Source organism: Geobacter pickeringii, assembly GCF_000817955.1.
Lineage (GTDB): Bacteria > Desulfobacterota > Desulfuromonadia > Geobacterales > Geobacteraceae > Geobacter > Geobacter pickeringii.
This window is the reverse complement of sequence record NZ_CP009788.1, coordinates 2,450,001-2,506,119: the sequence shown is the minus strand read 5'-3', so window position 1 is coordinate 2,506,119 and position 56,119 is coordinate 2,450,001. Positions and strand designations below refer to the sequence as shown.

55 protein-coding genes and 1 riboswitch (1 of these 56 running past the window's edge) are annotated in these 56,119 nt (G+C 61.2%); of the genes, 39 read left to right on the top strand and 16 right to left on the bottom strand.

Annotated elements, in window-relative coordinates; genetic code table 11:
* The first annotated feature begins 263 nt into the window (after positions 1-263).
* Positions 264-779, top strand: a complete 516-nt coding sequence (locus tag GPICK_RS11260; protein ID WP_039743266.1) for a peptidylprolyl isomerase — start codon at positions 264-266, stop codon at positions 777-779.
* Positions 780-841: 62 nt separating this feature from the next.
* On the opposite strand, the gene GPICK_RS11255 is transcribed toward GPICK_RS11260, so the two are convergent.
* The 3 genes from GPICK_RS11255 to GPICK_RS11245 form a co-directional block, all read right to left on the bottom strand.
* Positions 842-2,896 carry a diguanylate cyclase gene (locus tag GPICK_RS11255; protein WP_039743264.1) on the bottom strand — a complete coding sequence of 685 codons (2,055 nt, stop codon included), beginning with the start codon at positions 2,894-2,896 and terminating at the stop codon, positions 842-844.
* A 139-nt stretch (positions 2,897-3,035) separates the two neighbouring features.
* Positions 3,036-4,418 (bottom strand): TldD/PmbA family protein, encoded by a 1,383-nt coding sequence (locus GPICK_RS11250; protein WP_039743262.1) that lies wholly within the window; start codon positions 4,416-4,418, stop codon positions 3,036-3,038.
* Positions 4,411-4,656 carry a DUF4911 domain-containing protein gene (locus tag GPICK_RS11245; RefSeq protein ID WP_039743260.1) on the bottom strand — a complete coding sequence of 82 codons (246 nt, stop codon included), beginning with the start codon at positions 4,654-4,656 and terminating at the stop codon, positions 4,411-4,413. The genes GPICK_RS11250 and GPICK_RS11245 overlap by 8 nt, the downstream gene beginning before the upstream one ends.
* Before the next feature lie 268 nt (positions 4,657-4,924).
* Here GPICK_RS11245 and GPICK_RS11240 point away from each other — a divergent pair, with 268 nt between their 5' ends.
* The 3 genes from GPICK_RS11240 (at position 4,925) to GPICK_RS11230 (ending at position 8,198) form a co-directional block, all read left to right on the top strand.
* The gene (locus tag GPICK_RS11240) at positions 4,925-5,776 is read left to right on the top strand and encodes a formylglycine-generating enzyme family protein (RefSeq protein WP_052263411.1); all 852 of its coding nucleotides are present in this window, start codon (positions 4,925-4,927) and stop codon (positions 5,774-5,776) included.
* Positions 5,773-7,575 carry a DNA helicase RecQ gene (recQ, locus tag GPICK_RS11235; RefSeq protein ID WP_039743258.1) on the top strand — a complete coding sequence of 601 codons (1,803 nt, stop codon included), beginning with the start codon at positions 5,773-5,775 and terminating at the stop codon, positions 7,573-7,575. Before GPICK_RS11240 ends, recQ begins: the two co-directional genes overlap by 4 nt.
* A 65-nt stretch (positions 7,576-7,640) precedes the next feature.
* Positions 7,641-8,198, top strand: coding sequence for a hypoxanthine-guanine phosphoribosyltransferase (locus GPICK_RS11230; RefSeq protein WP_039743256.1), 558 nt, complete (start codon positions 7,641-7,643; stop codon positions 8,196-8,198).
* Positions 8,199-8,249: 51 nt separating this feature from the next.
* Here GPICK_RS11230 and GPICK_RS11225 read toward each other — a convergent pair whose 3' ends face one another.
* On the bottom strand, positions 8,250-8,816 hold the full coding sequence (locus GPICK_RS11225; RefSeq protein WP_039743253.1) for a hypothetical protein: 567 nt from the start codon (positions 8,814-8,816) through the stop codon (positions 8,250-8,252).
* An 80-nt stretch (positions 8,817-8,896) separates the two neighbouring features.
* A riboswitch (cyclic di-GMP riboswitch) is annotated at positions 8,897-8,978 on the bottom strand.
* A 100-nt stretch (positions 8,979-9,078) separates the two neighbouring features.
* Here GPICK_RS11225 and GPICK_RS11220 point away from each other — a divergent pair.
* The 4 genes from GPICK_RS11220 (at position 9,079) to GPICK_RS11205 (ending at position 12,780) form a co-directional block, all read left to right on the top strand.
* The gene (locus tag GPICK_RS11220) at positions 9,079-10,380 is read left to right on the top strand and encodes an NCS2 family permease (protein ID WP_039743251.1); all 1,302 of its coding nucleotides are present in this window, start codon (positions 9,079-9,081) and stop codon (positions 10,378-10,380) included.
* 333 nt (positions 10,381-10,713) lie between these two features.
* A complete protein-coding gene (locus GPICK_RS11215) occupies positions 10,714-10,929 on the top strand; it encodes a hypothetical protein (RefSeq protein WP_039743249.1) in 216 nt (71 codons plus the stop codon).
* A gap of 83 nt (positions 10,930-11,012) precedes the next feature.
* Entirely contained in the window at positions 11,013-11,243 is a 231-nt protein-coding gene (locus GPICK_RS11210) for a hypothetical protein (protein WP_039743247.1), read from the top strand.
* A 202-nt stretch (positions 11,244-11,445) separates the two neighbouring features.
* The gene (locus GPICK_RS11205) at positions 11,446-12,780 is read left to right on the top strand and encodes a S41 family peptidase (protein WP_039743245.1); all 1,335 of its coding nucleotides are present in this window, start codon (positions 11,446-11,448) and stop codon (positions 12,778-12,780) included.
* Between the two features lie 80 nt (positions 12,781-12,860).
* Here GPICK_RS11205 and GPICK_RS11200 read toward each other — a convergent pair whose 3' ends face one another.
* The 7 genes from GPICK_RS11200 to GPICK_RS11170 all read right to left on the bottom strand — a co-directional run bounded on the left by GPICK_RS11200 (position 12,861) and on the right by GPICK_RS11170 (position 19,699).
* Entirely contained in the window at positions 12,861-14,195 is a 1,335-nt protein-coding gene (locus GPICK_RS11200; RefSeq protein WP_039743243.1) for a dicarboxylate/amino acid:cation symporter, read from the bottom strand.
* Between the two features lie 366 nt (positions 14,196-14,561).
* Positions 14,562-15,248 (bottom strand): phosphate signaling complex protein PhoU, encoded by a 687-nt coding sequence (phoU, locus tag GPICK_RS11195; protein WP_039743241.1) that lies wholly within the window; start codon positions 15,246-15,248, stop codon positions 14,562-14,564.
* Between the two features lie 59 nt (positions 15,249-15,307).
* The gene (gene pstB / locus GPICK_RS11190; RefSeq protein ID WP_039743239.1) at positions 15,308-16,066 is read right to left on the bottom strand and encodes a phosphate ABC transporter ATP-binding protein PstB; all 759 of its coding nucleotides are present in this window, start codon (positions 16,064-16,066) and stop codon (positions 15,308-15,310) included.
* A gap of 34 nt (positions 16,067-16,100) precedes the next feature.
* Positions 16,101-16,940, bottom strand: a complete 840-nt coding sequence (gene pstA, locus GPICK_RS11185) for a phosphate ABC transporter permease PstA (RefSeq protein WP_039743237.1) — start codon at positions 16,938-16,940, stop codon at positions 16,101-16,103.
* On the bottom strand, positions 16,937-17,872 hold the full coding sequence (pstC, locus tag GPICK_RS11180) for a phosphate ABC transporter permease subunit PstC (RefSeq protein WP_039745682.1): 936 nt from the start codon (positions 17,870-17,872) through the stop codon (positions 16,937-16,939). The genes pstA and pstC overlap by 4 nt, the downstream gene beginning before the upstream one ends.
* Positions 17,873-18,098: 226 nt before the next feature.
* A complete protein-coding gene (gene pstS / locus GPICK_RS11175; protein WP_039743235.1) occupies positions 18,099-19,127 on the bottom strand; it encodes a phosphate ABC transporter substrate-binding protein PstS in 1,029 nt (342 codons plus the stop codon).
* Positions 19,128-19,261: 134 nt separating this feature from the next.
* Positions 19,262-19,699 (bottom strand): phosphate-starvation-inducible PsiE family protein, encoded by a 438-nt coding sequence (locus GPICK_RS11170; protein WP_039743234.1) that lies wholly within the window; start codon positions 19,697-19,699, stop codon positions 19,262-19,264.
* Positions 19,700-19,844: 145 nt separating this feature from the next.
* Between GPICK_RS11170 and GPICK_RS11165 the strand changes: the two genes are divergently transcribed.
* Positions 19,845-20,435, top strand: a complete 591-nt coding sequence (locus tag GPICK_RS11165) for a DUF502 domain-containing protein (RefSeq protein WP_039743232.1) — start codon at positions 19,845-19,847, stop codon at positions 20,433-20,435.
* Positions 20,436-20,439: 4 nt separating this feature from the next.
* Here the strand turns inward: GPICK_RS11165 and pnpS are convergent, their stop codons facing one another.
* Positions 20,440-22,209 carry a two-component system histidine kinase PnpS gene (gene pnpS, locus GPICK_RS11160; protein ID WP_039743230.1) on the bottom strand — a complete coding sequence of 590 codons (1,770 nt, stop codon included), beginning with the start codon at positions 22,207-22,209 and terminating at the stop codon, positions 20,440-20,442.
* A complete protein-coding gene (locus GPICK_RS11155) occupies positions 22,206-22,886 on the bottom strand; it encodes a response regulator (protein WP_039743228.1) in 681 nt (226 codons plus the stop codon). The genes pnpS and GPICK_RS11155 overlap by 4 nt, the downstream gene beginning before the upstream one ends.
* 458 nt (positions 22,887-23,344) lie before the next feature.
* On the opposite strand from GPICK_RS11155, the gene GPICK_RS11150 reads away from it, so the two are divergent.
* From GPICK_RS11150 to GPICK_RS11140, 4 genes are all read left to right on the top strand, one after another.
* Positions 23,345-25,003 (top strand): AMP-binding protein, encoded by a 1,659-nt coding sequence (locus GPICK_RS11150; RefSeq protein ID WP_039743226.1) that lies wholly within the window; start codon positions 23,345-23,347, stop codon positions 25,001-25,003.
* Between the two features lie 12 nt (positions 25,004-25,015).
* Positions 25,016-25,165 carry a hypothetical protein gene (locus GPICK_RS17580; RefSeq protein WP_169745369.1) on the top strand — a complete coding sequence of 50 codons (150 nt, stop codon included), beginning with the start codon at positions 25,016-25,018 and terminating at the stop codon, positions 25,163-25,165.
* 17 nt (positions 25,166-25,182) lie between these two features.
* Positions 25,183-26,376 carry a M24 family metallopeptidase gene (locus tag GPICK_RS11145; RefSeq protein WP_039743224.1) on the top strand — a complete coding sequence of 398 codons (1,194 nt, stop codon included), beginning with the start codon at positions 25,183-25,185 and terminating at the stop codon, positions 26,374-26,376.
* Positions 26,377-26,666: 290 nt separating this feature from the next.
* Positions 26,667-27,989, top strand: a complete 1,323-nt coding sequence (locus GPICK_RS11140; RefSeq protein ID WP_039743222.1) for a citrate (Si)-synthase — start codon at positions 26,667-26,669, stop codon at positions 27,987-27,989.
* 121 nt (positions 27,990-28,110) lie between these two features.
* Here the strand turns inward: GPICK_RS11140 and amrA are convergent, their stop codons facing one another.
* The gene (gene amrA, locus GPICK_RS11135; protein ID WP_169745368.1) at positions 28,111-28,653 is read right to left on the bottom strand and encodes an AmmeMemoRadiSam system protein A; all 543 of its coding nucleotides are present in this window, start codon (positions 28,651-28,653) and stop codon (positions 28,111-28,113) included.
* A 93-nt stretch (positions 28,654-28,746) separates the two neighbouring features.
* On the opposite strand from amrA, the gene GPICK_RS11130 reads away from it, so the two are divergent.
* The 16 genes from GPICK_RS11130 to coaBC all read left to right on the top strand — a co-directional run bounded on the left by GPICK_RS11130 (position 28,747) and on the right by coaBC (position 43,758).
* Positions 28,747-30,174 carry an aldehyde dehydrogenase family protein gene (locus tag GPICK_RS11130; protein ID WP_039743218.1) on the top strand — a complete coding sequence of 476 codons (1,428 nt, stop codon included), beginning with the start codon at positions 28,747-28,749 and terminating at the stop codon, positions 30,172-30,174.
* A 187-nt stretch (positions 30,175-30,361) separates the two neighbouring features.
* Positions 30,362-30,559 carry a hypothetical protein gene (locus GPICK_RS11125; protein ID WP_039743216.1) on the top strand — a complete coding sequence of 66 codons (198 nt, stop codon included), beginning with the start codon at positions 30,362-30,364 and terminating at the stop codon, positions 30,557-30,559.
* Between the two features lie 157 nt (positions 30,560-30,716).
* Entirely contained in the window at positions 30,717-31,130 is a 414-nt protein-coding gene (gene ndk, locus GPICK_RS11120) for a nucleoside-diphosphate kinase (protein WP_039743214.1), read from the top strand.
* 68 nt (positions 31,131-31,198) lie between these two features.
* A complete protein-coding gene (gene rlmN / locus GPICK_RS11115; protein ID WP_039743212.1) occupies positions 31,199-32,233 on the top strand; it encodes a 23S rRNA (adenine(2503)-C(2))-methyltransferase RlmN in 1,035 nt (344 codons plus the stop codon).
* Between the two features lie 62 nt (positions 32,234-32,295).
* Positions 32,296-33,159, top strand: a complete 864-nt coding sequence (mtnP, locus tag GPICK_RS11110; RefSeq protein WP_039743210.1) for an S-methyl-5'-thioadenosine phosphorylase — start codon at positions 32,296-32,298, stop codon at positions 33,157-33,159.
* Between the two features lie 83 nt (positions 33,160-33,242).
* Entirely contained in the window at positions 33,243-34,175 is a 933-nt protein-coding gene (locus tag GPICK_RS11105; protein ID WP_039743208.1) for a PfkB family carbohydrate kinase, read from the top strand.
* Positions 34,176-34,320: 145 nt separating this feature from the next.
* Positions 34,321-35,067 (top strand): tetratricopeptide repeat protein, encoded by a 747-nt coding sequence (locus GPICK_RS11100; protein ID WP_039745681.1) that lies wholly within the window; start codon positions 34,321-34,323, stop codon positions 35,065-35,067.
* 9 nt (positions 35,068-35,076) lie between these two features.
* Positions 35,077-35,919, top strand: coding sequence for a RodZ domain-containing protein (locus GPICK_RS11095; RefSeq protein WP_039743206.1), 843 nt, complete (start codon positions 35,077-35,079; stop codon positions 35,917-35,919).
* Between the two features lie 83 nt (positions 35,920-36,002).
* A complete protein-coding gene (locus GPICK_RS11090) occupies positions 36,003-36,692 on the top strand; it encodes a GAF domain-containing protein (protein WP_236685538.1) in 690 nt (229 codons plus the stop codon).
* Between the two features lie 75 nt (positions 36,693-36,767).
* Positions 36,768-37,151 carry a response regulator gene (locus GPICK_RS11085; RefSeq protein ID WP_039743202.1) on the top strand — a complete coding sequence of 128 codons (384 nt, stop codon included), beginning with the start codon at positions 36,768-36,770 and terminating at the stop codon, positions 37,149-37,151.
* 23 nt (positions 37,152-37,174) lie between these two features.
* A complete protein-coding gene (locus tag GPICK_RS11080) occupies positions 37,175-37,624 on the top strand; it encodes a universal stress protein (protein WP_039743200.1) in 450 nt (149 codons plus the stop codon).
* Positions 37,625-37,756: 132 nt separating this feature from the next.
* Positions 37,757-38,944, top strand: a complete 1,188-nt coding sequence (locus tag GPICK_RS11075) for a hybrid sensor histidine kinase/response regulator (protein WP_039743198.1) — start codon at positions 37,757-37,759, stop codon at positions 38,942-38,944.
* 195 nt (positions 38,945-39,139) lie between these two features.
* Complete coding sequence (locus tag GPICK_RS11070; protein ID WP_039743196.1) at positions 39,140-40,741, top strand: NAD(P)/FAD-dependent oxidoreductase; 1,602 nt, start codon at positions 39,140-39,142, stop codon at positions 40,739-40,741.
* Positions 40,738-41,856 carry a 3'-5' exoribonuclease YhaM family protein gene (locus tag GPICK_RS11065; RefSeq protein WP_039743195.1) on the top strand — a complete coding sequence of 373 codons (1,119 nt, stop codon included), beginning with the start codon at positions 40,738-40,740 and terminating at the stop codon, positions 41,854-41,856. Before GPICK_RS11070 ends, GPICK_RS11065 begins: the two co-directional genes overlap by 4 nt.
* A 27-nt stretch (positions 41,857-41,883) precedes the next feature.
* Positions 41,884-42,513: an MBL fold metallo-hydrolase gene (locus tag GPICK_RS11060; RefSeq protein ID WP_039743193.1), complete on the top strand. Its 630-nt coding sequence runs from the start codon at positions 41,884-41,886 to the stop codon at positions 42,511-42,513.
* A 33-nt stretch (positions 42,514-42,546) separates the two neighbouring features.
* Positions 42,547-43,758, top strand: coding sequence for a bifunctional phosphopantothenoylcysteine decarboxylase/phosphopantothenate--cysteine ligase CoaBC (gene coaBC / locus GPICK_RS11055; RefSeq protein WP_039743191.1), 1,212 nt, complete (start codon positions 42,547-42,549; stop codon positions 43,756-43,758).
* Positions 43,759-43,793: 35 nt separating this feature from the next.
* On the opposite strand, the gene GPICK_RS11050 is transcribed toward coaBC, so the two are convergent.
* Positions 43,794-44,705, bottom strand: coding sequence for a zinc dependent phospholipase C family protein (locus tag GPICK_RS11050; protein WP_039743189.1), 912 nt, complete (start codon positions 44,703-44,705; stop codon positions 43,794-43,796).
* Positions 44,706-44,751: 46 nt separating this feature from the next.
* Here GPICK_RS11050 and GPICK_RS11045 point away from each other — a divergent pair, with 46 nt between their 5' ends.
* Positions 44,752-45,516, top strand: coding sequence for a uracil-DNA glycosylase (locus GPICK_RS11045; protein ID WP_039743186.1), 765 nt, complete (start codon positions 44,752-44,754; stop codon positions 45,514-45,516).
* Between the two features lie 151 nt (positions 45,517-45,667).
* Here GPICK_RS11045 and GPICK_RS11040 read toward each other — a convergent pair whose 3' ends face one another.
* Complete coding sequence (locus GPICK_RS11040; RefSeq protein ID WP_039743184.1) at positions 45,668-47,029, bottom strand: sigma-54-dependent transcriptional regulator; 1,362 nt, start codon at positions 47,027-47,029, stop codon at positions 45,668-45,670.
* A gap of 137 nt (positions 47,030-47,166) precedes the next feature.
* Between GPICK_RS11040 and smc the strand changes: the two genes are divergently transcribed.
* The 9 genes from smc to tyrS all read left to right on the top strand — a co-directional run.
* A complete protein-coding gene (gene smc / locus GPICK_RS11035; protein WP_039743181.1) occupies positions 47,167-50,697 on the top strand; it encodes a chromosome segregation protein SMC in 3,531 nt (1,176 codons plus the stop codon).
* 14 nt (positions 50,698-50,711) lie between these two features.
* Positions 50,712-51,068 carry a roadblock/LC7 domain-containing protein gene (locus GPICK_RS11030; protein ID WP_039743179.1) on the top strand — a complete coding sequence of 119 codons (357 nt, stop codon included), beginning with the start codon at positions 50,712-50,714 and terminating at the stop codon, positions 51,066-51,068.
* On the top strand, positions 51,068-52,135 hold the full coding sequence (gene ftsY, locus GPICK_RS11025) for a signal recognition particle-docking protein FtsY (protein ID WP_039743177.1): 1,068 nt from the start codon (positions 51,068-51,070) through the stop codon (positions 52,133-52,135). The genes GPICK_RS11030 and ftsY overlap by 1 nt, the downstream gene beginning before the upstream one ends.
* 55 nt (positions 52,136-52,190) lie before the next feature.
* Complete coding sequence (gene zapB / locus GPICK_RS11020) at positions 52,191-52,367, top strand: cell division protein ZapB (RefSeq protein ID WP_039743174.1); 177 nt, start codon at positions 52,191-52,193, stop codon at positions 52,365-52,367.
* 5 nt (positions 52,368-52,372) lie between these two features.
* Entirely contained in the window at positions 52,373-52,654 is a 282-nt protein-coding gene (locus GPICK_RS11015) for a cell division protein ZapA (RefSeq protein ID WP_039743172.1), read from the top strand.
* Positions 52,655-53,009: 355 nt separating this feature from the next.
* The gene (locus GPICK_RS11010) at positions 53,010-53,603 is read left to right on the top strand and encodes a 5-formyltetrahydrofolate cyclo-ligase (protein WP_039745680.1); all 594 of its coding nucleotides are present in this window, start codon (positions 53,010-53,012) and stop codon (positions 53,601-53,603) included.
* The gene (gene rny / locus GPICK_RS11005; protein WP_039743170.1) at positions 53,600-55,162 is read left to right on the top strand and encodes a ribonuclease Y; all 1,563 of its coding nucleotides are present in this window, start codon (positions 53,600-53,602) and stop codon (positions 55,160-55,162) included. Before GPICK_RS11010 ends, rny begins: the two co-directional genes overlap by 4 nt.
* Positions 55,152-55,940, top strand: coding sequence for a TIGR00282 family metallophosphoesterase (locus GPICK_RS11000; protein WP_039743167.1), 789 nt, complete (start codon positions 55,152-55,154; stop codon positions 55,938-55,940). Before rny ends, GPICK_RS11000 begins: the two co-directional genes overlap by 11 nt.
* 14 nt (positions 55,941-55,954) lie before the next feature.
* On the top strand, positions 55,955-56,119 hold the 5' end (the start) of the coding sequence (gene tyrS, locus GPICK_RS10995) for a tyrosine--tRNA ligase (RefSeq protein ID WP_039745679.1). It continues 1,059 nt past the right edge of the window; 165 of the gene's 1,224 nt are visible here — the first part of the coding sequence; its start codon is at positions 55,955-55,957; its stop codon lies beyond the right edge, outside the window.

Sequence of the window (56,119 nt, the reverse complement as noted above, 5' to 3'; positions counted from 1 at the left end):
CCTGCTCGGGGGTCGCTCCGGCGGTGCCGGCCATGAGGGTTACGGCCAGGAAGGCGGATGCGATCAGTGCGGTATGTTTCATTGGATGCCTCCTCGGTTTGGATACGTGAGGGCGCCATGCGCCCGTTGAAAAAACCCCTCAATCATATCCCATCCGCTATCCATTGCAAGGAGCGAATTCCCCGGCGTCGAAGGAAAGGGGTTCTCGGTCCCCCTCCGTTTGTGGTACAAGTGCAGGATACCAGTGTACGAAAGGAGCAGAAATGAGCGAAGAGACCAATCCGCGCGTTCTCGTGGAAACCTCCATGGGAACCATCACCATCGAGCTGTTCAAGGAGAAGGCCCCCATCAGCGTCCGCAACTTCCTCTCCTATGTGAAGGACGGCTACTACGACGGCCTCATCTTCCACCGGGTCATCAAGGGGTTCATGGTCCAGGGCGGGGGGCTCGACGAGAGCATGCAGCCGAAAAAGACCAAGTTCGCCATCAAGAACGAGGCGGCCAACGGCCTGAAGAACACCCGGGGGACCCTGGCCATGGCCCGGACCGCCGTGGTGGACAGCGCCACCTCCCAGTTCTTTATCAACCTGGTGGACAACGCCTTCCTCGATTACAAGGGAAAGACCCCCGACCTCTTCGGCTATGCCGTCTTCGGCCAGGTGGTGGAGGGGATGGATGTGGTGGACGCCATTGCCCAGGTGAAGACGGGGAACCGGGCCGGCCACTCCGACGTCCCGGCGGAGAGCGTCTTCATCACGTCGGCGAAGGTGGTGGAGTAAGCGGGAGCTGCAACGATTGATGACAATCGAAAAAGGCCGTCCGGTTCGCCGGGCGGCCTTTTTTACTGCTGATTCTGGGCAACCGATTTGAGGTGGGGCCCCTCGTCCGCTTCGGCGCCGCTGGCGATGGCGACGCGGTTGCGTCCGTCGGCCTTGGCGCGGTAGAGGGCCACGTCGGCCGCCTTGATGAGGACGGCGTCGGTGCTGCCGTCCTCGGGGTAGGAGGAGACCCCGATGCTGGCGGTGAGGCTCCCCTGGGGAAGATTCTCCTCGTGGGGGAACTCCTCGCTCTCGATGGCCCGCCGGATCCGCTCGGCCACGAAGATCGACTCCTTTTTCGAGGTGCCGGGGAGGATGATGCAGAACTCTTCGCCGCCGTAGCGGGTGACGATATCCATCTGCCGGGCGCTTTCGGAGAGGATCCGGGCCAGGCGCTTCAGCGCCCGGTCCCCCGCCAGGTGGCCGCAGAGGTCGTTGTAGATCTTGAAGTGGTCCAGGTCGACGAACATCACCGTGAGCCCCAGGTTCTGGCGGATGCTTCGGGAGAGCTCCTCCTCCATGCGGCGCTTGAGGAAGCGGCGGTTGTAGAGGCCGGTCAGGTGGTCGGTGATGGAGAGCTGCTCCAGGATGTCGGCCCGTTCGATGGAGATGGCCCGCTCGATCATGATGGAGGCGTGATCGGCGAAGGTGATGAGGAGCTTCAGGTCGGCCTCGGTGAAGATCCCCTGGTTCTTCTTGTCCGAGAGGTTGAGGACGCCGATGATGTCGTCCCGGAGCCGGATCGGGATGCTGACGAACGACTTGGTCTTGAAGCGGGGGCGGTTGGGGGTGCCGATCCGCTTGTCCTTCTCGATGTCGTTCACCAGCAGCGGATGGCCGCTGGCCGCCACCTTGCCGGCGATGCCGGTGCCGACCTGAACCACCATGCTCTGGGCCAGCTGCATGTTCATGCCGAGGGCCGACTCGATCTTGAGGGTCTCGCCGTTGTCGTTCTTGAACATGATGGAGCCCGACGAGGCGTCGACGAGGTCGGCGGCCATGCCGAGGATGCGCTGGTTGAGCTCCTCCTTCCCCTCGGTGCGGGAGAGGGTGCTGAACATGTGCAAGAGCTTCTCGGCCTGGGCGCTCTCGCTCGAATGCCGTTCCTCGCTCCTGACCTGCTGCAGCCGCGATGCGGCCCGGCCGGTGAAGAGCTTCACCAGCATCTCGTCGCGGGGGGGAAGGGTGGTGTCGAACAGCACCAGGACGCCGAGGAGCTCGTCTCCGGAGCCAAAGCGGATGCAGGTTGCCCGATCCGCCTCGACGGCCGGGAAGAGGGCGCGGCAGTCATCCTCGATGGTGACCGTCTGGTCGGTGCGGTGGCGTGAAAAGATGCCGTGGGCCTTGGCCGCCGGCACGCTCCCCAGGTCGAGGTCCAGCCCCCAGAGCCCCTTGACGGCGAAGGAGCCTCCCCCTTGGGGGACGAGGATGGCGATGCGGGCGATGTCGAAGAGAATGCCGAGGGTCTCGCTCACCAGCCCCATGACGTCGCAGGCGGTCCGGGCGCCGTCGATGCCGGCGGAGACCCCGGTGACGGCCGCGAGCCGCTGCATGGTCTTCTCGAAGATGAGGCTGTGGAGATTGCGGGTGAGGAGCGACGGGACCAGTTCCTGGACCCGGTGCGCCGTCTCCGTGACCTCCTGTTCGGTGGCGGTGGGGAGCTGTTCCAGCTCTCCGAGGAGCGCCACGACATCCAGGTTGTCGGCGGCGGAGAGCACCTCCAGGTGAGCGAGGTCGATCTCTTTTTCGCGGACTCCGCCGCCGATGATGCAGGAGAAGGGGAGGTCGCCGTTCTTTATCGGTACGGCGAAGTTCAGCAGCCCCGCGTGGCAGCGGAAGACGACCGGCACGCCGCTGCCGCTGGCGCGCTGCACCGCTTCCTCCACCATGGTCCGGCAGATCTTGCTGCAGAGGGGGTTTTGCTCGACGGCGCCGCAGATGGTGAACGCCGACTTGAAACGCCCCGCCCCGTCCTGATCGCAGCAGAAGCTCAGGTGGTACGGGGCGAGGAACGGGTGTGCCTTGAGGTTCTCAAGGAGTTCCACCGGTTGGATTGTCGTCAGTTCAGCATGGGACACGGTGCATTCCTGTTCCGGGAATCGTTCGGTGTGTCAGGCAGCCTTCTCCGCGCGTTGCCCGCGCGACACCGACGTCGCCCTCCGGGAAACGGCCCTGGTTTATCCGGGCCATCCGTGGCCACTGCATACCAATCGTCCGTCAGGCGGCTCCGCCGACGGTAATCTCCTCGATCAGAAGGGTCGGCTGGGCATCGGAGACCGGCACCCCCTGTCCGTCCTTGCCGCAGGTGCCGATGCCGAAGCCGAGGTCGCTGCCGACCCGGGCGATCTTCTTCAGCACGTCGGGACCGTTGCCGGTGAGGGTGGCTCCCCGGACCGGCTCGCCGATCACGCCGTTTTCGATCAGGAACCCCTCGGAAACCTCGAACATGAAGTCTCCGCTGACGGTGTTCACCTGGCCGCCCCCCATCTTCCGGACGAAGAGTCCGCTGCCGACCCCCTTCACGATCTCGGCGGGATCGGACTCCCCCGGGGCGATGAGGGTGTTGGTCATCCTGACGATGGGGCGCGCGTGGTACCCCTCGCGGCGTCCGTTGCCGGTGGAGGCGCAGCCGTCCTTCAGGGCGCTGAGCCGGTCATAGAGATACCCCTTCAGAATGCCGTTCTCCACCAGTACCGTCCGCTGGGCCGGCGACCCCTCGTCGTCGAAGGAGAAGGAGCCCCGGGCGTTGGGAATCGTGGAGTCGTCGATGACCGTCACCAGCGGTGATGCCACCTGGCTTCCCACCTTGCCGGTGTAGACCGACATGCCGCTCTGGGCCAGGTCGGCCTCCAGCCCGTGGCCGATAGCCTCGTGGACCATGGTTCCCCCTGCTTCGGAGGAGAGGACCACCGGCATGAGCCCCCCCGGCGCCTTGCGAGCCGCAAGCATCATCACCGCCCGCCGGGCCGCCGTCTCGGCGATCTCCTCGGGGCCCCGCTCGCGAAACAGTTCGTAGCCGATGAATTTTCCCACCGGTTCGTACCCGGTCTGGATCACGTCGCCGGCGGCCGCCACCACCTGGGCTAGGTAGAGGGTGCCGGTACGGTTTGCCTCGGTGAATTCACCCAGCGAATTGGCGATCTGGGTCTTGATCCGGCTGTCACGGTAGACCACCATAACTTGCCGTATTTTATCGCTAAATTTGCGGGCTGCGACGTTGCCGCGGTTTACCAGCGCAACCTTGTCCTGTAAAGGTACGCTATCTGGCGTAATTTCAATGGGAAAACCGGCGCCGACGATCTTGTTCCGCAGGTCGATGTCACGGTCGAACACCTTCCCGGCGACCGCCCGGCTCACCGTCCCGGCCAGGGAGAGGAGCGCCGCCTCGGTGATCTCGTTCGTGTAGGCGTAGGCGGTGCGCAGGTCCGAGATGACCCTGATCCCCACGCCGCGGTCGGTTCCCGCAAGGACTTTCTCGATCTTGCCGTCCTCGCAGACGATGGAGGTGTTCGCCCCCTCTTCAAAGTAAATGTCCGCGAATTCACCGCCTCCCGCCAGGGCACGACGGAGAATTCGGTTGAGGTCGAATGTGTCAAGCATGCAGTAAATTCTCCATGCCCGTCACCTCTTGCAAAGCAATTTCGGTGCCGAGCGCAGTGAGTAAGGCGTCGAGATCTTCCGCGAAATGACGGTGATACGAGATGACGACGATGCCGCGTTCCCGGTCCGCCGTGCTGAGGGTGGCGAGCCCCTCGTATGCCTCGACGATGAATTTGAGGTAGACGAGGTCGCGACGCTCCAGCTGGAAATACCGGGTAATTTCGCCCTGTTCGATCACGGACGCTCCTTTAGGATAATTTATAATTTTTAACATGCAAGTATTTAAAAAACAACACAAAAATAGACCGGCGCCAATGCCAGTAATGATGGGAGGTTAGGGGAGGGAGGGGCGTGCCCGGCGCTGGTGGGGGGAGGGGGGCCTCCGGCGGGGTGGATGCTCCGCCCGGAAATCACCCGTTGCCTCGCGTCGCTTCACCACGTACAATGAAGAGTTGCCGCCAGTTGGCGGAGTCACCGCTGGCATTTTCCCCCAAGGAGCCCCCCTCATGGAGATCCGTTTCCGCCATACCATTCCGGCACTCATTCTGATCCTTCTTCTTGCTCCCGGCGCCCGGGGCGCCACCTCTCCCGCAGCCGGAGCGGTCTTCCATGATCGGCTGAAAAGCGGCGCCGCCGGCCCCGAGATGGTGGTCATTCCCGCCGGCCGGTTCCGGATGGGGGCGATCTTCGGCGGCGGCGATCCGGACGAGAAGCCGGTCCACGAGGTCACCATCGCCCGCCCCTTCGCCATGGGGAAGTACGAGGTGACCTTTGCCGAATACGATGCCTTCTGTGAGGCGACCGGCCGGGAGAAGCCGAAGGACGGCCGGCGCTGGTTCGGGGCCTTTTCCCACAACTGGGGGCGGGGGAGCAAGCCGGTGATGAACGTCACCTGGGACGATGCGGTTGCCTACACGAAGTGGCTTGCGGAGCAGACGGGGGAGCGGTACCGGCTGCCGAGCGAGGCGGAGTGGGAATATGCCGCCCGTGGCGGAAAGGATACCCCCTTCTGGTGGGGGGGGACCGCCGGGGAAAACCGGGCCGACTGCAAGGGGTGCGGCAGCCGGTGGGACAATAAGCAGACGGCGCCGGTCGGCTCCTTCGCGGCCAACCCCTACGGCCTCTTCGATACGGCGGGCAACGTCTGGGAGTGGTGCCTCGACACCTGGCACGAGAGCTACACCGGGGCTCCCGCCGACGGGAGCCCGTGGCTCGGCGGCGACGATCCCCGCCGGGTCCAGCGCGGCGGCTCCTTCGGGAGCAAGCCCCGCTATGTCCGCTCCTCCGCCCGCGGCCGCGGCGCCCCGGACGGAAGCTACGTCTACCTCGGCTTCCGGCTCCTGAGGGAGTTGCCGTGACCGCTCCCCGCACCCCCCTCGACACCCTGCGCACCGTCTTCGGCTACCGCTCCTTCCGCCCGTTCCAGGAGGAGATCGTCACCCGGCTCATCGACGGCGGCGACGCCTTCGTCCTGATGCCGACCGGGGGCGGCAAGTCTCTCTGCTACCAGATTCCGGCCCTCCATCGCCCCGGGGTCGGGATCGTCGTTTCGCCCCTCATCTCGCTCATGAAGGACCAGGTGGACGCGCTGCGGGAAAACGGCGTGGCGGCTGCCGCCTACAACTCCACCCTGGGGGAGCGGGAGGCGCGGCAGGTGCTGGCCCGGCTCCATGCCGGCGAACTGGACCTCCTCTACGTGGCGCCGGAGCGGCTCATGACCGACGCGTTCCTGGAGCGGCTGCGGGAGCTCCCCATCGCCCTCTTCGCCATCGACGAGGCCCACTGCGTCTCCCAGTGGGGGCACGACTTCCGCCCCGAATACGTGGGGCTCGGCCGCCTGCGGGGGCTCTTCCCCGGGGTGCCGCTCATCGCCCTCACCGCCACCGCCGACGTCCAGACCCGCACCGACATCATCGCGCGGCTCGGGCTGCGCGACGCGGAGATCTATGTCACCGGCTTCGACCGCCCCAACATCAGGTATTCGGTCGTCGAGAAACGCAAGCCCTTCAACCAGCTCATGGATTTCCTGGCGGGCCGCCCGACGGAGGCCGGCATCGTCTATGCCCTCTCCCGCAAGCGGGTGGAGGAGGTGGCGGAGAAGCTGCGGGGCGCCGGGGTTGAGGCGGCCGCCTACCACGCGGGGCTGGCCGACGGCGAGCGGAGCCGGGTGCAGGAGGCGTTCCTGCGGGACGACGTCCGGGTGGTGGTGGCCACCGTCGCCTTCGGCATGGGGATCGACAAGCCCAACGTCCGGTTCGTGGTGCATTACGACCTGCCCAAGAACATCGAGAGCTACTATCAGGAGACCGGTCGGGCCGGCCGCGACGGGCTTCCGGCGGAGGCGCTCCTCCTCTTCGGTTACGGCGACATCCCGCTCTCCCGCTCCCTCATCGAATCAGGGGGGAATCCGGAGCAGATCCGGATCGAGCTCCACAAGCTGAACGCCATGGTCGGCATCGCCGAGGCGGGGACCTGCCGCCGTCAGGCCCTCCTCGGCTACTTCGGCGAGCGGCTTGCCGAGGGGTGCGGCAACTGCGACCTCTGTCTCGATCCCCCCGAGACCTTCGACGCCACCGAGGATGCCCGCAAGGCCCTCTCCTGCGTTTACCGGGTAGGGCAGCGCTTCGGCGTCGGCCATGTGATCGATGTCCTGCGGGGCTCCAGAAACGAGCGGATCCGTCAGCTGGGGCACGACCGGCTCTCCACCTACGGTATCGGCGCCCACCTCTCCGCCGAGGCGTGGGGGAGCGTTATCCGCCAACTGATCCACCGGGGGTACCTGGAGCAGGACATGGCCAACTACTCGGTGCTGAAGCTCACTCCGGCGGCCCGGCCGCTGCTGAAGGGGGAGGAAAGCCTCATCCTCGCCCGGCCGCGGGTGAAGGTGGCGGCGCCGAAGAAGGAGCCGAAGCGCCGGGGGGGGACCGTCCCCCTGGCCGAGGGGGACGAGGGGCTCTTCCAGGAGCTCCGGGCACTCCGCAAGCGGCTGGCCGACGAGCAGCAGGTTCCCCCCTACGTCATCTTCAGCGACGCCACCCTAGTGGAGATGGCGGCGCTGCGCCCGGCCACCCCCGACGAACTCCTCCGGATCAACGGGGTGGGGGAGCAGAAGCTCGGGCGCTACGGCGCCGCCTTTCTCGACGCCATCCGGCGATAATTTGTTTTCCTGAAACCGGTTTTTTGCTAAATTGAACTTTTTATCACGTTCCGTTCGAGGTGCCCATGTCCGTCACGCTGGATGAAGTCCGTCAGGTCTATGCCGAGGCCGATTGCCTCTTTGCCGCCGCCGAGGTGGATGAGGCCATCGACCGGATGGCGCAGGCGATTACCGGCCGCCTGGCCGAGGCCAACCCCATTCTCTTCTGCGTCATGAACGGGGGGCTGATCGTCACCGGCAAGCTCCTGCCGAAGCTGGAGTTCCCCCTGGAGGCCGAGTACCTCCACGCCACCCGGTACGGCCACAAGCTCTACGGGACGGTCCTCGACTGGAAGGTGCGCCCGGCCCGCGACCTGCGCGACCGCACGGTGCTCGTCGTCGACGACATCCTCGACGAGGGGGCGACCCTCGGAGCCATCGTCGACTGGTGCCGCGAGCAGGGGGCGCGGGAGGTCCTGACCGCCGTGCTGGTGGACAAGAAGCACGACCGCAAGTCCCGGCCCGATCTCATCCCGGAATTCGTGGGGCTGGAGACGCCGGACCGCTATCTCTTCGGTTACGGGATGGACTACAAGGGGTACTGGCGGAATGCGCCGGGGATCTTCGCGCTGAAGGGATACTGAGGGAGCCCCGCCGCTCCGGTTGCAATGCCAGAGCGGCGGGTGCGGCGGACGCTACTGCCAGGAGTATGACTTGCTGATGCTGCCGGTGGCCTGGGTGGCCGGGATGGTGTAGCCGTTCACGTCGACCGCCCGGAAGCTCGCCACGGTGAAATTGACGTTGGTGACGGTGCCGGTGGTGGCGTTGTAGGTCCGGATGAAGCCGGGCTTGTAGTCGAACGAGAGGGCGCCGAAGAGGCCGAACTTGAAGCCGTAGGGGTTGGCGATGACCAGCTTGACGGTGTCGCCCACGGTGGCGGGGGTGGCGGAGGGGAAGTAGGCGGCCGAGAAGCTGGTCCCCGTGTTGAGGGAGCTGTTGTCGGCCAGGACGATCGTGGCGGGGTCGACGAAATTGGTTCCCGGCGCGGCGGGGTCGAGCCGGGGGGTGACGCCGACCGGAAGCTGGAGCACCATCTCCAGGCCGTAGAGGGTGGTCGGTGCCGGGGTGACGATGGTGGTGACGCCGTTCACGGTCTGCGTGATGGCCTTGGCGGTGGTCGTGAGGGCGACCTGGACCGGCTGGGCGTGGGCAGTCACTGCGGTGGCGAGAAGGGCGACGACGAGCAGTACGAACTTTTTCATGATTTCCTCCCTGGGTTGGGTTTGAGTGTGGGGGCACAAAAAAAGACAGCCCACCACGCCTCAGCAGCGGCAACTGTCTCTTCGCCAACCCGGCTGTCCTGCCCGCAGACAGGACCCGCAGCTTTGTGTCCCCCGGTTACCCGGGGTTTACCTCTTCGAAAACAGTGCGATACGGATTCATCTTCTTTTGTCCCCATCTTACCCGCTTTAATGAGATGGGAGGTGTGACCCCGGTCACAGAAAGCGAAACTTCGAGGAACCGATGAAGCGATTTTTCAAGTTCGACCAGCACCACACCTCCTACCGCCGCGAGACCGTCGCCGGAATCACCACCTTCCTGACCATGGCCTACATCATCATCGTCAACCCGGCGATCCTGGAGGCGGCGGGGATCCCCCGGGGCCCCTCCACCACGGCGACCATCGTGGCGGCGGTCTTCGGCACGGTGATGATGGCGCTCTACGCCAACCGCCCCTTCGCCATCGCCCCGTACATGAGCGAGAACGCCTTCATCGCCTTCACGGTGGTGAAGGTCCTCGGCTACACCTGGCAGACGGCCCTGGGGGCGGTCTTCGTGGCCGGCATCCTCTTTACGGTGCTCACCGTCTTCAAGGTGCGGAGCTGGCTTGCCGAGGCGATCCCCCTCTCGCTCAAGTGCGCCTTCGCCGTCGGCATCGGGCTCTTCCTCACCTTCATCGGCCTCAATGAGACCGGACTCGTCACCCTCGGCGTTCCCGGGGCGCCGGTGAAGATGGGGAACATCGCCTCGCCGTCGGTGCTCCTGGCGGTCTTCGGCTACCTCCTCACCGTCTTCCTCATGACGCGGCGGATCCGCGGCGCCATCGTCATCGGCATTGTCGCCACCACCGTCCTCTCCATCGCCTGCGGCGTGACGCCGATGCCGAAGGAGTTCGTGAGTCTCCCCCCCGACCCGACCCCCATCGTCGGGCAACTCTCCATCGCCAATGCCCTCGACTTCCGCTTCTTCCCGGTGGTCCTCACCATCTTCATCATGGCGTTCCTCGATACGGTGGGGACCCTCATCGGCCTCTCCATGCGGGCCGACCTCCTGGACGAGGCGGGGAACCTGCCGGAGATCGAGAAGCCGATGCTGGCCGATGCCCTGGCCACCACCGTGGCGCCGCTTCTGGGGACCACCACCACCGGCGCCTACATCGAATCGGCCGCCGGCATCGAGGAAGGGGGGCGCACCGGCTTCACCGCCCTGGTCGTGGCGGGGCTTTTCCTGCTGTCGCTCTTCTTCTCGCCACTCTTCACCATCGTTCCCCCCCACGCCTACGGCATCGCCCTCATCGTCATCGGCTCCTTCATGGTCGAGCCGATCAAGCGGATCGATTTCGACGACTTCACCGAGCTCGTCCCCGCCTTCCTCACCATCGTCCTGATGATCTTCACCTACAACATCGGGGTCGGCATGTCCACGGGGCTCCTGACCTATCCCCTCCTCAAGGCGGCGGCCGGCCGCGGACGCGAGGTCTCCGCCGGCATGTGGGTGCTGGCGCTGCTGGCGATGTCGCTCTTCATCTTCTTCCCCAAGATGTAAGGGGGCGTCTCCGCCCCCTTCCGCATGCTGTATTACGCCCGCTGCGAGGCGCATGTTTTTTCCATGCAGCGCCGCTTCGGGGCAAAGCGGCGCTATTGCAACAGGTTATGGGCAGCGGGGTGGCGTGGTCGCCGCATCTCTCCGGTTGTTCTGTATGATTCCCCTATACGGAGCGGCGCTCCGCCGATCCAATCCGGGCCGGTATCAATTTAAAATAATCTGTAATATCAGTATGTTGATAAAAAATGCTTAGATGGCATTGGAGTGGCATGCTCGCTGCTATTAAGAAAAACAAATGCAGTCACTATCCCGAGAGAAACCGAGGAGGATGCCATGAAAACCACAGCCAAAGCACTTATCGCCGTTATCGCCAGCGCTTCTTCTTCCTTCGCCGCCAGCGGCGCGGGGATGGATGAAGGCGGATTCCTCGCCCCCCTCTTCCTGGCATTCGGTGCCGCCATTATCGCTCTGCAGACTCTTCCGGCCCTGGTGATGTTCGGCTCGATGCTGAAGGGGCTCTTCTCGCCCAAGGCCGAAGAGGCACGGTAGCGGAAGAGGATGTGAAGCGATCCGGGAGTGGGGCCATAAGAACAGAATCCCGCGCAGGATGCGCGCGAACGAAGGAGGACGTCGTGAAAACGAGAACGGTAGCCAGCGTACTGGCAATGATCCTGGGAAGCGTGACGACGGCATTGGCCGCTTCGGGAGCGCGGGAAGACAACAGTGGGGTGGTATGCTGGATTTTCCTCGGCTTCTGCGCCCTCATCGTGGTCGCACAGCTCCTCCCCGCGGTTCTCACCATGATCGGCATGGCCAAAGGGGTGGCGGAAAGCATCGGGACGAAGGCCGAGGCGAAGAGCTGAACCCGCTGTACTGAATGACTAAGGGACGACTATGGAACGGACTGACGAATAGGGCCGTCTCCCGGCAGGGGGGCGGCCTTTCGTCATGCTGCAGGGAGGGGGGCTTCCCTACGCGGCAATTGACAAGAGCGCCGCGGGAGCAATAAAGTAACCGGGTGCGCGGAGGGACGGGGAGATACCCTGCGGCGCCCCGGAGGTCATGATGCTTACGACGCGAATGAAGATTACGCTGGGGCTGGTGGCGACGATCGTCGTCCTGGCCCTGGGGGTGGCCGGCGGCTGGAGAAGCCGGGGAGAGGCTGGCGGAGGGAGCGGGGGAGCTTCCCTGAAGCTGTTCCGCGAGGTGCTCTACCACATCCGGACGAGCTACGTGGAGGAGGTCGACCGGAAGAAGCTCCTGGAGGGGGCGGTGAACGGGATGCTCGCCTCCCTCGATCCCCACAGTGCCTATCTCCCCCCCGAGCCGTTCACGGAGATGAAGGTGGAGATGGCGGGCTCCTTCGGCGGGCTCGGCATCGAGATTACCCTGAAGGAGGGGAAGCTCATCGTCGTTTCCCCCATCGAGGATACCCCCGCCTGGCGGGCCGGTCTCAGGAGCGGCGACCACATTGCGAAGATCGACGGGACGCCGACCCGCGGGCTGACCATTACCGAGGCGGTCAAGCGGATGCGCGGCGAGAAGGGGACGCGGGTGACCCTGACGATCCTGCGGGAGGGGGAGGCGAAGCTGCTGGTGGTGCCACTGGTGCGCGACGTCATCAAAACCAGGAGCACCAGGGCCCGGACCCTGGAGCCCGGCTACGGCTATGTCCGGATCGGTCATTTTCAGGAGCGGACCGGCGAAGAGCTCGCTGCCGCCCTGGCGAAGCTGCGGAAGGAAAACGGCGGAAACCTCCGGGGGCTGGTGCTGGATCTCCGCAACAACCCCGGCGGGCTCCTGGATGCGGCGGTCTCCGTGGCGGGGCGGTTCGTCGGCGATCGGCTCGACAACGGCCTCATCGTCTATACCGAGGGGCGGGAACACTATGCCAGCCGGAAGTTCAGCGCCACCGTCGGCGAGAAGGAGCCCCGGTATCCGATGGTCATCCTGATCAACGGCGGCAGCGCCAGCGCCTCCGAAATCGTGGCCGGGGCACTGCAGGACCACGGCCGGGCGGTCATCATCGGGACGCCGAGCTTCGGCAAGGGATCGGTGCAGACGGTGATCCCGATGCGCGACGGGGCCGGGCTCAAGCTGACCACCGCCCGCTACTTCACCCCCAAGGGGCGCTCCATCCAGGCCAAGGGGATCGTCCCCGACATCGTCGTGGAGAGCGCCGAGCTGAAGGCGGTGAAGGACGAGCAGCGGGAGGATTTCCACGAGAAGGATCTGGATAACCATCTCGGCGGGGAGAGTGACACGGCACCGAAGGGGGGGGGCAAAAAGTCGGCCGCGCCCGTGGCAGCCGCCGATGACGCGAAGAAGGACTACCAAGTGGTGCGGGCCCTGGATCTCCTCAAGGGGTGGAATGCACTGGGTACGGTGACGGGACGCTAGGGCTGCCCGGTCTCCGGATGCAAAAAGGCCGCTCCCCGTGGAGGGAAGCGGCCTTTATTGCGTCCGGGTTCAGCCGGCGATCAGTCGGCGGCCGGCTCGGCGTCCAGTGCCGATTCCGGCGCCAGTTCGTCGAGGTTGTCGCCTTCCAGCTCCTCGTCCCCTTCGCCGTTCAGCACCCGCTGCATTCTCGTCTCGTCCAGCTCTTTCTCCCACTTGGAGACCACCACCGTGGCCACGCCGTTGCCGATGAGGTTGGTGAGGGCGCGGGCTTCCGACATGAAGCGGTCGATGCCGAGGATGAGGGCGAGGCCCGCCACGGGGATGGTCGGGATGGCCGCGAAGGTGGCCGCCAGGGTGACGAAGCCGCTGCCGGTGACCCCCGCCGCCCCCTTGGAGGTGAGGAGGAGGACCGCCAGGATGGTGAGCTGCTGCTGGAGGGTGAGGGGGGTGTTGGTGGCCTGGGCCACGAAGAGCGCCGCCATGGTCAGGTAGATGGAGGTGCCGTCCAGGTTGAAGGAGTAGCCGGTGGGAATCACGAGGCCCACCACCGATTTGCGGCAGCCGAGGTTCTCCAGCTTGCTCATCATCCGGGGGAGCGCCGACTCGGACGACGAGGTGCCGAGGACGATGAGGAGCTCTTCGCGGATGTAGCGGATGAACTTGAGGATGCTGAAGCCGCAGAGGCGGCAGATGGTCCCGAGGACCACGAAGATGAAGAGGAGGCTCGTCAGGTAGAAGCTTCCCATGAGCATGCCGAGTTTGGAGATGGAGCCGACGCCGAACTTGCCGATGGTGAATGCCATGGCGCCGAAGGCGCCGAGGGGGGCCGCCCGCATGATGATGCCGACGATGCCGAAGAGGGTGTGGGAGATCTGGTCAATGATCTTGTAGACCGCCTTCCCCTTGTCGCCGAGGGCCGACAGGGCGAAACCGAAGAGGACGGCGAAGAGGAGGACCTGGAGGATATCCCCCTTGGCGAAGGCGTCAACCACGCTCGACGGGATGATGTTCATGAGAAAGTCGGTGGTGGTGCTGTTTTTGGCCGTGGAGGTGAAGGCGGTGAGGGCCTTGGTGTCGAGCTTGGTCACGTCGGCGTTGAAGCCGGCGCCGGGCTGGATGACGCTCACCACCACCAGGCCGATCACCAGGGCGAGGGAGGTGACCACTTCGAAGTAGAGGAGCGCCTTGGCCCCCACGCGTCCCACCTTCTTCATGTCCTCCATGCCGGCGATGCCGGTCACGACGGTGCAGAAGATAACCGGGGCGATGATCATCTTGATCAGCTTGATGAAGCCGTCGCCGAACGGCTTCATCGCCACGCCGGTCGCCGGATAGTAGTAGCCGACCAGTACCCCGAGCGTGATGGCGATCAGCACCTGGAAGTACAGATACGAGAACAGCTTCTTGACCCTCATGATTCATCTCCCCCTATGGTAAGGTGATAAGGTGGTAAGACAGTACAGTTATCTGACTTATCATGTTCGTGTTTACAGGGTCAATAGGAAATGCCCCTGCTGCGATCACTTTTTTCCCCGACACAAGACAGGCACGAGGGATGCGCGCAATAGTGACGGGAATCCGGGAAGAAATGGTTATAAGCTCCGCACGAACGAGAGCGCGACGCACCGGGTGAGGGTGGTCCGGCAGCGACGGCGGAGTGATTCCAGTCCGCGGAAAGAGGGATGGAATCGTGAGCTGGCAAGGAGAGAGTCGGCCGAGGTGGCCTGTGGGGAACGATGAGAGGGAACGAAGGGGCGCGCGGCGCCCCTTGGTCGTTGAAATCAGGACAGCGGCGTCGGCGGGGCGGTGTGGCGGATGTCCTTCCCCTTGAGCATGAAGATCACCATCTCTGCCACGTTGGTGGCGTGGTCGGCGATCCGCTCCAGGCACTTGGAGATGTAGTTCAGCTTGATGGCCCGGCTGATGGAGGAGGGGTCCTCGATCATGAAGGTGAGAAGCTCCCGCTGGATCTGCTCGTTCAGGTCGTCCACGAACTGGTCGTCGCGGCAGACCTTGATGGCGAGGTCGGCGTCGCCCCGTACGAAGGCGTCCAGGGACTCCTTCACCATGACGCTGGCGCAGGTGGCCATCCGGGGGAGGTCGATGTACGGCTTGAGCGGCGGCTCGTCGTTCAGTTCGATGGCCCGCTTGGCGACGCTGGTGCACTGGTCGCCGATCCGCTCCAGGTCGGTCACGATCTTGAGCGCCAGGGTGATGAAGCGCAGGTCCCGCGCCGCCGGCTGGCGCAGGGCAAGGACCTGGAGGCATTTTTCGTCGATCTCCATCTCCAGGTGGTTGATCTCATGATCGATGGCGATGGTCCTGCGGGCCAGGTCCGAATCGCGCTCCACCAGCGCCTTCATGGCGTCGGCGATCATCTTCTCCACTCGCCCCCCCATCTCCAGGAGCTTGGAGCGGATATCGTTCAGTTCGGCGTCGTACTGCTTGAAAATGTGTTCTTTTTCCATGGGTGGTCAGTTCTCCTCGGTTCGTGCTGGGGCGAGCCCCGCTGAGTTGCGATTGCGGGCTAGCCGAACCGCCCGGTGATGTAATCTTCGGTCTGGCTCTTCTCGGGATTGGTGAAGATCTTGCGGGTGGTGTCGCACTCGATCATCTCTCCCATGTAGAGGAACGCCGTGTAGTCCGACACCCGGGCCGCCTGCTGCATGTTGTGGGTGACGATGACGACGGTGTAGCGCTCCTTGAGTTCGTTGATCAGTTCTTCGATCTTGACGGTGGAGATCGGGTCAAGGGCCGAGCAGGGCTCGTCCATGAGGATCACCTCGGGCTTCACCGCGATGGTCCGGGCGATGCAGAGCCGTTGCTGCTGGCCGCCGGAGAGCTCCATGGCGCTGCTTTTGAGGCGGTCCTTCACCTCGTCCCAGAGGGCGACCCGCCGCAGGCTCGATTCCACGATCTCGTCGGCCTCGCTCCTTTTGACCCTGCCGTTCAGCTTGTAGCCCGCGATGACGTTATCATGGATCGACATGGCGGGGAAAGGGTTCGGCTTCTGGAAGACCATCCCGACCCGCCGGCGGATGACGACCGGGTCGACGCCCCGGCCGTAGATGTCGTCGCCGTCGAGGAGGATCTTGCCGGTGACCTGGGCCTGGGGGAAGAGGTCGTGCATCCGGTTGAGGGAGCGGAGCACCGTGGACTTGCCGCACCCCGAGGGGCCGATGATGGCGGTGACGGTGTTCTCGGGGACGTCGATGCTGACCCCCTTCACTGCGTGGTTCGAACCGAAGTGGACGTTGAGATTGTCGATTTTTACCTTGGCGTTCATTCAATACCTCTGGATATGATGGCGAGGACGCGCGTCAGCTTTGATACTTGCTCCGCCCCAGATAACGGGCGGTGAGGCTCAGGGCGAACATCAGCGTGACGAGGACGAGGGCTCCGGCCCACGCAAGCCGGTGCCAGTCCTCGTAGGGTGCGATGGCGAAGTTGAAGATCTGCAGCGGCATGGCGGCGATGGGCTCGGTCAGCTTCCTGCTCCAGAACTGGTTGCCGAGGGCGGTGAAGAGGAGCGGCGCCGTCTCGCCTGCGATCCGCGCGATGGCCAGCAGGATGCCGGTCAGGACCCCCTTCATGGCGCTGCGCAGCGTTACCCGCAGGCTCGTGCGCCAGAGGGGGACCCCCAGGGCCAGGGATGCCTCCCGCAGCGTGTCGGGGACCATCTTCAGCTGCTCTTCCGTGGTGCGGAGCACGATGGGGATCATGATGAGCGCCAGGGCCACTGCGCCGGCCAGGGCCGAGAATTTCTTCATCGGCACGACCATCAGGGTATAGGCCACCATGCCGGTGATGATGGAGGGGACGCCGGAGAGGACGTCGGCCGCGAACCGGATGACGCCGGAGATGCGGTTGCCGCCATACTCGACGAGGTACATGGCGCCGAAGATTCCCACCGGGATTCCGAGCCCCGAGGCGAGGGCGATCAGGAGGAAGGAGCCGACCATGCCGTTGGCCATGCCTCCGCCGGTTTCGCCGGTGGGCTTCGGAATGTGGATGAAAAAGTCGGGCGACAGGGAGCTGAACCCCATCTTGACGATATGGGTGAAGATGATGACGAGCGGCAGGAGCACCGCCAGGGTTGCCACCCCCATGGAGAGGATCATGAACCCGTTTTTCAGGTTGCGGGTGGATGGCGTTCTCATTTGGCACCTCCGGTGGCGGCCCTGCGGGTCATCCCCCAGAGGAGGAGCCGTGCCAGGACGTTGATGGCCAGCGTAACCGCCAGGAGGATCAGGCCGATCTCCATGAGGGCGGCGCCGTGGAGTTTCGAGGAAGCCTCGGCGAACTCGTTGGCGATGACGCTCGGCATGGTGTAGGCCGGCGAGAGGAGCGATAGCGAGATCTGTGGCGTGTTGCCGATCACCATGGTGACTGCCATTGTTTCGCCGATGGCCCGGCCGAGCCCGAGGATCACCGCCCCGAGGATGCCGGAGCGGCCGTAGGGGAGAACCGCCATCCGGATCATCTCCCAGCGGGTGGCGCCGAGGGCGATGGCTGCCTCGCGCTGGCTCTGGGGGACCGCCAGGAGCACCTCCTTGGTGAGGGAGGTGATGATGGGGATCACCATGATCATCAGGATGAAGACGGCGGCGAGCATGCTCACCCCGTAGGGAGCCCCCGTGAAGAACGGGAGAAATCCGAACTTGTCGATGAGAAAGGGTTGGATCGTGCTCTGGAGCCACGGAGCCATGACCAGCACCCCCCAGAGGCCGTAGATGACGCTCGGGATCGATGCCAGCAGCTCAACGAGGGCTGCCACGACTGCGCCGAATTTCTTCGGGGCGATCTCGGTGATGAAGAGGGCGGTCCCGACGGCGAGGGGGGTGGCCAGCAGCAGCGCCAGGAGCGACGAAACCACCGAGCCCCAGACAAAGGGGAGGGCGCCGAAAGATTCCTGGACGGCGTCCCAGTCGCGGCCGGTGACGAAGCTCCAGCCGAACTTTTTGATGGCCGGGAGGCTCTGATCCACCATCTCCACCACCATGACGGCGATGATGACGAGGATGCTGAAGGCGAAGAGGACCGTGATCCCCTTGAAGACGAAGTCGCCGTTCACTTTCCCACTGACTTTCATTCTGCGCAACGGCACTTCATCTGACACGGTCTCCTCCTCATTGCCCGCCTCCGGCGTGATGGGTGCTTCTGCGGGGGTGATATTCATGGGGCTTCCTGGGGTGCGCCGCGGTTGTTACGGCCGCATCGTTCGTTACCGGTTCTTAACATGATTGTAATAATGCGGTGCGCGGAAAAAAGCCCGGACGGAGACGCTCGACGAGCGGTCCGGCCGGGCCGTTGACCTGTTACTTGATGGTCTTGATGGTTTTTTCCACCATCTTCTTGACGTTCTCCGGGAGCGGCGCATAGAGGAGCGGAGCGGCCATCTTCTGGCCGTTGTGGAGGCTCCAGTTCAGGAATTCAACCAGTTTCTTCCCTTTAGCGGCGTCCTTCTGGTGTTCGTAGACGAGAAGCCAGGTGAAGCCGACGATGGGGTACGCATCCTTGCCCGGCTGGTTCACGAGGGAGAGACGGTAGTCGGCCGGCATGTGCTTGACGGCGGCAGCCGCGGCAGCGCTGGTGCTCTGGATGGAAGGCTCGACCCAGTGACCGCTCTTGTTCTTGAGGGTGGCGTAGGGGAGCTTGTTCTCGAAGGCATAGGCCAGTTCTACGTAGCCGATGGAGTCGGCGGTGGTCTTCACCTGGCCGGCGACCCCTTCGTTACCCTTGCCGCCAAGGCCGACGGGCCACTTGACCGAGGCACCCTTGCCGACTTTTTGGGCCCATTCGCCGCTTACGCCGGAGAGGAAGTCGGTGAAGATGCTGGTGGTGCCGCTGCCGTCGGAGCGGTGGACAACAACGATCGGCGCGTTGGGAAGCTTCACGCCGGGGTTGTCGTCGGCGATGCGCGGGTCGTTCCACTTGGTGATCTTGCCGAGGAAGATGTCGGCCACGTCATCGACCTTGAGCTTAAGCCCCTTCGGTGCGCCGGGGACGTTATAGGTGACAACGACGGCGCCCATGACGGTCGGGATGTGGAGGAGCTTGCCGGGGGCGGCCGCCAGTTCCGCATCGGAGAGGAACTTGTCGCTGGCGCCGAAATCGACGGTCTGGGCAGTGATCTGCTTGATGCCGCCGCCGCTGCCGATGGACTGGTAGTTGAATTTCACCGACGGGTCGATCTTGGCGTACTCGCTGAACCACTTGGAGTAGAGCGGGTAGGGGAAGGTGGCGCCGGCGCCGTTGATGAGGGTCTCGGCCCCTGCCTGGCCCGCCACGGCGGTGGTCGCCATAAGCGCCAGCAGTGCGATCCCTTTGCGTATGGTGTTGAACATTGCTGCCTCCTTGAAGATGTCGTTTAACTGTTGCAATAATAGGCCGCCAATTGTTACAGGCGGGTTACGAAATTCGTAAGAGTGGGTGAACTCGCGGTGAATTGGGAGGTTATCCCGAATGAAAGGTCGGTTTCTCAGAGCTCCTCGCGCCGGCTCCGGGGCGAGAAGCGCACCGCGATGATCCGCACCGCCGCCAGCGACAGGACCAGGGCGATGACCATGGCGACCTTCTCCCACGACATCTCCCGGTACCAGAAGGCCATCACCTCGGTAAGAACCGTGACGAGGACCGTGTCGATGATGTAGGTGACCTTGACCCGTCCTTCAGAGAAGTAGGCCAGCGCCGTCCGGAGGATTTCCACGATGGCGAGCACGGTCAGGACATCCACGAGGATCGTCCTGAACGCTCCGTGGGAATCGGGTGAAAAGACCAGCCGGATATCGTAAAAGGTCCAGACGATGCCGGCCAGGATCGCCGTCAGGATGGCGGTGATGAGCAGGCTCAGGAGCGCCCGCGCCGAGATTTCGAAAAATTTGGTCAGCTTCAGGTCCAGTACGTCTTCTCTCCACATTCAATGTTCTCCTTTGTCGGATGCTGGAAAAGAGCGTAGACCGGTTCCGTTACGGCGGCGTGTCCGGGTGGTGAGGAGTGGGAAACTATTGACATTGCTCTCTTGAGCGGTATTGTGCGTGGGAACAACGTACGCGAGGTGAGACATGGACAGGTTCGTAACCCATCTGCGGGGGCGGTTCGTAACAGGGCTCTTCATCGTGGTCCCCCTCGGCATCACCCTTTTCATCCTGAAGTTCCTCTTCAACTTCGCCGACGGCATCCTCGGTTCGTACCTCGACGCCTTCTTCATCGCCATCACCCACCATAACTACTACTTCCCGGGGCTCGGGATGATCACCGGTGCCGTGGTGATCTACCTGACCGGGGTCCTTGCCACCAACGTCATCGGGACGCGGTTGATCCGATGGTGGGACGGGGTCCTGTCGCGCATCCCCCTCGTCAAGTCGATCTACACCTCCAGCAAGCAGCTGACCCAGGTCTTTCAGGAGGGGAAAAGCTCGTACCGCCGGGCGGTCTTCGTGGAGTGGCCCCGGAAGGGGGTGAGGGCGGTGGGATTCGTCACCGCCGAACTGGAGCGGGAGGGGGAGCGGCTGGTGGTGGTCTACGTGCCGACCATGCCGAACCCCACCTCCGGCTTCGCCCTCTTCTTCCGCGAGGAAGAGGTGATGGAGAGCGGGATGACGGTGGAGGATGCGGTGAAGTTTGTCGTCTCGGGCGGGGTGGTGGTGTCGTGACGTCTTACGCCTTTTTCAGCGTGAACCAGAAGGTCGAGCCCTTGCCGTGCTCGCTCTCAACCCCAACAGTGCCGCCGTGGAGCTGGACGATGTGCTTCACGATGGAGAGCCCCAGGCCGGTCCCCCCTTCCTCGCGGCTGCGGGCGGCGTCGACGCGGTAGAACCGCTCGAAGATCCGCGCCAGGTCCGTGGGGGGGATACCCATACCAGTGTCCTTCACCCCCACCTTCACCAGGGGCCCTTCATCGGAGACGAGGAGCGAAACGGACCCCCCCGGTGGCGAGTACTTGATGGCGTTGTCGAGGAGGTTGATCAGCACCTGCTCCAGCCGTCCCGGGTCGGCGAGAATGATGGGAGCTGCGGTGAGGCGCGAGCAGTCAACGGCGATCTCCTTGGCGGCGGCTTTCTGCTCCAGGAGTTCGGCCGCGTGGCGGGCGACCCGTTCCAGGTTCACGCCGGTCAGTTCCAGGCGGAGCGTCCCCGATTCGAGCTGGGAGAGGGTGAGGAGGTCGCCGATCAGGTTGGCGAGTCGCTCCGAGTGGCTGTAGATGATCTCGATGAAGCGTCGGGCCCGTGCCGGGTCGCTCTCAAGGGCACCGGCGATCAGCGCCTCGGCGTACCCCTTGATGACCGTCACCGGGGTCCGCAGTTCGTGGGAGACGTTGGCGACGAAATCGCGGCGGATCTTTTCGAGCTTCTTGATATCGGTAATGTCGTGAAAGACCGCCACCACCCCCTGGAGCTCCCCCTCTTCCGTGAGGGGAACCCAGTGGGTCAGGACGTTCCTCTCGTCTCCGAGGCCGAGGGTCAGCTCTTCGAGCCGCTCGCTCCCCGAGGCGACGATGGACCGGAAGGCGTCGTGGAGCGCAGGGTGACGGGCGATCTCGATGATGTAGCGCCCTTCGACGTTTTCGGTGAGGGCGAAGAGTTCGAGAAAGGCCGGGTTAACCAGGGTGATCTGCCCCCGGGCGTCGGAAACCATGAGACCTTCACCCATGCCGCGCAGGATCGTGTCGAGCCGGCTCTTCTCCGCCGAGATCTGCTCCATGTGGCTCTCGATCCGGGCCGACATGTCGTTCATCACCCGCGCCAGCTCTCCGACCTCGTCGCGGGTCGTCACCGGAATGCGGCGGCTGAATTCGCCCGAGCCGATCTGGGTGGCGAGGGTGGTGATGGTGCGGAGCGAGCGGGAGGTGACGCGGGAGAGGATGTAGCTCAGCACCAGGGCGATGACGAGGCCGAGGAGGAGGGATGCCGCCAGAAGGGTCCGGATGCTTGCCTTTGCCTTTTCCAGGGAGGTGAGGGGGAGTGCCAGGCGGAGGATCCCCTTTTCTCCAGCGGCGGTGCGCAGGGGGATCGCCGTATAGAGCATGGGGGTCTTGAGGGTTGCGGAGTACCGGATGGCACTCCCCGTGCCGTTTTTGAGGGCGGCCTGCACCTCGGGGCGCTGGAGGTGGTTCTCCAGGCCTTCGAGCTGGGAAGGGGGAACGTCGGAATCTCCAACTACCCGCCCGTCGGCGAGGATGATGGTGACCCGGGCGCGGATCTCGCCCGAGATGGCTGCGGCGGTACGGGGGGCGTCGCGTCCCATGTCGCCGATGTCGCGCAGCGCGATGAGACGAGCGAGGCGCGTCTCGCTGGAGAGGTTTTCCCGGATCTCATCGGCCAGATGGGTGTCCAGAGTGTAGGAGAGATAGGCGAAGAACACCCCGCCGATGAAGAGGACGAGGACGAGGTAGGAAGCCATCAGCTTCCACTGGATCCGGAATCTCACTGCTCCTCCATCTTGTAGCCGAAGCCCCTCACCGTCCTGATCAGGTCGCCGGCCGGCCCGAGCTTGGTCCGCAGGCGGGTGATGTGGGTGTCGACCGTGCGGGTGTCGCCGACATAATTGTAGCCCCAGACGTTTTTCAGGAGAAGGTCGCGGCTCTGGACGCGGCCGAGCCGCTCGGCCAGGTTGAGGAGGAGCTTGAACTCGGTGGTGGTGAGGATGATCTCTTCACCGGCCACCTCCACCTGGTGCCGGGCGGTATCGATGGTCACCGCCCCGATGTTGAGGATCTTTCCATCGGGCTTGTCGGGGAGCGACCGGCGCAGGACCGCCTTGACCCGAAGGAGCAGTTCGCGGGTGGAGAACGGCTTCACCACGTAGTCGTCGGCACCCACCTCGAAACCGACCACCCGGTCGATCTCTTCACCCCGCGCCGTCAGCATGATTATGGGGATTGTCGCCATCTTCTCGGATTTTTTCAGCATCTTGCAGACATCCATTCCCATGACGCCGGGGAGCATCAAGTCGAGAAGGATCAGGTCCGGGTGGTGGGCCCGGGCTGCCTCCAACCCGCTCGTGCCGTCGAATGCCGTGATGGTCCGGTACCCTTCCTTTTCCAGGTTGAATGCCACCAGTTCCGCCAGATCTTTTTCGTCTTCGATAATCAGGATCGTCTTCATGGGGTTCCGTTCTCCTCGCCGCCGATGGTAGCGGGAGAATATTGCAGTTGTGTTACGGTTGTGTAAAACAGCCGTAAAATCGAGGCTTACAGGGCTTTCCACAAAATCTGTGGATAGGGTTGTGGATAAAAATGTTGCTAAACGGTAAAGCTGAAATAAAACAAATGCAAATAGCGTATTGCCTAATATTTGGGCACGTTTTTGAGGGGCAAATTTTGCAAAAAAATTCAGAGATAATAACTACTTATTGTAAGATGTTGAAAAGAAAGTGGTATCGAGTTGTCAAGAATTATTTTGACAAATGTAACACGAAGCGGAAAGGCAATGAACAAATAATACCCCGTTTGAATAACTTGACTTGCCGCAGGAGGCATGGTAATTCGTAAAGCCTTAAAAAATCAACAGGTTGTTTGCACCGGAGAAGAAATTGGACACCTCGATTGTCTGGAGGATGGCATATGTCGCAACCACTTGAATTCACGGTTGGAGGACTTCTCGACGCGGTGGCGGCACGGTTTCCGGACACCGATGCCCTCGTGTATGTCGACCGGGGGATTCGGTACAGCTACCGCCAGTTCAACGAAGTCTGCCGCCAGGTGGCAAAGGGACTCCTCGGTCTTGGAATCCGGAAGGGGGATCACGTCTCCATCTGGGCGTACAATGTCCCCGAGTGGGTCATCCTCCAGTTTGCCACTGCCAAGATCGGCGCGGTCCTGGTGACGGTCAACACCAATTACAAGTCCGCCGAACTCGAATATATCCTCAAGCAGTCCGATTCGACGGCCCTTTTCCTGGTGAAGTCGTTCAAGGACACCGACTATGTCGCCACCCTCAACGAGGTTGTGCCGGAGCTGCAGGGTGCCCAGCCCGGCATGCTTTCCAGCGCCACCTTGCCGTTTCTCAAGCACGTCGTTTTCATCGGCGAGGAAACTCCGGGGGGGATGATCAATTTCGAGCGGATCATGGCCCTTGCCCGCGATGTCTCCGATGAGGAGCTGGCGGCCGCGGAGCGCTCCCTCGACTGCCGCGAGGTGATCAACATGCAGTACACCTCGGGGACCACCGGCTTCCCCAAGGGGGTGATGCTCACCCACCACAACATCGTCAACAATGGCTTCAATATCGGCGAATGCATGAAGTTCACCGAGAAGGACCGCCTCTGCATCCCGGTCCCCTTTTTCCACTGTTTCGGGTGTGTCCTTGGCGTGATGGCGTGCGTCACCCACGGTTCCACCATGGTGCCGGTGGAGCTCTTCGATCCGCTGGCGGTTCTTCGGACCATCGAGCAGGAGCGCTGTACCGCCGTCCATGGCGTTCCGACCATGTTCATCGCCGAACTGGAGCACCCCGATTTCCCGAAATTCGACCTCACCAGTCTCCGGAGCGGGATCATGGCTGGCAGCCCCTGTCCCATCGAGGTGATGAAACGGGTCATTCGCGATATGCACGCCGCCGAGATCACCATTGCCTACGGCCAGACCGAGTCGTCGCCGGTCATCACCCAGACTCGCACGGACGATCCGATCGAGCTGCGGGTCGCCACCGTCGGCCGGGCGCTCCCCGACGTCGAGGTCAAAATTGCCGACATCGAGACCGGTGCCGTGCTCCCCCCGGGGAAACAGGGCGAGCTCTGCACCCGGGGCTATCTGGTCATGAAGGGGTACTACAAGATGCCCGACGAGACCGCGCGGGCCATCGATGCCGAGGGGTGGCTCCATACCGGCGATCTGGCGGTCATGGACGAGAATGGCTACTGCAAGATCACCGGCCGGATCAAGAACATGATCATTCGAGGGGGCGAGAATGTTTACCCCCGCGAGATCGAGGAGTATCTCTACACCCATCCGAAGATCTCCGATGTCCAGGTGTACGGTGTTCCCGACCGGAAGTACGGCGAGCAGGTCATGGCGGCGGTCATTGTCAAGAAGGGTGTTGAACTGAGCGAAGAGGAGGTGCGGGAGTTCTGCCGTGGCAAGATCGCCAACTACAAGATCCCCCGCTACGTGAAATTCGTCGACTCGTATCCGATGACGGCGTCGGGGAAAATCCAGAAGTTCAAGCTGCGCGAGATGGCCGTCCGCGAGCTTCAGCTCGAGGATGGCGGCGAGATGGCGTAAGGAGAATCCGTAATGAGAGAAAAGGCACTTGGCATCCTTCTGGCGCTCTTCGTGATCTGTTTTGCCGCGATCGTGGTAGAGGAGGCATTTCTCGGCGGCCGCCGCCGGCGTAAGCTGCAAAAGGAGGCGAGGCTCGCCCGCTCGCCGGAAAACGATCGGTAATCTCCGGGAGGAAGTCCATGCGCATCACACCGAAGGAAGAGCTCGAACACCGCATTTCCCGCCTTCAGGCGTTGATGGCGAAGGAGGGGCTCGACGCGGTCCTCGTTCTCCAGAATGCCGACCTGTTCTACTTTACCGGCACGATTCAGTCGGGGTGTCTCTATGTGCCGGTGGCGGGCGAGGCGCTCTACCTGGTGCGCAAGGAATTCGGCAGGGCACGGATGGAGTCGGGACTCAGGGAGGTCGTGCCGTTCGCTTCCATGAGGGATATTCCCGGCGTCCTTGCTGATTACGGCTATCCTCTCCCCGTGCGGGTCGGAATGGAGCTGGACGTTCTCCCCGTGAACCTCTTCGAGCGGTACCGAGCGGTTTTTCCGGGAGCCGGCGTCTGTGACGCCACCCCTCTCATCCGGCAGGTCCGGATGATCAAGAGCAAGTACGAGATCCACCTCCTCCAGGATGCGGCCGTGCAGGTCGACCGGGTCAACCGCCGGGCCCGCGAAGTCATCCGCGAAGGGATGACCGACCTGGAGCTCGCCGCTGAGCTCGAATTCACCGCCCGCAAGGAAGGGCACCAGGGGTTGGTGCGGATGCGGATGTTCAACGCCGAGCTTTTCTATGCCCATGTATTTTCCGGTGCCGACAGTGCTGTTCCCGCCTATGTCGATACCCCCCTCGGCGGGGTCGGTCTCAACCCCTCTTTCGGCCAGGGAGCCGGCCTCAAGCGCATCGAGCGCAACGAGCCGATCATCGTCGATTTTGCCGGCTGCGTTGACGGCTACCTCGTGGACCAGACGCGGGTCTTTTCCCTCGGCAGGATTTCCGGTCGCTTGGATAAGGCCTACCATGACATGCTCAGGATCCAGGAGCGGATGATTGAGCTCGTCGCGCCCGGGGTCCCCTGGGGATCGGTGTATGACGCCTGCCTCTCCCTTGCCGTGGAACTCGGGTATGCCGACAATTTCATGGGGAACAAGGGGGCGCAGGTTTCGTTCATCGGACATGGGGTCGGCATTGAAATCGACGAGTACCCCTTCATCGCCAGCAGCTTCAATGAAATGGCCTTCGAGCCGGGAATGGTGTTCGCCTTCGAGCCGAAGGTCGTCATCCCCGGCGAGGGGGCAATCGGCATCGAGAACACTTTCTATCTTTCCCACTTCGAAGGTCTCAAGCAGCTTACCTGCTCCGATCAGGATCTGACGGTCCTCTAACCCTCTGTCGGTTCCATTTGGCGAAAAAAATTTTGTTGAATTTAATCAAAGAGGGTGCTATAAGCCTTTACAACAAAAACTGTATACAGTATACTAAAAAACAATTTCCCCGCATCGTAAACTTTCAGAAGCATTTTCCTCGAATTATCCTGTTCCGTATTGGCGCTGGCCGCATTAAACCGCAGTATAACTGATGATTTTGTCGCTCGAAAGGAGGAGAGAGGAGTCGGGTATCAGGGCAGTTGGTTATATTTTATTTATTAAAACAACTAGTCGAAAGGAGAGTCAGTATGTCTAAACTCAAGGATACTCTTGCACAGAAAATTCAGGAGCACCGTCCCCGCACCACCAGGCTTGTTAAGGAATTCGGCAAGGTTATCATCGATCAGGTGACCATCGACCAGTGCATCGGCGGTGCGCGTGATATCCGTGCCCTCGTGACCGACATCTCCTACCTTGATCCGCAGGAAGGGATTCGCTTCCGCGGGAAGACGATTCCCGAGACCTTCGCCGCCCTTCCCAAGGCTTCCGGCTCCGAGTACCCGACCGTTGAGGCCTTCTGGTACATGCTTCTCACCGGCGATATCCCGACTCAGGCCGAGGTTGACGAAGTTGTGGCCGAGTTCAAGGAGCGGGGCAAGGTTCCCTCCTACGTATTCGACGTCATCAAGGCTCTCCCGAAAGACAGCCACCCGATGGTGATGCTCTCTGCCGGTATCCTCGCCCTTGAGCGGGAGTCCGAGTTCCTCAAATTCTACAACTCCGGCAAGTTCAACAAGATGACCTGCTGGGAGCCGATGTACGAGGATGCCAGCAACCTGGTGGCCAAGATCGCACCGATCGCTGCCTTCATCTATCGCTACAAGTATAAGAACGATGAGCAGATCGCTGCCGATCCGAAGCTCGACTACGGGGCAAACTTCGCCCAAATGATCGGTCAGAAGGCTCCGTATGACGACGTCGCCCGGATGTACTTCGTCCTCCACTCCGACCATGAGTCGGGCAACGTTTCGGCCCATACGACGCACCTCGTCGCTTCGGCTCTTTCCGATGCCTACTATGCATATTCCGCGGGCCTCAACGGTCTTGCCGGCCCGCTCCACGGCCTTGCCAACCAGGAGGTCCTCGCCTGGATCATGGAGTTCCAGAAGAAGCTTGGTGAAGGGGTCGAGCCGACCAAGGAGAATGTCACGAAGGCCCTGTGGGATACCCTCAATGCCGGTCAGGTTGTCCCGGGTTACGGCCATGCCGTTCTCCGCAAGACCGACCCGCGTTACACCTCGCAGCGTGAGTTCTGCCTCAAGCACCTGCCGAGCGATCCGCTCTTCAAGCTTGTCAGCATGATCTTCGAAGTGGCTCCCGGCGTTCTCATGGAGCACGGCAAGGCGAAGAACCCCTGGCCGAACGTCGACGCCCAGTCAGGTGTCATCCAGTGGTACTATGGCGTTCGCGAGTGGGATTTCTACACCGTTCTCTTCGGTGTTGGCCGCGCCCTCGGCTGCATGGCGAACATCACCTGGGATCGTGCGCTTGGCTACGCCATCGAGCGTCCAAAGTCGGTTACCACCCCGATGCTCGAGAAGTGGGCAGAGGAAGGCGGCCGGAAGTTCTGATGCACAAAGAGGGAGGCACCGACACCGGTGCCTCCCTCTTTATATTTGGCGGAATAAAGAATGGGGAGATGTGACGGCATCTCCCCATTCTTCTATGTCTTGGGATTGACGGGTGTCCCCGTCAGCTGAAGACCTCGGCGCTGAAGATGTAGATATCGGCACCTTCCTTCCAGTCATCGAACTTGAGCCCGGCCTTGATGCAGGTTTGACTGAGGAACGTGTCCCGGTCCCAACCCTGTTCGGTGGCTACTTGGGGCAGAAGCACCCCCCGGCAGAAATTCTTCTCAACATAGATGCCGTGGGTTCCGATTCGAATTTCATCGCAGGAACTGATTTTGGAAAGGGAACTCAGGACGGAAATTTCGACTGAGAAATCATCCAGGTCTTCCATTCTCATCGGGTAAAAGCGGGGATCCCTGGTTGCTGCGGAGATGGCTATCTCCTGGACGAGCTGGAAAAGGGGCTTGTCTGATACAAAGTTGCCGATGCAGCCGCGCAGGTTCCCGTTTTTCTTGAGACAGACGAAGCATCCTCGTTGCTCGTGGAGGCCTTCGGCTGGCGCCGAGGTCTCCGAAACTATCCCGTTTGCGACGTAGTTCACCACAGCTTCCCGGGCAATCAGGAGGAGCTGTTGTTTGGCGGAGTCCGAAAGTTCACGTGTCACACGGTCACCCCTTTTCATTTAGTGCTAATTGCTTGTTAATTTACAATATTTACGCTAATGGTGACAAGGGGAAATCAAGTCTGAGGAGGCTCCATGGCAAAGCGTTACCGGGTTTTGATCGGGGGGGAATGGGTTGGCGATAGCCGACCGGAGATCAAGGTAACCAACCCCTATGATGATTCGGTTGTCGGTGTGGTTCCCGAGGCTGGCGGCGAAGATGTCGAGGCGGCCATCGGAGCTGCTCAGGAGGGATTCAGGGCCATCTCGTCGACTCCAGCCTATCGACGGTCGGAGATCCTGGCGAAGGCGTCCGATCTTATTTTACGGGACCGGGAGGAGATTGCCGAGATCATTGCCCGCGAAGCGGGAAAAACATGGAAATACGCTCTCGCTGAAGCCGACCGGAGCGCCGAGACGTTCCGTTTTGCCTCTCTTGAGGCTCGCAACGAGCATGGCGAACTTGTCCCGATGGATGCTTCGCCCGTCTCTGCTGGAAGGTTCGGGTTTTATGTGCGGACACCCATTGGCGTGATCGGCGCAATCACCCCCTTCAACTTCCCCCTGAACCTGGTGGCCCATAAGGTCGCACCCGCCATTGCGGCAGGGAATGCACTTGTCTTGAAGCCGGCCACGAAGACTCCGCTCACCTCGATCAAGCTTGCGGAACTGCTGATGGAAGCGGGGCTCCCCCCTGGTGTCTTCAACCTTGTTGTCGGGAGCGGCAAGACGGTCGGAAATCGGCTTGTGGAAGACGACCGCCTTGCGATGATCACCTTTACCGGGAGTCCTCCCGTGGGGGTGGAGATCAAGGCCCGCAGTGGGCTCAAGCGGGTTACCCTGGAACTGGGCTCGAACTCGCCGACAATCGTTGACGAGGATGGGGATCTGGATGCTGCCGTGTCGCGCTGTGTGGTCGGCAGTTTTGCCAATTCGGGGCAGGTTTGCATCTCCGTGCAGCGGATATTTGTTCATAGGCGGCGCTATAGCGAATTTCTGGACAACTTCGTCGCCGCAACGAAGAAACTCAAAGTTGGCGATCCCATGGATCGGGAGTCGGATATCGGTCCCATGATTTCGCGAGCAGAGCTTGAGCGTGCCGTAGCGTGGATCGGTGAGGCAAGGGAGCTCGGGGCGAAGGTCGAGGCCGGGGGGGGCGTCGTCGGCAATTGTCTGGAACCGACGATACTGAGCGGAGTGACACCGGAGATGAAGGTCGTCTGTTCCGAAGTGTTTGCGCCAATCGTTTCGGTGTTGCCCTTCGATTCGTTCGAGGATGCTCTGGACTTGGCCGATGATTCGGTGTACGGCCTTCAGGCGGGCGTCTATACCCGTGATATCAACAAAGCGTTTCAGGCGGTTAAACGACTCGATGTGGGTGGGGTGATCATTAACGATATCCCCACGTTCCGGGTAGACCATATGCCTTACGGGGGCAACAAGCAGAGCGGGTTGGGCCGTGAGGGGGTTCGTTATGCCATGGAGGAGATGACGAATATCAAGTTTGTTTGTATTAATCTCTAGAGTGGCGATAAAATATTTTGTTACGCTGTGTAACATGCTGAAATTACATGATTGGAAGGGGTGAAAAAGGTTAAAAAAGGCTTGACTTTATTTTAGAAGCTAGTATATTCCCCTTCTGTTGCGTATCGTAAAACCTTGCGCTGAGCGCACGAATGAAATTCAAAAAAGAAAAGAGGTGAGAACGTAAATGAAAAAGCTGCTTTCTCTGACCCTGTGTCTTGCTCTGGCCGTGGCCTTCGCCGCTGGCTGCAAGAAGAAAGAAGAGGCTCCGGCTCCGGCTCCGGCTGAGCAGGCTGCCCCGGCTCCGGCCGCTGCTCCGGCTCAAGCTCCGATGTCTTCCGCTAAGGCTCCGGCCGCTCCGGCTGCCCCGGCTGAGAAGAAGTAATTTCGGTTACTTTTTCGCCAGAGAAAAGCCTGCAGAGCTTCGGTTCTGCAGGCTTTTTTTGTGTTTTGAAAGACATGTTTTGGTTGACATCGGCAGGGCCGCATGTTACTAGTAACGGTCTTTTTATTTCGCTAATAGATTGGTTGGAGGTGTTTTCATGGAAAGAACATTTGCCATCATTAAGCCCGATGCGGTCGAGCGCAATATCGTCGGCAAAGTGCTTGAAAAGGTGGAAGCCGCCGGTTTCCGCATTGTAGGCATGAAGAAGATTCAGCTTTCCAAGAAGGAAGCTGAGGGGTTCTACTATGTCCACAAAGAGCGGCCGTTCTTTGGCGACCTTTGCACATTCATGTCGCGCAGCCCCGTGGTGGTCATGGTGCTTGAGCGTGAGAACGCAATTACCGGCTGGCGTGAGGTTATGGGAGCCACCAACCCGGCCAATGCCGATGCGGGGACCATCCGCAAGGAGTTCGGCCTCGGTATCGAGGAGAACACGGTTCATGGCTCCGACTCGCCCGAGTCAGCTGCGTTCGAGATCCCTTACTTCTTCAGCCAACTCGAGCTCTTCTAGTCGGGTGACAGCAGAGAGTCACAGAAGCCCTTCGCGTGAAGGGCTTTTTTTTATAGTTGCTGGTAGGTATGGACATTAAAGTAGATCTGAAAAATTTGAGTCTCGAAGAGTTGGAGCAGTTCCTGGCGGGGAAGGGAAAGGAGCGCTACCGTGCGCGCCAGATCTTCAAATGGCTCTACCAGAAGGGCGCCACGAGTTTTGAGGTGATGAGCAATCTTGCCAAGGATCTGCGTTCCGACCTGGAGCACTCGGCGACCATCAGTCGGCTGGAGCCCGAAGTGACGGAAATCTCTCGGGATGGGACGAGAAAGTACCTTTTTCGTCTTGCCGACGGCAATACCGTCGAGTCGGTGTTGATTCCCGAAGAAGATCGCAGCACCTTGTGCGTCTCCAGCCAGGTCGGTTGCGCCATGGGATGCGAATTCTGCCTGACTGGGACCTTTCGGCTGACCCGCAGCCTCACCACGGCAGAGATCGTTAACCAGATATGTGCGGTGCAGCGGGAGGTTCCATTCCGCAACATCGTCTTCATGGGGATGGGAGAGCCTCTGGCAAACCTCGACAACGTGATCCGCGCCCTCAAGATCATCACCCACGATGACGGACTCCAGTTCTCGACCCGGCGGGTCACGGTCTCCACTGCCGGCCTGATTCCGGAGATGGAGCAGCTGGGGCACGCCGTGACGGTCAACCTTGCGGTCTCGCTCAATGCGACTACCGACGAGGTCCGGAATAGAATCATGCCGATCAACCGGCGGTACCCGCTGCGGGATCTTCTCGATGCCTGCCGGCGGTTTCCTCTGCCGGGCCGTCGCAAGATTACGATCGAATATGTGATGATCAAGGGGGTCAACGACTCCCCCGATGACGTCAAGCGGCTCGTCAAGCTGCTCAGCGGAATACCGTCCAAGATCAACCTGATCCCTTTTAATGAACACGAAGGATGTGCGTTCAAGAGCCCCGACCAGCAGACGGTTGACCAGTTTCACAGCTTTCTCCTGGCAAAGCATTTCACGGTTATCACCCGGTCGAGCCGGGGGGCCGACATTTCGGCAGCCTGCGGACAGCTCAAGGGGAAACTCGACCGAAACGACTGCGCGTAGTCCTGTCAGGGCGGCTTCAGTATTCCCGTAACACGGATAAATCCAAAGCGAGGTGAGGCGAGATGGCTGAACAGATTATCGGCGTCATCGGCGGAAGTGGTCTCTATGAAATGGAGGGCCTTTCGGATATCCGGCAGGTGAGGGTGGAAACCCCATTTGGCGAGCCGTCGGACGAGTTCATAACGGGAACCCTTGACGGAGTGAAGATGGTTTTTTTGCCCCGACATGGCAGGGGGCACCGGTTTCTCCCCTCTGAGGTGAATTTTCGCGCCAATGTTTATGGGATGAAAAAGCTCGGAGTGAGCCGCATCATCTCGGTGTCGGCAGTCGGCAGCATGAAAGAGGAGATCGTCCCGGGCCACATCGTCATTCCCGACCAGTTCATCGACAGGACCAACGCCACCCGGGCGAATACGTTCTTTGGCAACGGGGTCGTGGCCCACGTGCAGTTCGCCGATCCGGTCTGCGCCGAACTGTCCGGCTGGCTCTACGAAGCGGCCGTTGAGGCGGGGGCGACGGTCCATCGGGGCGGCACGTATATCTGCATGGAGGGGCCTGCCTTCTCGACCCGTGCCGAGTCCACCATGTACCGTTCGTTCGGCGTATCGGTCATCGGGATGACCAATATTCCCGAGGCCAAACTGGCCCGTGAAGCGGAACTCTGCTATGGCGTCATCGCACTCGCCACCGATTACGACTGCTGGCATGAATCTCACGAGGATGTGTCGATCGAAGCGGTTCTCGCCATTATCAAGAAAAATGTGACAACGGCCAAGATGATCATCAGAAATGCCGTGAAGCAGATCGCCAGCGAGCGTTCCTGCCCCTGCGCCTCGGCCCTTCAATACGCCATCATCACCGATCGGCGGGCGATTGCGGACGAGGCAAAAGAGAGACTCGACCTTTTCATCGGCAAATACCTTTAGCCTGCCGTCTGTTTTGCGGGGAAGCGTGCTGGATTGACCGGCGCCGGTGCGATTGCTGTCATCATAGTAGAGGAGAACGTATCATGGGAATACTTGTAGTTGGTTCGGTTGCATTCGATTCAGTGGAGACTCCCTTCGGGCAGGTTGAAAACGTGTTGGGCGGCTCCGCCACCTATTTTTCGACTTCCGCCAGTTTTTTCACCGACGTGAATCTGGTTGCGGTGGTCGGAGATGATTTTCCGCAGGAACATGTCGATTTTCTCAGGTCGCGTAACATCGACCTCCGGGGACTCGCCCGCGAGGCTGGATCGACGTTTCACTGGAAAGGGAAGTACGGCTACGATCTGAACGAAGCCCAGACCCTCGCGACCCACCTGAACGTCTTCGAGAGCTTCAAGCCCCGGATTCCGACCGAATACCGCAATGCCGACTACCTCTTCCTCGCCAATATCGACCCCGAACTGCAGATGGAGGTGTTGAGCCAGGTTGAGAAGCCGCGGGTCATTGCCTGCGACACCATGAATTTCTGGATTTCGTCGAAGCCGGAGGCGTTGCGGCGGGTCATCGAGAACGTCGACATCTTCATCATCAACGAGGGGGAGGCCCGCCAGTTCACCGGCGAGGTCAACCTTGTGAAGGCTGCCCGGGCCATCCTCGGCATGGGGGTGAAAACGCTCATCATCAAGCGGGGCGAGTACGGCGTCCTCATGTTCAGCGGCGACTCGGTCTTTGCCGCCCCGGCGTATCCTCTGGAGGAGGTGTTTGATCCGACCGGCGCCGGCGATACGTTTGCCGGCGGATTTATGGGTTACCTGGCAAATACGGGGGATACCTCCGAGGCCGGCATCCGGCAGGCGATCATCTTCGGGAGCGTCATGGCCTCCTTCAACGTAGAGGATTTCAGCCTTGAGCGCCTGAAACGCCTCGACTACCACGAGATCGAGAGCCGTTATCGCAACTTCAAGTCACTTACGCACTTCGAGGGGCTCACGGGTGGAGAGAACCCCCTTCGCTAGGCTTTCTCCACTCCCCCCTTGCGTTGACAATAACAGGCAAATCTGCTACGTTTCCCGGTGCGTGGAACGGAAGAACGGGGCGGCCGAAAGCGGCCCCGTCTTCCGTTCCGAACCTTTCCGCACCCCACGCCATGAGGTGGTCACCGTGAAACGTCACCTGCTTCTTCCCTCTCTCCTCCTTTTCCTCCTCCTTCCCGCGTGTGCACTGAACGGAGCCGCCAAGAAACAGGCATCGTATCATTACCAGATGGGGCTTTCCTACCTGGGCGAGAATGACGCTACCCGGGCGCTTGCCGAGTTTACCGAGGCCGAAAGGATGTCGCCGGACGATCCGGTCGTGCTGAACAGTCTCGGCCTTGCCTATTATTACAAGAAACGGTTCGATCTGGCCGAGCAGAAATACCTCAAGGCGATCGAGCTCAAGCCTGATTATTCCGAGGCTCGCAACAACCTCGGGGTAAATTACCTGGAAATGCAGCGCTGGGATGCGGCCGTGACCCAGTTCACGGTGGTTCTTGCCGATCTGCTTTTTGTCGAGCAGGATAATACCAGGATTAATCTTGGCCTCGCCTACCTCGGCAAGGAAGACTACCAGCAGGCGTACAACACACTGCGCCAGGCGGTCTCCGCCAATCCGCGAAACATCAATGCGCGGATTGGGCTCGGGAGGGTTTATTTCGGCATGGGCAAGACCGAGCTGGCTGTCGAGGAGCTTCGCAAGGCTGTCGAGTTGAACAGAAATTCCCAAAACGCCCACTATTATCTGGCTCTGGCGTGTCTCAAGGCCAAGGACTATGTGGCGGCGGCAGAGGCGTTTCGCGAGGCGATCCGGATCGCACCGGATTCGGAGAAGGGACGTCTTTCCCGCGAATATCTCGATTCGATGAAGTGAGAGGGCAGATTGGCTGAAGCATCATCCTCCCGGTCAGGGAATCAATCAGTCGGTGCGTTGCTGCGCGAGTCCCGCGAGTCCCGTGGGCTGTCCCTCGAGGATGCCGCCCGGGTAACGCGCATCGGCAAGAACTATCTCGTGGCGCTGGAGGAAGATGCGTTCGAACGGTTGCCGAGCTCCGCTTACGCCAAGGGATTTCTGCGGTCATATGCCGGCTACCTGGGACTTCCCGCCGACGAGGTGGTGCGGTACTACGAAGAGGCGTTGCAACCAGCCCTTCCTGCAGAAGAAGGGAGCGTTGCACCCCTGGCCTCGTCGGTGGAGGCGCGGAGGCTTCCGGCGCGCAATCGCTGGGCAATCCCCCTGACCCTCCTGGCCCTGGTCATTGCCCTGTCCTTCCTGACACGGGAACGAGAGGAGCGCTCTTCCCGGGGCGAGCCGGTCTCCTCGGCCAGCCGAGCGACGGTTTCTCCTTCTCCTGTCCAGCACCCGGTGTCGTCTGCCTCCCGTGTTCGGCCCGTTGCGGCTCCACCGCAAGTCAGTCCGGTCGCCGCAATTTCCGGAGAGGAGAATCAACCATCCCCCCAAAACTCGCGGGGGATCGTGCTGAAGCTGAAGGTCAATCAGGACTGCTGGTTGAATATCACCATCGATGGAACATTGTCCCAGCAGTATGAGCTCAAGGCCGGTGACCTGATCGAGTGGAAAGGGGAACGCGTGTTTTCCCTCGATCTTGGCAACGCCGGGGGGGTGGAGGCTGAATTCAACGGCAAGGCGCTCCCCTCCCTTGGCGCAGCCGGAAGCCCCGCTCACGTCGATCTCACGGCCGACGGGAGCGAAGAGCAGCAGTAACGGATCCGTAACGGACGATACATTTTTAACGCAAGGAGAAGGTCTTCATGCACCTGGCACGCTGCCGAAAATGCGGAAAAGTTATGAAGAGTGAACGGGTCGACACCTATCGGGTAAAGTTGAGCTGCAGTTGCGGCTTTTCCGATTTTCGCACCCTCACTGACAAGGTCAAGACGGTTAATCCCTTCTACCGTCAAGCGAGTTTTACGCCGCTGGTCGAGGGTGAAAAGGGGAAGATGGTCCTGACGATGCAGCGGGCCAACCGCGAGCATCTCGAAATCATCTCACTCGAAGAGATCAGCATGCTTGTCTCCTCCGATTTCGACCTGCCCGAGGTTCTTCAACTCGTGACCCGGAAGGTGGCGGTACAGCTCAAGGTGAGCGTCTGCAACATCTATCTGCTTGAGGGCGACGAACTGGTTCTTGCCGCAACCCACGGTTTCGACCCCTCCTTCATTGGCGGGATTCGGATCAAGATGGGGGAGGGGATTACCGGCACCGTGGCGAAGGAGCGGCAGTACATCTCCCTCAGCCACGCATCCCAGGATCCGCGGTACAAGTACTTCCCCGAGCTCCAGGAGGAGAAGTACAACTCTATGCTCTCCTTCCCCATCAGCGACAAAAAGGATGTCTATGGGGTCATCAATCTTAACAGCACCTCCATCAAGTCGTTCCAGGAGGACGAGATCTATTTTGTCTCCATTATCGCCAATCTGATCACGACGGCAATCAAGCTTCGGAGGCAGGTCGCCATGGGTAAGAAACCTGCGTAACTGCCCGCTTGACAAGGGGGGACCCCATGTTAGACTCAATCTCGACGGCAGCAACGGCATGCGTGGGGTTTACCATTGGCGGAACATGTGAAAAAGAGAATTCTGGTTGTCGACGATGAGGAGAACGCCCGGATCGGGCTGTCGAAGCTCCTCGAAAAGGAGGGGTTCGAGGTCGAGAGCGTAGCGAACGGATTCGAGGCGCTGAACTATCTGAACCGTCAGCAGGTCAATCTCATCGTCACTGATATCAATATGCCGGAGATGAACGGCATTACCTTTCTGAGGGAGCTCAACAAAAGCTATCCCCAGAGCAACGTGATTATGATAACGGCATATGGGGGGGTTGAATCCTATCTCGAGGCGATGAATCTCGGCGCCTTCGAGTATATCAACAAGCCGATCAAGATTGATGAGTTGAAGTCGATACTGAAAAAGATCTTCACCGAAGGGTGCCATTAACAACCACTGCCAGGGGGAATGAGATGATTGCCTTTTCTACGATTGTTTTCCCGACCGATTTTTCCGAAAACTCCGAGTATGCATTTGATCACGCCCTGACCCTCGCCAAACAGTTCAACGCCCGGCTTGTCGTCATCCACGTGATTAACGAACCGGTGGATCTTCGTGGGTTCTATGTCCCCCATGTCTCTTTCGAAAAGCTCGAGGAGGAGATCGTGGCCGCCGCCGAGAAGATGATGGAGAAGTTCTGCCGGACCAGAATAAAGGATTACGCCAATTTCACGAGCTGCATCGTTTCGGGGATTCCGTACGACGAGATCCTCAAGAAGGCGGCGGAAGAAAAGGCATCCCTCATCGTCATGGGGACCCATGGACGCAAAGGGATCGATCATTTCCTCTTTGGCAGCACCGCCGAACGCGTCGTGCGCAACGCCAAGTGCCCCGTCATGACCGTGCGCCCCACCGAGGCATAACTTTTCCAGGCTCCGCTCCGGGTGTTGACAGCAGGGGCAGCGTTACGCTGCCCTTTGTTTTTTCGGTGCACCACCTCCGCCGGTGCACACGGAGATGGACAGATAAGGATCAGGAGGATACTGCAGAATCCGATGACGACCGAATCCCCCACCTCTAAAGGTACAATTCTCATCATCGACGATGAAAAGGTCATCCTCGATCTCACGTCGATCGTTCTCAGAAACCGCGGCTATACGGTCTTCACCGCATCCGATGCCATTACCGGGCTGAAAGAGCTGGAACACCACCAGCCGCAACTGGTGCTCCTCGATTACATGATGCCAGTGATGGACGGACTCACCGCTCTGCGGGAAATCAGGGAACGTTTTCCGGATAGTTACGTCATCATGTTCACCGGCAAAGGGAACGAAGAAATTGCCGTGGAGCTGATGAAGGCAGGTGCCTCGGATTACATTCTGAAGCCGTTCAACAACCAGGACCTTGTCGAACGGATAGAGAGCGTTCTCCGTATCCGTCAGGTGGAGATTCGGAACCGGGAGCTCACTATCGAACGCGAGCGCCTTCTGGCCGAGATCGAAGAGTGGAACCGGCAACTGGAGGCGAGGGTCCAGGAGAAAACCGAAGCGCTTCAGCGCGCTCAGGCCGAGATTGTTCAATCCGAAAAGCTCGCCTCCCTCGGCTACCTCTCCGCCGGCATGGCCCACGAGATCCGCAATCCCCTCAATTCCATCACGCTCTTTGCACAGCTTATCAAGAGTGGATTCGATGACCCGGAGCGGCTCGGCTACGTGGACAAGATCCTGAAAGAGGTGGACCGGATCGACGAAACCATGCGCAAGCTTCTCGATGCCTCCAAGCGCTCCCGCTACCAACTGAGCGAGGTGCGGATCGAGCGGATCATAGAGGCAACCCTCGAGGTGTTCAAACCCCAGGCTCTCCTCTACCACGTCGATGTGAAGCGTGACTTCAGAACCATCCCGCCGCCTCTGCAGGCCGATCCGTCCGAGATCGAGCAGATTTTCACGAACCTCTTCCTGAATGCCATCCACGAGATGCGCGATGGAGGAGTGTTGACGGTCTCGCTCGACCACAACGACAAAGAGCTCAGCGTGAGGGTGGCCGACACGGGCAAGGGGATTCCCGCCGAAAACCTCTCGAAGATCTTCGATCCCTTCTTCACCACCAAGTCCAGCGGGAGCGGGCTCGGGCTCGCGGTGGTACTGCGGATCGTCAAGACATATCAAGGGAGGATTTCGGTCGAAAAGAGCGACGCCTCCGGCACGACCTTCCTTATTCGGCTCCCCCTGGCAGCGGTCTGAGCGTCCCTTTCCCCTTTTCTTTGCAGGCCCGAGTTTGCTATGATGGCCGTCATTTCACCGCGGCGCAGATCTCGCTCTGAGGGATGGAGCGAGATGCCGGCCGTCAGACTGTGACGCGCCACGGGATATCGCCGACACCGACAATGACTCCCCCACCGACGAGACGAAGCGGCCCCCGGGGAGCGAAGGACATCGATGCCGCTTCTGGTCCGAAATCTTGTTCTGGCCCCCGGTGAAGGGGACGAACTCCTCCGCAGCAGGGTGGCGTGCCGTTTTTCCCTCTGCGACGACGACGTCGTGGATGTGCGTCTGGTTCGCAAGAGCGTCGATGCCCGGAAAAAGCCCCAGGTGAAGTTCATCTGTACGGTCCGGTGTACGCTTGCCGACGAGGAGGCCTTTCTCGCCCGGTACGGCGGTGATCCTGACGTACAGCCGATCACGGAGCCGCCGCCGCACGCATTTCGGCCACTGTCCCATTCCGGGAGGATCGTGATTGCCGGCATGGGGCCGGCGGGGCTTTTTGCCGCGTTGAGGCTTGCCGAGTACGGTCTCTCCGCCACGGTTCTCGAGCGGGGAAAACCGGTGGAGGAACGGACCCGGGACGTGCAGTCCTTCTGGGCGCGGGGGGAGCTCGATGTCGAGAGCAACGTTCAGTTCGGTGAGGGGGGGGCGGGGACCTTTTCGGACGGCAAGCTTACCACCCGGGTGAACGACCCGAACATCTCCTACGTTCTTGAAAAGCTTGTTGCATTCGGTGCTCCGCCGGAGATCGGCTACCTCGCCAAACCCCATATCGGCACCGACCGGCTGCGCATCGTCGTGGCCTCTATCCGCCGGTTCCTGGAGCAACGCGGGTTCGATATCCGTTTCCGGAGTTGCCTGACCGACATCGTCTCTCAGGGAGGGCGGGTTGGTGCGGGAGTCGTGAACGGCGACGAGGAGATCCCGTGCCGTTTCCTCGTGCTTGCGCCGGGGCACAGCGCCCGCGACACTTACGCCATGCTCGCGCGCCGCGGAATCCTGATGCAGCCGAAGCCCTTTGCCGTTGGGGTGCGGGTCGAGCATCCGCAGCTGCTGATCAACCGGATTCAGTACGGCAGGGTGCATCATCCGTCGCTTCCTCCCGCCGACTACGCCCTCGCGTACAACGATCGGACGAGCGGCCGCTCCGCCTACTCCTTCTGCATGTGCCCCGGAGGAGTGGTGGTGGCGGGGAGTTCGGAGGAGGGGGGGGTGGTCACCAACGGCATGAGTGCCTATCTGCGCGACGCTCCTGCGGCCAACAGCGCTTTGGTCGTCACCGTGGGGCCTGCCGATTTCGGCACTGATTCCCCCCTTGCCGGGGTGGAGTTTCAGCGCCTCCTGGAGCGACGGGCCTTTGTGGCAGGTGGAGGGGACTACCGGGCGCCGGCCCAGAACCTTATGGCGTTCGTGGAGGCGAAAACGGGAGGGAAGGTCAGCTCCAGCTATTGCCCGGGGGTGCGGGACGTGCCGCTGGCGGAAATCCTTCCGCCCGCCGTGACCGACACCCTGCGGGATGGCCTCCGCTTTTTCGACCGCAAGATGCGGGGATTCCTGACGGCCGAAGCGACAATGACCGGCGTGGAGACCAGGACGTCGTCGCCGGTGCGGGTTGGCCGGGGGGGAGATTTTCAGGCGGTGGGCCTCGGGGGGCTCTACCCCGCCGGAGAAGGGGCGGGGTACGCCGGAGGGATCATGAGCGCCGCCCTTGACGGCATCAGGGTGGCCGATGCCATTGCAAACCAGATATCAGCCCAGGAAGGGAGTTTCATTTGAACAAGGTTTTTGTCAGTAGCATCCGGGAGCGGGACCAGGTCGAATCGGTCTTCCTCGTCAAAGACAAGATCATGGCCATGGCCAAGAACGGCAAGCCCTACATGACGCTGCGGCTCATGGACAAGAGCGGTGAGATCGAGGGACGGGTCTGGGACAACGTCGATGAGCTCTCCGCCACCTTCGACAAGGACGATTTCATCGCCATCCGCTGCAAGGCGACCGTGTATCTCGGCAAGATGCAGCTTATCATCTCCGAGCTCTTCCGGGTGCCCGAACATCAGGTGACTCTGGCCGACTTCCTTCCCGAGTCCGAGCGGGTCATCGAAGAGATGGAGCAGGAGCTGGCGGCTCTGGTGGAGAGTATCACCGACCCACACCTGAAGGTGCTCATGAAGGCGTTTTTCGACGATCCGGCGCTCATGCCGCTGTACCGCGTCGCTCCGGCCGCCAAGGGGATGCACCATGTCTACCTCGGGGGGCTCCTGGAGCATTCGCTGGCGGTGGCCCGGCTCGTGGACACCATCGTTCCCCTGTACGCCGGACTCAACCGCGATCTCCTCGTGGTGGGGGCGCTGCTCCACGACGTCGGCAAGGTCCGTGAGATGACCTATCTCCGTTCCTTCGATTATACGGACGAAGGGAAGCTGCTCGGGCATATCACCATCGGCGTCGAGATGCTCCAGGAACGGATCTCCGCCATCCCGGGCTTCCCGGTCGAGCTGGCGATGCTCCTTAAGCACATGCTCCTCTCCCACCACGGCCAGTACGAGTACGGCTCCCCCAAGCGCCCCAAGACACTGGAGGCGACCATCCTCAACTACCTGGACGACCTCGACTCCAAGATCAACGGCATCCGGACCCACATCCGCAAGGAGGCCGAGAATCAGAGCCGCTGGACCTCCTATCACCGGCTCTACGACCGGTACTTCTACAAGGAAGGGTATGTACCCGACGACGAGGCGGAGGAAATCCGGGATGAACCGTCGGCCCCCGAACCGCTGACCCTCGCGCCGCCGGCGGAGCCCCCGGCCGAGCGCCGCCGGGAGGAGTCGAAAAAGGGGTTCCGTAACAACCCCTTCGAGCTGCTCCAGGAGAAAAACCTGGATCTCTTCTAGCGATCAACTGCACACGGAGACACCGTCATGATTTTCGATACCGTCGTCGTCGGCCCGCTGGGGGTCAACTGTTTCATCCTCGGGTGCGAGGAGAGCCGCGAGGGGGTGGTGGTCGATCCCGGCGCCGATGCCGAGCGCATCCTCGAACGGGTCCGCTCCCGGGGGCTCGACATTCGCTACGTCGTCAATACCCACGGGCATTTCGACCACGTGGGGGGAAACCGTCGCCTGGTGGCGGCGACGGGGGCGAAGCTTCTCATCCACCGCGATGACGTTCCTCTCCTTGGTCGGGCGGTGGAGGTGGCGGCCAACTACGGCCTCACGACGGAGCGCTCTCCCGAACCTGACCTCTTTCTCGAGGATGGCGCGGTGCTCTCCTTCGGGAGCTGCGCGATGGAGATCCTCCATACCCCCGGCCACACGCCGGGAGGGTGCTGTCTCTCCCTGGCAACGGAAGCGAAGGTGATCACCGGCGACACGCTCTTCGCGGAATCGGTGGGGAGGACCGACTTCCCGGGCTCTTCCCACGAAGCCCTGATGGCGTCGATCCAGACCAAGCTCCTGCCGCTGCCGGACGCCACCCAGGTCTTCCCCGGCCATGGCCCTTCGACCACCATCGGCCGGGAGCGGCTCTACAATCCCTACATCGCCGGTTAACGCGCCGAAGGCGCGCTGAACCGTGGAGGCGTGATGCTGAACGGCAAGCAAATCGTACTGGGGGTCACCGGCGGCATCGCCGCCTACAAGGCGGTGGAGCTGCTGCGCCTGCTGACGAAGGCGGGGGCGACGGTGCACGTCATCATGACCAGGTCGGCCACGGAGTTCGTGACTCCCCTCACGTTCCAGACCCTCTCCATGAACCCCGTCACCACGGAGCTTTTTAACCTCATCTCCGAACGGGAGATTGGCCACATCTCCCTGGCTGACCGGGCGGATCTCTTCATCATCGCCCCGGCCACGGCCAACGTCATTGGCAAGCTTGCCGGCGGCATTGCCGACGACATGCTCACCACCACCGTGATGGCGACCAGGGCGCCGGTCCTCATCGCCCCCGCCATGAACGTCAACATGTACCAAAACCCCATCTACCGCGAGAACGAAGAGAAGCTGCGCCGCCACGGCTACCGTTTCGTGGAGCCGGCGCGGGGAATGCTTGCCTGCGGCTGGGAAGGGGAGGGGAAGTTTCAGGAGCCGTCCGTGATCGTGGAAGAGGCCCGGCGGGTACTCACCCCCCCGGACCTGGCCGGCGAGCGGATTCTCGTCACCGCGGGGCCGACCCGTGAGGAGGTCGATCCCGTCCGGTACGTCAGCAACCACTCATCGGGGAAGATGGGGTATGCCATCGCCCGGGCGGCCTGGCGGCGGGGGGCGGAGGTCGTTTTGGTCTCAGGCCCCACGTGCCTGCCCGATCCGTGGGGGATCGGGGTGGTGCGGGTCGAGTCTGCCATGGAGATGCGCGATGCCGTCATGGCGGAGCTTCCGGCAAGCACGGTCGTCGTGAAGGCGGCGGCAGTCGCCGACTATCGCCCGACGACCCGCAGTGCCGCCAAGATCAAGAAACGCACCGATTCCCTCTCGCTGGATTTGGAGAAGAACCCTGACATCCTCGCCGAGGTGGGGCGGATGAAAGGCGACCGCGTGGTGGTGGGATTTGCCGCCGAAACCGGTGAACTGCTGGAGAATGCCCGCATCAAGCTTACGGAGAAGAACGTCGACCTCATGGTGGCCAACGACGTGAGCCTGGAGGGGGCGGGGTTCAATGTGGAGACCAACATCGCCAAGCTCCTTTTCCGTGACGGCACCGTCGAGGAGCTTTCCCTCATGACGAAGGGGGCGATGGCGGATCTGATCCTTGACCGGGTGGCGGCATTGCGGCAGAAGCAGTCGCGCCAGGAGGGGTGACGCAAAAAAGCGGCCGGGGGTGAAGCGGGGAGCAGCTATTCGGCAGAGAGAATCTGGAGAAGCTTCTCCGGGGCCCAGATGGCCTCTTTCAGCCGCCATTTCATCGCCTCTACCTGCGAGAGGGCGTCTTCCCGGTCGAGTTTTCCGCTGCGGTAGAGCAGGCGGAGGTTCTTGCGCACCGCTTCCGCCGTTGCAAGGGCCCGTTCCCCCGTCGGATCCGCCAGATAGAAGCGTGAGTGCTCCACGCGGTTCAGAAAGTCGAAGACCGCCTCCTGCGCGAGCCCCAGGTACTCGAAGCGGTCCTCGTCTTCGAGGACGTAGCTCGACGAGTCCGAAAGGGTTTTCATCACCTGCTGCCATTTTTCGAGCCGGCTCACCAGCAGGATCGAGTTGAAGATCCGTTTGTTGGTGCCGAAGGAAAAGATGGTGTCCGAGAGGACATTGCGCAGCAGCGCATCGTTGGCCTTGTAGTTTTCCCGGGCGACCTGCTTCCCCGTTTCCCAGATATCGCGGTCCACGAAGGTCTCGAAACGCATCTCCCAATAGGCGTGCTTGAGGGTGAGGGTGGAGAAGCTCCGCATGACCTTGAAGGGGACGAAGTAGTTGTGGGCCACGGTGTCGGCGGCGAGATGCGAGAGGTAGCCGTAGGCGCAGGCCTTCTGGGGCGGGTTCCAGGCGTACTCCAGCACCTTCATGCCGATGCGCCAGCGATGGCAGTGCTGCAAGTAATGGGTGAACTTCTTGCCGAGGGTGATGTCAGCCGCGATGCAGCCGTAGAGGAAGTCATGGGGGAATTCGCCGATGACTGCGGCAATGGCGGGGTTTATCGACTGCAGGCTGTTGATGACGGCGGTCCCCAGCTGGAGATGGATGCCGGCTCCCCAGGCGAAGGCATCGGACGGTGCGAGCAGGGCGGCGGCGAGGATGGCAAAGGGCAGGATGAGCATATGTATAAAGATATTGGAGTGTTAGTGAAAAGTAAAGGGGTTTGCCATGCAGGCGGATGACGGGACACGGGCGACGCTTGCATCGCTCAGGCGTTATCTGGAGGAGCTGAAGGAGAGCGGGGTGGAGGGGCTTCCCTTTGCCCCCGAAGGTGCCGCTCAGGCTTTTGAGGCTGCGCGCCCCCCAATATCCCAGCCTCTGCCGGCTGAATCCGAGTGTGCGGTTTCGGCGCCGCCACAGAGGCGGGAGATCCTCGACGACATCCGGAGCGATCTCGGCGACTGCCAGCGCTGTGCCCTCGGTGCCGGGCGCACGACGCTCGTTTTCGGTGTCGGCAACCCGGACGCGCGGCTTCTCTTCGTGGGGGAGGCACCCGGCCGCGAGGAAGACCTCCAGGGAGAACCGTTCGTCGGCGAGGCAGGGCAGCTCCTGACGAAGATCATCGGGGCCATGGGCCTGGCGCGGGAGGAGGTCTACATCTGCAACGTCCTCAAGTGCCGGCCGCCGGGGAACCGCAACCCCCACGCCGAGGAGATCGAGGCGTGCAGTTCGTTCCTGCTCCGGCAGGTGAAGGCTATTGCGCCGGAGGCGATCATTGCCCTCGGCACCTTTGCCGCCCAGACGCTCCTGAACACCAAGGAGCCGATATCGAGGCTGCGCGGAACGTTCCACGATTATCACGGAATCCCTCTCATGTCGACCTTCCATCCCGCGTTTCTCCTGCGCAACCCCGAACGGAAGCGCGAGGTCTGGGATGACATGAAGCTGGTCATGGGGCGGTTGGGGATCGCGATAAATTCCCGGAAGAAGTGAGGGATGGTCCCGATGTACGAAGATCTTTACGACTCGGGGTGACGGCAGGCAGCGCAGGTGGCGAAACGGCATGAAGCAACGCCCGGATACCGGTGGGGAGAACCCCTCGGCATCCGGGCGTTGGTGTATTTGCCGTATCGGTTCGAGGGGGCTAGAGCGGCATTCCAAGCCGCCGCATCTTCTCCACGAGGGTGGTGCGGTTCAGGTTCAGGAGTGCCGCCGCCCGGGCTTTCACCCCGTCGGAGAGGGCGAGGGCGTCGCTGATCATGCTCCGCTCGATTTCGGCGAGGGTCCTGACGAGATCCACCCCCTTTTCGGTGACGCGGGTGAGGGACTCTTCCCTGATGTTGGGGGGAAGGTCCTGCAGGGTTATGGAGTCCTCCTCGGTCAAGGCCGCCACCCGCTCCATGAGGTTTTCGAGCTCCCTGACGTTGCCCGGCCACTGGTAGCTCTCCAGGGCCTCCAAGCCTTCCTTTGTCAGGGTCATGGCCCGGCGGCGCATCTCTTTGCAGTACTTGGCGAGGAAATGCTTCGCCAGCGGCAGGATGTCCTCGACCCGTTCGCGCAGCGGCGGCAGCGGCAGCGGAATGACGTTGAGCCGGTAAAAGAGGTCTTCCCGGAAGGTCCCCTTCTTGACCTCTTCGGCCAGATTCAGGTTCGTGGCGGCAACGATCCGGGCATCGATCTTCACGGGGCGGGTGGAGCCGACCCGCTCCACTTCCTGTTCCTGGAGTACCCGCAGGAGTTTGGTCTGCAGTTGCATCGGCATGGTGCCGATCTCGTCCAGAAAGATGGTTCCCTGTGTTGCCGCTTCGAACTTCCCGATCTTGTCCCGCATGGCGCCGGTGAAGGCCCCCTTCACGTAGCCGAAGAGCTCGCTCTCGAGGAGATTCTCGGGAATCGCCCCGCAGTGGACGGCGACGAATGGCTTGTCCCGACGCTGGCCGTTGAAGTGGATCGCCTTGGCGACGAGTTCCTTGCCGGTCCCGGATTCACCGGTGATCAGGACCGTGGAGTCGGTTTTGACGATCCGCTTCATGAGTGCAAATACCTGCTGCATCGATGGCGCGGTGCCGATGATGTTTGCGAACTCGAACTTGTCGCGAAGCTGCTTTCTGAGATAGACGTTCTCGGTGAGAAGCTGGCGCTTCTCGACCGCCTTGGCGATGATGATCTTGAGCTCGTCAAAGTTGAGGGGCTTGGTGATGTAGTCGAACGCCCCTTCCTTCATGGCGCGGACGGCCGTTTCGGCTGAGGCGTGGCCGGTGATGAGGATGACCTCGGTAAGGGGGGAGTCCCCCTTGACCTTCTTGAGGATGTCGATACCGTTGGTGTCGGGGAGAAAAAGATCGGTAATGACGATGTCGAACTTGTCCCGGCCAAGAAGCTGGAATCCCTCCGCACCCGAGGCGGAACCGCTGACGTGATGTCCCCCTGCCTTGAGCAGAAGGGTCAGGGCCTCGCGTCCTGACTCTTCGTCGTCGATGAGAAGGATCTTTGTCCGTTCTTTCATGAAAACCCTCCTAGGCTGGCCTGAAAATAGCATTAAACGACCCTTTTTGGCAAGGTCCCACCCGTCCTGCCCCCCTCCCGGGCCTCCCCGGTTTGCCTTTGCAATCGCGGCGCTCCTTTGCTAGTATAACCCGGTTTATGAAGATCAAACGCCTCGAAATATCCGGATTCAAATCGTTCGTCGACCGGGCCTCGCTGGATTTCCAGCAGGGGGTGACCGGGATCGTCGGCCCCAACGGGTGCGGGAAGTCCAACGTCGTCGACGCAATCCGCTGGGTCATGGGGGAGCAGTCGGCCAAGAACCTCCGGGGACGGTCGATGGAGGACATCATCTTCGGCGGCAGCGAATTCCGCAAGCCGGTCGGCATGGCCGAGGTCTCCATGGTCTTCTCCACCGAAGACGGGCGGGTGCCGGCCAAGTACCTGAACTACAGCGAGATCCAGGTGACGCGCCGTCTTTACCGCGACGGCGAGAGCGAATATTTCCTCAACAAGACCCCCTGCCGGTTGATGGACATTACCGAGCTGTTCATGGATACCGGCGTCGGTGCCCGGGCCTACTCCATCATCGAGCAGGGGAAGATCGGGATGATCCTCCACTCCAAGCCCGAAGAGCGGCGATTCCTCATCGAAGAGGCGGCCGGCGTCACCAAGTTCAAGGCCAAGAAGCAGGTTGCCCTCAAAAAGATCGATCTGACCCGTCAGAACCTTCTCCGGATCGGCGACATCCTTGCCGAGATCAAGCGCCAGCTTAACTCCCTCCAGCGCCAGGCGAAGAAGGCGGAGAAGTTCAGGGAGTACCGGGAAGAGCTGAAGGAGATCGAAATCGCCGCCACCGTCAGGCGTTTCGTGGCCCTCAACGCCGAAAAGGAGCGGGTCGAGGGGGGGCTGCGCGACGCCGTCTCCCGAGATGGAACCCTCGCGGCGGACCTGGGCCAGCGGGATCTTCTCCTGGAAGAGAAGCGCATGGCCCTCGTGGAGCGGGAACGGGGGGTTGCCGAAGCGCAGGAGGGAATCTTCCGGCACCGGAGCGCGGTGCAGGCCTGCGAGAGCCGTATCGAGTTCCAGCGCAAGGAGCTTGCCGCCCTCGAACGCCAGGAAGAGCGCCTCGTCACGGAGCTTGCCGGCCTCGAAGGGCAGGTGGTCGCGGCCGAGGAGGAGTTGAAGCGCCTCCTGGAGCAGAGTGGTGCCTTTTCCGTCGAGGCTGCCGACGAGGAGGGGAACCTTCAGGCCCGTGAGCGGGAGCTTGAGGAGATGTCCGAGGCGGAGCGGGAGCTCGCTTCTTCCCTGGAGGAGGTCCGGCGCGAACTCTTCTCCCTCCTCTCCGAGGTGGCCCAGCTCAGTAACCAGCGCAATGCCGCCGCCCGCCGGCTGGAGGGGCTGGCAGAGCGTGCCGAGCGAAACCGACGCGAAAGCACCCTCCTTCAGGAGCGGCTCGTCGATGCCTCCGGAAAGGCCCACGAGCTCGAAGGGGCGGTCGGGGGGCTTTCGCGCCGCAAGGAAGAGCTTCAGGAGCAGATTCCGCTTCTGGTCCGCCGTGAAGAGGAGCTGAGGAGCGCTCTCTCCGACCGCGAGCGAGAACTCGCCGCTCGCCGTGAGGAGCTTTCGCGCACCTCGTCGCGCCTCCATTCGCTCCAGGAACTGGAGGCCCAGTTCGCCGGCTATGGCCAGGGGGTACGGAACCTGCTTCTGGCCGAGCGGTTCGCGGGGCGGTTCGGGGGGGTCCTGGCCGACTTCGTGGAGACGGAGGGAGAGTTGGAAGCGGCCCTGGAGGCGGTCCTTGCCGACCGGCTCCAGTACGTCCTCTGCGACGGCGATACCGATGCCCTGGAAGCGGTGGCCTTTCTCCGGGAGAATGGCAGCGGTCGGTGTACCCTCGTTGCCGGCCCTCTGGCGGCGGGGGAACGCCCGCTCCCGCCGCCGGACTCTGTACCGCTTCTGTCGCGGGTCACCATCGGCGAAGGGCGGCGGGCGGCGGTGGAACCGCTTCTGCACGACGTCTATCTGGCCGATGATCTGGCGGATGCCGTTTCACGCTCCCGCCGCTTCCCCCGTTGCACGTTCGTAACCCTGCATGGGGATGTGGCCTTTGGCGGAGGCATCGTTCACGGCGGCTCGGCCGATGGGGCGGGGCAGGGGCTCGTCCACAAGAAACGGGAGATTCGAGAACTCGCCGGCGCAACCGAACGGCTGACCGAGCAGGTCCGGGAACTGGAGGCCGGGCGGGACCGGTTGCGGGCCGAGCGGGGAGGGGTGGAGGAAGAGCTTCGCGACCTGCGTCAGGAGCTTCACCAGACCGACCTGCAACTGGTGAATGCGGAGAATGATCTTCAACGTGTCCGGGAGGAGTGCCAACGGATCGAGGAGCGGATTACCGTCACCGGCATGGAGGACGACCAGCTCCGGGAGGAGCGGGAAACCCTCGAAGGCGAGATGGCCGAGGCCGACAGCCGCCGCAGCATTCGGGAGGAGCGCAAGGCGGGGCTCGAAGCGGAGCTCGAGCGTCTCCAGGAGAGTCTGGCGGTTCGCAAGCGGCAGATCGATTCCGCCCGCGAGGCGGTTACCTCACTGAAGGTCAGGAGTGCCCAGCTTCGCGAGAAAAAAGAGGCCGCGGGGCGTGCCATGAAGCGTACCGAGGAGCTCCTCGGCGACCTCCGGACCCGCATCGAGCGCCATCGGCTCGAGCGCGAAGCCTGCAGCACTGAGCGTGAACGCCTTGCCGTGACGCTCACTGCCGGCGAAGAGGAACTCAAGACTCTTCTTGCCGGCCATGCCGAGGCCGAGGCTGCCTGTACTGCGGTGAAGCGGGAATTCGAGGCGCTGGCAGAGCTGCTCCGCGTAGAGGAAGGGCGGCTGCGGGAGCTTCGCTCTCTCTGCGAGGAAGCAAAGGGGGCCGTCGCCGGCCACAAGTTGAAGCTCTCCGAGCTTACCCTGGAACTCAATCATCTCGTTACCTCTCTGGCGGAAAAGTATCGCCTCGAACTGCAGCCGCTCCTTGCCAGGTATGCCGACCATCCCGTCGATACGGACGCTTCCGGTCAGAGACAGGCGGAGCTTTCCCGGCTCATCGACGAGATGGGGGAAGTGAATCTCACCGCCATCGAAGAGTACCGGGAGCTCGAGGAGCGTTTCACGTTCCTGTCTGGGCAGAAAGATGACCTGGAAGAGTCGCTCCATGCCCTGCAGCAGGCAATCCAACGGATCAACCGCACCACCCGCAAGCGGTTTCTCGAAACCTTCCATCTGGTGAACGAGAAATTCCAGGAGGTGTTCCCGCGCCTTTTCTGTGGCGGCAAGGCCGAGCTCAAGCTGACCAACGAGGAGGATCTCCTGGAGACCGGGATCGACATCATTGTTCAGCCTCCCGGGAAAAAGCTCCAGAACGTCACGCTCCTCTCGGGAGGGGAGAAGGCCCTGACGGCGGTGGCGCTCATTTTTTCCATCTTCCTGATCAAACCGTCACCTTTTTGCCTTCTCGACGAGGTGGATGCGCCACTTGATGATGCCAATATCGGGCGTTTCAACGATATGGTCCGGGAGATGAGTGAAATATCCCAGTTCATCATCATTACGCATAACAAGGCAACCATGGCGGTTGCCGACACGCTCTACGGGGTCACCATGGAGGAGCCCGGGGTGTCCAAGCTGGTTTCCGTGAAACTTAACTAGAGAGGGAGTTCTCCGTGCCGTTCAAAGCGATTCTGACCGATCTCGTGCGATCCGTACCCGGCGCAAGCGGGGCGATACTGGCCGACTGGGAGGGAGAGGCGGTGGAACAATTCGCTCTCTATGACGATTTTGAGCTCAAGATCGTCGGCGCCCACAAGGGGATCATCCTTAATCAGGTGAAGGAGCTGCAAGGCAGGCTCGACGACCCGGTGCGGGATGCCGTGATCACCACGGCGCACCAGCACGTGGTCATCGGTGCCGTGGGCAACGATTATTCCCTGGTCATGACGCTGGCCCGCGAGGCGATTTCCGCGCGCGCCCTTCCACCGTTCCGGAAGGCCATCGAGCTCTTGATGAAGGAGATATACTGATGTCCGAAGAGAAAAAGGGTTTTTTCAAGGGGCTCTGGGGAAAGATCGCCGGGAGCGATGACGGTGGCGAGGGGACCTCAACCGAGCCGGTGCAGCAGGCTGCTGGGCCGGTTTCAGAGGTTTCTCCCTCCGCTGCTGATGGCGAGAGCCGCAAGGCCGGTTTCTTTGAGCGCCTCAAACAGGGATTGAGCAAGACGCGCGACAGCCTTGTGGGGCGGATTGATCGTCTGGTGCTCGGCAAAAAGGAGATTGATGCCGACACGCTGGAGGGACTGGAAGAGATCCTGATCACGGCGGACATCGGCGTCCAGACCACGGTGGAACTGATCCGGACGCTCGAGCAGCGTCTTTCCCGCAATGAGCTCAAGGATGGTGCTGCCCTTAAGGAGGCGCTCAAGGAGGAGATTCTGAAGCGTGTCGTCCGCGATGCGGCCCCCCTCGACACGACCGCCGCATCGCCTTTCGTCATAATGGTGATCGGCGTGAATGGCGTCGGGAAGACCACCACCATCGGCAAGCTCGCCGCTCGCTACTGCCAGCAGGGGAAGCGGGTCGTTCTCGCGGCGGGAGATACGTTCCGCGCCGCCGCCGCCGAACAGTTGCAGGCGTGGGGAGAGCGGGCGGGGGTGGATGTCGTCCGCCATCAGGAGGGGGCCGATCCCTCCGCCGTGGTTTTCGACGGCATCAAGGCTGCCGTTGCGCGCAAGGCCGACATCCTCATTGTCGACACGGCGGGACGTCTCCATACCAAGGTGAATCTCATGGAGGAACTGAAGAAGGTTCGCCGCATCATGGGGCGCGAGCTCCCCGGCGCACCCCATGAGACGCTGCTTGTTCTCGATGCGGCAACGGGGCAGAATGCCATTTCCCAGGCCAGGCTTTTCAAGGAGGCGGCGGAAGTCAGCGGAATCGCCCTGACAAAGCTCGACGGCACCGCGAAGGGAGGGATCGTCGTGGCGATCTGCAACGAATTCCGGATCCCCGTCCGATACATAGGGGTGGGCGAGGGGGTGGAGGACCTTCGCGACTTCGATCCCGCCCAGTTCGTGGAGGCACTTTTCCAATAATGCCTTGACTTAAGGGGGGGGCTGAAATATTATTGAATTCCAAAAAAGGTATTCCATGGACCAGGAATTGTTTGCCGAGCTTGAGGGCCGGATCGAGGCGCTCATTGAAAAATATGCCTCTCTGCGGCGGGAAAATGAGCTTCTCCGGGAAGAAAACAGCCGACTTCTCAAAGAGCGTGACGGAATTAAGGGGAAGATAGACGGCATTCTCAGGAAGCTTGAAGGAATCTGACGACCATGAAGTCGTCACACCGCATCAAAGTGCTTGGCAAGGAAATAACGGTCAGGAGTTCCGCTTCTCCCGAGCAGGTACAAAAAATAGAATCCCTCGTAAACCGGAAACTGGCCGAAGCCCAGGCTTCGGTGCCGGTGGGTGATCCTCAGATACCGGTCATACTTGCCCTCATGAATCTGGCGGAAGGGTATGTCGCTCTTGCTCAGGCGGCTGAAGAGCAAAGGGAGCTTGAACGGGCTGAGATAATCCGGTTGAGCAGGCGAATTGATAGGGTTTTGTCGTGATAGTTAGGTGTAAGCTGATGGTTGGTCCTCGTTTTTACAATCTCCCTCGGGAGATTTAACCATAGAGCGGTCTGGTATGGTCTGGAAGGTTTGATCAGTGTCTACAGGTGAGTTTCCTGCATCAGGATTGTATGAGACTCGGCTGTCTGCTGATAAGTGTCTGCAGAATTCATCCGCAAGGGAAAGGGTATACCTGTCACCGTAACGAAAAACTCGTCACCTCATAACACGTTACCCTCGCCGGTTCCTTTTCTGCAGCACGCACTCATTCCTCGCACCATCCTCCGGAGTCCCCCCCGCGGGTAGTACCCGCTCTATGCGGCCCGTTGCGGCCTCGCTCATCCGTCTTCACATTATGCCCAAAAGAGCCATCAGGCAATTGCTGCTTGCCAGGCGCAAGTTGTTACCCGTCATTGAGGCACAATGCGCGGCGCGACGTGCCCAGCAGGCACTCATCGCAACCCCCGAGTTTGTTCTTGCCCGCAGGGTTATCCTGTATTCGCCAATCCATGGTGAAGTGGATACACGGGAGATAATGGAGGCTTCTTGGTCTGCGGGCAAAGACGTGTTTCTCCCCGCGGTCTGTGGCGAGGATCTTCGATTCATAAGAGTTGCCAGTGAAGGGGATTTCAAGAAAGGGGCGTTTGGAATCCTCGAGCCGTGTCAGACCGGCGAGGCATTGCCGCCGGGGCGGGCTGATATAATTGTCCTTCCCGGCGTAGCATTTGATCTCTTCGGCAGACGTATCGGCTATGGCAAGGGATATTACGATCGGGCGCTGCACTGTCTTGAAGGAACGGGGAGGCTTTTCGGCTTCTGCTACGATTTTCAACTAGTGGATGAAATTGCCGGGGAACCCCACGATGTCGCTGTGGACGTGGTTATCACCGAGAGGCGCATGATCCGCCCATCGGTTAGCAATAGATCAGAGGAGGTACGGGAAAATTGAAGATAGAAATCGCCATCATTCTTATTCTGGTAGCCGGAGGGGCAGGTTTTTTTGTTGGCAATCTGTTGCGGCGGAAACTTTCCGATTCGCTTGTCAGCAAGGCAGAGGAACTCGCATCCAAGATCGTCGACGACGCCAAGCGTGAAGCTGAGACCACCACGAAAGAAGCTGAGCTTCAGGCAAAGGACGCGATTTACCAGGCAAAGGCCGAAGCGGAGCGCGAGTCCAAGGAGAAACGCAAAGATCTTCAGGCCTTGGAAAAGCGTCTTCAGCAAAAAGAAGAAAATCTCGACAAGAAAATGCTCCTTTTCGACCAACGCGATGCAGATCTGACCAAAAAGGAGCAGTCGCTTTTGAATCGCGAGCAGTCGCTGGGGCAAAAAGAGGAAAAACTTGACTCCCTTGTTGCAGAGCAGCGGGACAAACTCGAAAGCATTTCGGGCATGTCATCGGCTGAGGCCAAGAAGATTTTGATGGACACTCTGGAGAGTGAGGCAAAACTTGATGCCGCCAAGCGCATCAAGGTCATCGAGGAGGAGGCCCGCGAGACTGCCGACAAGAAGTCCAAGGAGATCATCTCTCTGGCCATTCAGCGGTATGCCGGTGAGTACGTCGCCGAGAAAACGGTTTCGGTTGTGGCGCTTCCCTCTGACGAGATGAAGGGGCGAATCATCGGTCGTGAGGGACGCAACATCAGAGCGCTGGAAGCAGCGACAGGGATAGATCTCATTATTGACGATACTCCTGAGGCAGTCATTCTGTCCGGTTTCAACCCCATTCGTCGTGAGGTGGCCAAGATCGCTCTTGAAAAACTGATTGCCGATGGACGGATCCACCCTGGCCGCATCGAGGAGGTTGTGACGAAGGCTGAAGAGGAGGTCGAACACGCCATCAAGGAAGCGGGTGACCAGGCCGCATTCGATCTGGGTGTGCACGGGATTCATCCTGAAATCCTCAAGCTGATCGGCCGTCTCCGGTACCGTACATCCTACAGCCAAAACGTATACCAGCATTCGCTTGAAGTGGCCTTCCTCTGCGGCATCATGGCGTCGGAACTTGGAATCAACGTCAAGCAGGCAAAGCGAGCCGGTCTTCTTCACGACCTCGGGAAAGCGGTTGACCACGAGGTGGAGGGTTCCCATGCCGTAATCGGTGCAGAGCTGGCGCGGAAATACGGCGAATCCCCAAAGATTGTCCACGCCATCATGGCGCACCACGAGGACGAGAAGCCGTCGTCAGTGCTTGCCGTGTTGGTGCAGGCTGCCGATGCGCTTTCCGGTGCTCGCCCCGGCGCGCGGCGCGAAATGATGGAGACTTACGTCAAGCGGCTTGATGATCTCGAGAGGATTGCCGGATCGTTCACGGGAGTGAATAATTCGTTTGCAATTCAAGCCGGCCGGGAGATACGGGTCATGGTCTCGAGTGACGAAGTCAATGATGAGCGGGCCGTACTCCTTGCCAAGGATATCGCCAAGAAGATCGAGGCAGAGATGACATACCCGGGGCAGATCAAGGTCAACGTAATCCGGGAAACCCGGGCAATCGAATATGCCCGTTAAGCTTCTTTTCGTCGGGGACATCGTGGGCGCGCCGGGCAGAGAGGCGCTTTCCCGCGAACTTCATCGTCTTGTGGACCGTCACTGTGTCGACTTGGTAATTGCGAACGGCGAAAACGCTGCCGGCGGTTTTGGTCTTACGGAGGATACCGCACGCGAGCTTTATTCGCTTGGGGTGGACGTGCTTACCAGTGGGAATCACATCTGGGACAAGAAGGAAGCGCTCCCCTACATCAAGCGAGAAGAGTGGCTCGTCCGTCCGGCCAACTATCCGTCGGGCACTGCGGGAAAAGGGAGTGTCGTGGCCCGGACGGCAGGCGGCATCAAGGTTGGCATTCTCAATCTCGAGGGACGTGTCTTTATGAACAACCTCGAGTGTCCCTTCAGGACTGCAGATCGAGAAATTGAGCTGCTCAAGGAGCAGACCGACGTTATTTTTGTTGATTTTCATGCTGAAGCGACATCGGAGAAAGTGGCGCTTGGTTGGTACCTCGACGGGCGCGTGAGTGCCGTTGTCGGAACCCATACCCATGTTCAGACTGCCGATGAGAGAATCCTTGCCGGCGGGACCGCGTACCTCTCGGACGCGGGGATGACCGGAAGCTTCGATTCAGTTATCGGAATAAAGAAAGAGCTTGCCATTGAAAAGTTTGTGACCCTGATGCCGACTCGCTTCGAAGTGGCAAGGAAAGACCTGCGACTCAACGGCGTCGTGATTGAAATCGATGAGGCAAGCGGTAAGTCGCTCGGTATCGAGCGTATCTCACTATCGTGCTCCTGAGGAGAGAAATGGTCATGTCTGTTGCAGAGCAGATGTCAGTTATCAAGCGAGGGGCGGTCGAAATACTCATTGAAAAGGAATTGGAGGAAAAACTCGCCAAATCCGAAAAGACCGGAGTGCCGCTCAAGATAAAAGCAGGTTTTGATCCAACTGCTCCGGACCTGCATCTGGGGCATACG

Excerpts from the sequence above, each read along its gene's own strand:
- GPICK_RS11260 (WP_039743266.1), top strand. The coding sequence starts at position 264 with ATGAGCGAAGAGACCAATCCGCGCGTTCTCGTGGAAACCTCCATGGGA.
- GPICK_RS11250 (WP_039743262.1), bottom strand. The coding sequence starts at position 4,418 with ATGCTTGACACATTCGACCTCAACCGAATTCTCCGTCGTGCCCTGGCG.
- GPICK_RS11240 (WP_052263411.1), top strand. The coding sequence starts at position 4,925 with ATGGAGATCCGTTTCCGCCATACCATTCCGGCACTCATTCTGATCCTT.
- GPICK_RS11230 (WP_039743256.1), top strand. The coding sequence starts at position 7,641 with ATGTCCGTCACGCTGGATGAAGTCCGTCAGGTCTATGCCGAGGCCGAT.
- GPICK_RS11225 (WP_039743253.1), bottom strand. The coding sequence starts at position 8,816 with ATGAAAAAGTTCGTACTGCTCGTCGTCGCCCTTCTCGCCACCGCAGTG.
- GPICK_RS11220 (WP_039743251.1), top strand. The coding sequence starts at position 9,079 with ATGAAGCGATTTTTCAAGTTCGACCAGCACCACACCTCCTACCGCCGC.
- GPICK_RS11215 (WP_039743249.1), top strand. The coding sequence starts at position 10,714 with ATGAAAACCACAGCCAAAGCACTTATCGCCGTTATCGCCAGCGCTTCT.
- GPICK_RS11205 (WP_039743245.1), top strand. The coding sequence starts at position 11,446 with ATGCTTACGACGCGAATGAAGATTACGCTGGGGCTGGTGGCGACGATC.
- GPICK_RS11200 (WP_039743243.1), bottom strand. The coding sequence starts at position 14,195 with ATGAGGGTCAAGAAGCTGTTCTCGTATCTGTACTTCCAGGTGCTGATC.
- phoU (WP_039743241.1), bottom strand. The coding sequence starts at position 15,248 with ATGGAAAAAGAACACATTTTCAAGCAGTACGACGCCGAACTGAACGAT.
- pstB (WP_039743239.1), bottom strand. The coding sequence starts at position 16,066 with ATGAACGCCAAGGTAAAAATCGACAATCTCAACGTCCACTTCGGTTCG.
- pstA (WP_039743237.1), bottom strand. The coding sequence starts at position 16,940 with ATGAGAACGCCATCCACCCGCAACCTGAAAAACGGGTTCATGATCCTC.
- pstC (WP_039745682.1), bottom strand. The coding sequence starts at position 17,872 with ATGAAAGTCAGTGGGAAAGTGAACGGCGACTTCGTCTTCAAGGGGATC.
- pstS (WP_039743235.1), bottom strand. The coding sequence starts at position 19,127 with ATGTTCAACACCATACGCAAAGGGATCGCACTGCTGGCGCTTATGGCG.
- GPICK_RS11170 (WP_039743234.1), bottom strand. The coding sequence starts at position 19,699 with ATGTGGAGAGAAGACGTACTGGACCTGAAGCTGACCAAATTTTTCGAA.
- GPICK_RS11165 (WP_039743232.1), top strand. The coding sequence starts at position 19,845 with ATGGACAGGTTCGTAACCCATCTGCGGGGGCGGTTCGTAACAGGGCTC.
- GPICK_RS11155 (WP_039743228.1), bottom strand. The coding sequence starts at position 22,886 with ATGAAGACGATCCTGATTATCGAAGACGAAAAAGATCTGGCGGAACTG.
- GPICK_RS11150 (WP_039743226.1), top strand. The coding sequence starts at position 23,345 with ATGTCGCAACCACTTGAATTCACGGTTGGAGGACTTCTCGACGCGGTG.
- GPICK_RS17580 (WP_169745369.1), top strand. The coding sequence starts at position 25,016 with ATGAGAGAAAAGGCACTTGGCATCCTTCTGGCGCTCTTCGTGATCTGT.
- GPICK_RS11145 (WP_039743224.1), top strand. The coding sequence starts at position 25,183 with ATGCGCATCACACCGAAGGAAGAGCTCGAACACCGCATTTCCCGCCTT.
- GPICK_RS11140 (WP_039743222.1), top strand. The coding sequence starts at position 26,667 with ATGTCTAAACTCAAGGATACTCTTGCACAGAAAATTCAGGAGCACCGT.
- GPICK_RS11130 (WP_039743218.1), top strand. The coding sequence starts at position 28,747 with ATGGCAAAGCGTTACCGGGTTTTGATCGGGGGGGAATGGGTTGGCGAT.
- GPICK_RS11125 (WP_039743216.1), top strand. The coding sequence starts at position 30,362 with ATGAAAAAGCTGCTTTCTCTGACCCTGTGTCTTGCTCTGGCCGTGGCC.
- ndk (WP_039743214.1), top strand. The coding sequence starts at position 30,717 with ATGGAAAGAACATTTGCCATCATTAAGCCCGATGCGGTCGAGCGCAAT.
- rlmN (WP_039743212.1), top strand. The coding sequence starts at position 31,199 with ATGGACATTAAAGTAGATCTGAAAAATTTGAGTCTCGAAGAGTTGGAG.
- mtnP (WP_039743210.1), top strand. The coding sequence starts at position 32,296 with ATGGCTGAACAGATTATCGGCGTCATCGGCGGAAGTGGTCTCTATGAA.
- GPICK_RS11105 (WP_039743208.1), top strand. The coding sequence starts at position 33,243 with ATGGGAATACTTGTAGTTGGTTCGGTTGCATTCGATTCAGTGGAGACT.
- GPICK_RS11090 (WP_236685538.1), top strand. The coding sequence starts at position 36,003 with ATGAAGAGTGAACGGGTCGACACCTATCGGGTAAAGTTGAGCTGCAGT.
- GPICK_RS11080 (WP_039743200.1), top strand. The coding sequence starts at position 37,175 with ATGATTGCCTTTTCTACGATTGTTTTCCCGACCGATTTTTCCGAAAAC.
- GPICK_RS11075 (WP_039743198.1), top strand. The coding sequence starts at position 37,757 with ATGACGACCGAATCCCCCACCTCTAAAGGTACAATTCTCATCATCGAC.
- GPICK_RS11070 (WP_039743196.1), top strand. The coding sequence starts at position 39,140 with ATGCCGCTTCTGGTCCGAAATCTTGTTCTGGCCCCCGGTGAAGGGGAC.
- GPICK_RS11060 (WP_039743193.1), top strand. The coding sequence starts at position 41,884 with ATGATTTTCGATACCGTCGTCGTCGGCCCGCTGGGGGTCAACTGTTTC.
- coaBC (WP_039743191.1), top strand. The coding sequence starts at position 42,547 with ATGCTGAACGGCAAGCAAATCGTACTGGGGGTCACCGGCGGCATCGCC.
- GPICK_RS11050 (WP_039743189.1), bottom strand. The coding sequence starts at position 44,705 with ATGCTCATCCTGCCCTTTGCCATCCTCGCCGCCGCCCTGCTCGCACCG.
- GPICK_RS11045 (WP_039743186.1), top strand. The coding sequence starts at position 44,752 with ATGCAGGCGGATGACGGGACACGGGCGACGCTTGCATCGCTCAGGCGT.
- GPICK_RS11040 (WP_039743184.1), bottom strand. The coding sequence starts at position 47,029 with ATGAAAGAACGGACAAAGATCCTTCTCATCGACGACGAAGAGTCAGGA.
- smc (WP_039743181.1), top strand. The coding sequence starts at position 47,167 with ATGAAGATCAAACGCCTCGAAATATCCGGATTCAAATCGTTCGTCGAC.
- ftsY (WP_039743177.1), top strand. The coding sequence starts at position 51,068 with ATGTCCGAAGAGAAAAAGGGTTTTTTCAAGGGGCTCTGGGGAAAGATC.
- zapB (WP_039743174.1), top strand. The coding sequence starts at position 52,191 with ATGGACCAGGAATTGTTTGCCGAGCTTGAGGGCCGGATCGAGGCGCTC.
- GPICK_RS11015 (WP_039743172.1), top strand. The coding sequence starts at position 52,373 with ATGAAGTCGTCACACCGCATCAAAGTGCTTGGCAAGGAAATAACGGTC.
- GPICK_RS11010 (WP_039745680.1), top strand. The coding sequence starts at position 53,010 with ATGCCCAAAAGAGCCATCAGGCAATTGCTGCTTGCCAGGCGCAAGTTG.
- GPICK_RS11000 (WP_039743167.1), top strand. The coding sequence starts at position 55,152 with ATGCCCGTTAAGCTTCTTTTCGTCGGGGACATCGTGGGCGCGCCGGGC.